We start from the raw sequence: 56849 nt of genomic DNA, 5'->3' as shown, positions 1-56849 counted from the left end.
CGGTATCGATTTCCCGGGCCACCCGCACCTGACGCGCATCATGATGCCGCCGACCTGGGAAGGTCACCCTCTGCGCAAGGACTACCCTGCCCGCGCCACCGAGTTCGACCCGTTCAGCCTGACCCTCGCCAAGCAGCAGCTTGAAGAAGAGGCCGCGCGCTTCCGTCCGGAAGACTGGGGCATGAAGCGTTCCGGCACCAACGAGGACTACATGTTCCTCAACCTGGGCCCGAACCACCCTTCGGCCCACGGCGCCTTCCGGATCATCCTGCAACTGGACGGCGAGGAAATCGTCGACTGCGTCCCGGACATCGGCTACCACCACCGTGGCGCCGAAAAGATGGCCGAGCGTCAATCCTGGCACAGCTTCATCCCCTACACCGACCGTATCGACTACCTCGGCGGCGTGATGAACAACCTGCCGTACGTGCTCTCGGTCGAGAAGCTGGCCGGTATCAAAGTGCCGGACCGCGTCGACACCATCCGCATCATGATGGCCGAGTTCTTCCGCATCACCAGCCACCTGCTGTTCCTGGGTACCTACATCCAGGACGTCGGCGCCATGACCCCGGTGTTCTTTACCTTCACCGACCGCCAGCGCGCCTACAAGGTCATCGAAGCCGTCACCGGTTTCCGCCTGCACCCGGCCTGGTACCGCATCGGCGGTGTGGCCCACGACCTGCCGAACGGCTGGGAGCGCCTGGTCAAGGAATTCATCGACTGGATGCCCAAGCGTCTGGACGAGTACCAGAAGGCCGCCCTGGATAACAGCATCCTCAAGGGCCGTACCATCGGCGTCGCGCAATACAACACCAAAGAGGCCCTGGAATGGGGCGTCACCGGTGCCGGCCTGCGTTCCACCGGTTGCGACTTCGACCTGCGCAAGGCGCGCCCGTACTCCGGCTACCAGAACTTCGAGTTCGAAGTGCCGCTGGCGGCCAATGGCGATGCCTACGACCGTTGCATCGTGCGCGTCGAAGAAATGCGCCAGAGCCTGAAGATCATCGAGCAATGCATGCGCAACATGCCGGCAGGCCCGTACAAGGCGGATCACCCGCTGACCACGCCGCCGCCCAAAGAGCGCACGCTGCAGCACATCGAAACCCTGATCACGCACTTCCTGCAAGTCTCGTGGGGCCCGGTGATGCCGGCCAACGAGTCCTTCCAGATGATTGAAGCGACCAAGGGCATCAACAGTTATTACCTGACGAGCGATGGCGGCACCATGAGCTACCGCACCCGGATTCGTACCCCAAGCTTCCCGCACTTGCAGCAGATCCCTTCGGTGATCAAAGGCGAGATGGTCGCGGACTTGATTGCGTACCTGGGTAGTATCGATTTCGTTATGGCCGACGTGGACCGCTAAGCATGAACAGCACGCTTATCCAGACAGACCGTTTCACCCTGAGTGAAACCGAGCGCTCGGCCATCGAGCACGAGCTGCATCACTACGAAGACCCGCGCGCGGCGTCGATCGAAGCCTTGAAGATCGTCCAGAAGGAACGTGGCTGGGTGCCGGACGGCGCACTCTACGCCATCGGCGAGATCCTCGGCATTCCCGCCAGCGACGTTGAAGGCGTGGCCACGTTCTACAGCCAGATCTTCCGCCAGCCGGTGGGCCGCCACATCATTCGCGTGTGCGACAGCATGGTTTGCTACATCGGTGGCCACGAGTCCGTGGTCAGCGAGATCCAGGCCAAACTGGGCATCGGCCTCGGCCAGACCACCGCCGACGGCCGCTTCACGCTGCTGCCGGTGTGCTGCCTGGGCAACTGCGACAAGGCGCCGGCGTTGATGATCGACGACGACACATTCGGTGACGTACAGCCTGCTGGCGTGACCCAATTGCTCGAGGGCTACCCATGACCCTGACTTCCTTCGGCCCGGCCAACCTGATCAAGCGTTCGGCCGAGACCCACCCGCTGACCTGGCGCCTGCGTGATGACGGTGAGCCGGTATGGCTTGACGAATACCAGGCCAAGAACGGCTACGCCGCCGCGCGCAAGGCCTTCGCCGACATGGCCCAGGACGATATCGTCCAGACAGTGAAAGACGCCGGCCTTAAAGGCCGCGGCGGTGCAGGCTTCCCCACGGGTGTTAAGTGGGGCCTGATGCCCAAGGACGAATCCATCAACATCCGCTACCTGTTGTGCAACGCGGATGAAATGGAGCCCAACACCTGGAAAGACCGCATGCTGATGGAGCAACTGCCCCATCTGCTGATCGAAGGCATGCTGATCAGCGCCCGCGCGCTGAAAACCTATCGGGGTTATATCTTCCTGCGCGGCGAGTACACCACCGCCGCCAAGCACCTCAACCGTGCCGTGGCCGAAGCCAAGGCGGCGGGCCTGCTGGGCAAGAACATCCTGGGCTCGGGTTTCGACTTTGAGCTGTTCGTGCACACCGGCGCCGGGCGTTATATCTGCGGTGAAGAAACCGCACTGATCAACTCCCTCGAAGGCCGCCGCGCCAACCCGCGTTCCAAGCCGCCCTTCCCTGCCGCCGTGGGCGTGTGGGGCAAGCCGACCTGCGTGAACAACGTCGAGACCCTGTGCAACGTGCCGGCGATCATCGCCGACGGCGTGGACTGGTACAAATCGTTGGCCCGTGAAGGCAGTGAAGACATGGGCACCAAGCTCATGGGCTTCTCCGGCAAGGTCAAGAACCCGGGCCTGTGGGAACTGCCATTCGGCGTGACCGCGCGCGAGCTGTTCGAGGACTACGCCGGCGGCATGCGCGACGGCTACACCTTGAAAGCCTGGCAGCCAGGCGGCGCCGGCACCGGTTTCCTGCTGCCCGAGCACCTCGACGCACAGATGTATGCCGGCGGCATCGGCAAGGTGGGCACCCGGATGGGCACCGGCCTGGCGATGGCGGTGGACAACACGGTGAACATGGTCTCGCTGCTGCGCAACATGGAGCAGTTCTTTGCCCGTGAATCCTGCGGCTTCTGCACCCCTTGCCGCGACGGTCTGCCGTGGAGCGTCAAGCTGCTGATGGCCCTGGAAAACGGCGAAGGCCGCGAGGGTGATATCGAAACCCTGCTCGGGCTGGTCGGTTTCCTCGGCCCAGGCAAGACCTTCTGTGCTCACGCACCGGGCGCAGTGGAGCCATTGGGCAGCGCAATCAAATACTTCCGCCCTGAATTCGAGGCCGGCATCGCGCCAACCCGCGCGGGTGAACTCACTCAGGTGGTATCACCGACCATGGTCGGTGCGTAGAGCTTAAAGAAGCGAAGGGTCCGTTCCCTTCGCTTTTCTCATGTGCGGACGCCTTGATGGCTGTGTTGATGCACATGAATAACAAGATTCCATTAGCCACGCCCGCTGACAACGGGCCAACGAAGAACTTTGAACCATGGCCACTATCCACGTAGACGGCAAAGCGCTCGAAGTCGATGGGGCGGACAACCTGTTACAGGCATGTCTGTCACTCGGCCTCGACATCCCGTATTTCTGCTGGCACCCCGCGCTTGGTAGCGTCGGTGCCTGTCGCCAGTGTGCGGTCAAGCAATACACCGACGAGAACGACACCCGTGGTCGTATCGTCATGTCCTGCATGACCCCAGCCACCGACAACACCTGGATCTCCATCGACGATGAAGAATCCAAGGCGTTCCGCGCCAGCGTGGTCGAATGGCTGATGACCAACCACCCCCACGACTGCCCGGTCTGTGAGGAAGGCGGTCATTGCCACCTGCAAGACATGACGGTGATGACCGGCCACAACGAGCGCCGTTATCGCTTCACCAAGCGCACCCACCAGAACCAGGACCTCGGCCCGTTCATTTCCCACGAAATGAACCGCTGCATCGCCTGCTATCGCTGCGTGCGCTTCTATAAAGACTACGCCGGCGGCACTGACCTCGGCGTATTCGGCGCCCACGACAACGTGTACTTCGGTCGCGTTGAAGACGGCGTGCTTGAAAGCGAGTTCTCCGGCAACCTCACCGAGGTCTGCCCGACCGGTGTGTTCACCGACAAGACTCACTCCGAGCGCTACAACCGCAAGTGGGACATGCAGTTCGCCCCGAGCATCTGCCATGGCTGCTCCAGCGGTTGCAACATCTCCCCGGGCGAGCGCTACGGCGAACTGCGTCGTATCGAAAACCGCTTCAACGGTTCGGTCAACCAGTACTTTCTGTGCGACCGTGGCCGTTTCGGCTATGGCTACGTCAACCGCGAAGATCGCCCACGCCAGCCGCTGCTGGCCGATGGCGCCAAGCTGAGCCTGGACGCGGCGCTGGATAAAGCCGCCGACCTGTTGCGCGGGCGTAATATTGTCGGTATCGGTTCGCCCCGCGCCAGCCTCGAAAGCAACTTCGCGTTGCGCGAGCTGGTCGGCGCCGAGCACTTCTACAGCGGTATCGAAGCCGGTGAACTGGAGCGCATCCGCCTGGTCCTGCAAGTGCTGAACGACAGCCCGCTCCCCGTTCCGAACATGCGCGACATCGAAGACCACGACGCCATTTTCGTGCTCGGTGAAGACCTGACCCAGACCGCTGCGCGTATCGCGTTGTCGCTGCGCCAGTCGGTCAAAGGCAAGGCCGAGGAAATGGCCGACGCCATGCGCGTACAGCCGTGGCTTGACGCGGCGGTGAAAAACATCGGCCAGCACGCACTCAATCCTCTGTTTATCGCATCCCTGGCTGAAACCAAGCTCGACGATATCGCCGAAGAATGCGTCCACGCAGCACCGGACGACCTGGCCCGCCTCGGTTTCGCCGTGGCCCATGCCCTCGACGCCAGCGCGCCGGCCGTTGAAGGCCTGGACGCTGAAGCTGTCGAGTTGGCTCAGCGTATTGCCGACGCCCTGCTGGCAGCCAAGCGCCCCTTGATCATTGCCGGTACCTCGTTGGGTTCCAAGGCGCTGATCGAAGCCGCCGCCAACATCGCCAAGGCCCTGAAACTGCGCGACAAGAACGGCTCCATCAGCCTGGTCGTGCCGGAAGCCAACAGCCTCGGCCTGGCCATGCTCGGCGGCGAGTCCGTGGATGCCGCGCTGCAAGCGGTGATCGACGGCAATGCCGACGCCATCGTCGTGCTGGAAAACGACCTGTATACCCGCACCGCTGCGGCCAAGGTTGACGCTGCACTCAACGCCGCCCAGGTGCTGATCGTTGCCGACCACCAGAAGACCGCCACCAGCGAGCGTGCCCACCTGGTATTGCCGGCGGCGACCTTCGCCGAAGGCGACGGCACCCTGGTCAGCCAGGAAGGCCGCGCCCAGCGTTTCTTCCAGGTGTTCGATCCGAAGTACATGGACGCCAGCATCCTGGTTCATGAAGGTTGGCGCTGGCTGCATGCCCTGCGCGCGACCCTGCTGAACCAGCCGATCGACTGGACCCAGCTCGACCACGTCACCGCCGCGACCGCTGCAAGCACACCGCAACTTGCGCGGATTGTCGATGCCGCACCGTCCGCTTCGTTCCGCATCAAGGGCCTGAAACTGGCGCGTGAACCGCTGCGCTACTCCGGGCGCACCGCCATGCGTGCTGACATCAGCGTGCATGAACCCCGTACGCCGCAAGACATCGACACCGCGTTCGCCTTCTCCATGGAAGGTTACTCGGGCTCGGCCGAACCGCGTCAGCAGGTGCCATTTGCCTGGTCGCCGGGCTGGAACTCGCCGCAGGCCTGGAACAAGTTCCAGGACGAAGTCGGTGGTCACATCCGCGCGGGCGACCCGGGCACCCGCCTGATCGAAAGCAGCGGCGATTCGCTGAACTGGTTCGCGGCGGTACCGCGTCCGTTCAACCCGGCGCCGGGCACTTGGCAGGTCGTGCCGTTCTTCCACCTGTTCGGCAGCGAAGAGACCTCTTCCAAGGCCGCGCCGGTTCAAGAACGCATCCCCGCAGCCTACGTGTCGCTGGCCAAGTCCGAAGCCGACCGCCTGGGCGTCAACGACGGTGCCCTGCTCAGCCTGAGCGTGGCCGGCCAGACCCTGCGTCTGCCGCTGCGCATCAACGACGAGCTGGGCGCCGGCCTGGTTGCACTGCCAAAAGGCCTCGCCGGGATTCCTCCAGCGATCTTTGGCCACACCGTTGACGGTCTGCAGGAGGCAGCGCAATGACTTGGTTCACTCCTGAAGTGATCGACGTGATCATCTCGGTGGTCAAGGCCATCGTGATCCTGTTGGCCGTGGTCGTCGCGGGCGCCCTGCTCAGCTTCGTCGAACGTCGCCTGCTGGGCTGGTGGCAGGACCGTTACGGTCCGAACCGCGTCGGCCCGTTCGGCATGTTCCAGATCGCCGCCGACATGCTGAAAATGTTCTTCAAGGAAGACTGGACTCCGCCGTTCGCCGACAAGGTGATCTTCACCCTGGCGCCGGTCGTGGCCATGAGCGCCTTGCTGATCGCCTTCGCGATCATCCCGATCACCCCGACCTGGGGCGTGGCGGACCTGAACATTGGCCTGCTGTTCTTCTTCGCGATGGCCGGTTTGTCGGTGTATGCGGTGCTGTTCGCCGGCTGGGCAAGTAACAACAAGTTCGCCCTGCTCGGCAGCCTGCGTGCCTCGGCGCAAACCGTCTCCTATGAAGTGTTCATGGGGTTGGCACTGATGGGCATCGTGGTGCAGGTTGGCTCGTTCAACATGCGCGACATCGTCGAGTACCAGGCGCAGAACCTGTGGTTCATCATTCCGCAGTTCTTTGGCTTCTGTACCTTCTTCATCGCGGGCGTGGCCGTGACTCACCGTCACCCCTTCGACCAGCCGGAAGCGGAACAGGAACTGGCCGACGGTTACCACATTGAATATGCCGGCATGAAATGGGGCATGTTCTTCGTCGGTGAGTACATCGGCATCATCTTGATCTCGGCCCTGCTGGTCACGCTGTTCTTCGGCGGCTGGCACGGCCCGTTCGGCATCCTGCCGCAGTTGGCCTTCTTCTGGTTCTTCCTGAAGACCGCGTTCTTCATCATGCTGTTCATCCTGCTGCGCGCCTCGATTCCGCGCCCGCGCTATGACCAGGTGATGGATTTCAGCTGGAGATTCTGCCTGCCGCTGACCCTGATCAATTTGCTGGTGACGGCTGCCGTCGTGTTGTTGAACACGCCGGCTGCCGCGGTTCAGTGAGGATTTGACCCATGTTCAAATATATTGGCGACATCGTTAAGGGTACCGGTACCCAGTTGCGAAGCCTGGTGATGGTGTTCGGTCACGGCTTTCGCAAACGCGACACCCTGCAATACCCGGAAGAGGCGGTGTACCTGCCGCCGCGCTATCGCGGCCGCATCGTACTGACCCGCGACCCCGATGGCGAAGAGCGTTGCGTAGCCTGCAACCTGTGCGCCGTGGCCTGCCCGGTAGGTTGCATCTCCCTGCAGAAAGCTGAAACCGAAGACGGTCGCTGGTACCCGGACTTCTTCCGCATCAACTTCTCGCGCTGCATTTTCTGCGGCCTGTGCGAGGAAGCTTGCCCGACCACCGCGATCCAGCTCACACCGGATTTCGAGATGGCCGAGTTCAAACGTCAGGACCTGGTGTACGAGAAAGAAGATCTGCTGATCTCTGGTCCCGGTAAAAACCCTGATTACAACTTCTATCGTGTTGCAGGTATGGCCGTTGCCGGTAAGCCAAAAGGCGCCGCACAAAACGAAGCCGAGCCGATCAACGTGAAGAGCTTGCTGCCTTAAGGAAGAAAGATGGAATTCGCTTTCTATTTCGCATCGGGTATTGCAGTGGTGTCCACGCTTCGCGTGATCACCAACACCAACCCCGTGCACGCCCTGCTCTACCTGATCATTTCGCTGATCGCCGTGGCCATGACCTTCTTTGCCCTCGGCGCACCGTTCGCCGGTGTACTGGAAGTGATCGCCTATGCCGGCGCCATCATGGTGCTGTTCGTGTTTGTGGTGATGATGCTCAACCTGGGGCCGGCTTCGGTCGCCCAGGAACGCGTCTGGCTCAAGCCCGGCATCTGGCTCGGCCCGGTTGTCCTCGCAGCCCTGCTGCTGGGTGAACTGCTGTATGTGCTGTTCGCTCACCAGAGCGGCCAGGCCATCGGCCACACCACCGTGGACGCGAAAGCCGTGGGCGTCAGCCTGTTCGGCCCGTACCTGCTGGTGGTCGAACTGGCTTCGATGCTGCTGCTTGCCGCAGCCATCACGGCCTTCCACTTGGGCCGCAACGAAGCCAAGGAGCAATGACGATGCCTGCTATCCCTTTGGAGCATGGTCTGGCGGTCGCCGGCATCCTGTTCTGCCTTGGCCTGGTCGGCCTGATGGTTCGCCGTAACATTTTGTTCGTGTTGATGAGCCTGGAAATCATGATGAACGCTGCGGCACTGGCGTTCATCGTGGCAGGCGCACGTTGGGGCCAGCCGGATGGACAAGTCATGTTCATCCTGGTGATCAGCCTGGCAGCCGCAGAGGCCAGTATCGGCCTGGCGATCCTGCTGCAACTGTATCGTCGCTTCCACACGCTTGATATCGACGCTGCCAGTGAGATGCGCGGATGAACATGATCTTTCTGACTTTCGTATTTCCCCTGATCGGTTTCCTGCTGCTGTCGTTCTCTCGCGGACGCTGGTCGGAGAACCTCTCGGCCCTGATCGGCGTGGGCTCGATTGGCTTGTCGGCCATCGTTGCCGCCTACGTCATCTGGCAATTCAACGTAGCGCCGCCGGAAGGCGGTCACTACACCCTGGTGCTGTGGCAGTGGATGTCGGTGGAGGGCTTCAAGCCCAACTTCGCGCTCTATGTCGACGGCCTGTCGATCACCATGCTCGGCGTGGTGGTGGGCGTGGGTTTCCTGATCCACCTGTTCGCGTCCTGGTACATGCGCGGTGAAGCGGGCTACTCGCGCTTCTTCTCGTACACCAACCTGTTTATCGCCAGCATGCTGTTCCTCGTGCTGGGCGATAACCTGTTGTTCCTGTACTTCGGCTGGGAAGGCGTGGGCCTGTGCTCGTACCTGTTGATCGGTTTCTACTACAGCAACCGCAACAACGGTAACGCCGCACTCAAGGCGTTTATCGTCACGCGGATCGGCGACGTGTTCATGGCCATCGGCCTGTTCATCCTGTTCCAACAGGTGGGCACGCTGAACATCCAGGAACTGCTGGTGCTGGCACCGCAGAAATTCCAGGTCGGCGATTTCTGGATCACCCTGGCGACCCTGATGCTGCTGGGCGGTGCCGTGGGTAAATCCGCGCAACTGCCACTGCAGACCTGGCTGGCGGATGCGATGGCCGGTCCTACCCCGGTGTCGGCACTGATCCACGCCGCGACCATGGTCACCGCCGGTGTCTACCTGATTGCCCGTACCCATGGCCTGTTCACCCTGGCGCCGGACATCCTGCACCTGGTCGGCATCGTCGGCGGCGTGACCCTGGTACTGGCCGGCTTCGCCGCACTGGTCCAAACCGACATCAAGCGTATCCTCGCCTACTCGACCATGAGCCAGATCGGCTATATGTTCCTGGCCCTGGGCGTCGGCGCCTGGGACGCGGCGATCTTCCACCTGATGACCCACGCCTTCTTCAAGGCCCTGCTGTTCCTTGCTTCCGGTGCGGTGATCGTTGCCTGCCACCACGAGCAGAACATCTTCAAGATGGGTGGCCTGTGGAAGAAACTGCCACTGGCCTACGCCAGCTTCATCGTCGGTGGTGCCGCCCTGGCCGCCCTGCCGCTGGTGACCGCAGGCTTCTACTCCAAGGACGAAATCCTCTGGGAAGCGTTTGCCAGCGGTAACCATAACCTGCTGTACGCAGGCCTGGTGGGTGCGTTCATGACCTCGCTGTACACCTTCCGCCTGATCTTCATCACCTTCCACGGTGAAGCCAAGACCGAAGCCCATGCAGGCCACGGCATCTCGCACTGGTTGCCGCTGTCGGTGCTGATCATCCTGTCGACGTTCATCGGCGCGCTGATCACCCCGCCATTGGCCGGTGTACTGCCGCCAAGCGTCGGCCATGCCGGCGGCGCCGACAAGCACAGCCTGGAGATCGCCTCGGGCGCCATCGCCATCGCCGGTATCCTGCTCGCGGCCCTGCTGTTCCTCGGCAAGCGTCGCCTGGTAACCGCCGTGGCCAACAGTGGCATTGGCCGTTTCCTCTCGGCCTGGTGGTTCGCCGCCTGGGGCTTCGACTGGATCTACGACAAACTGTTCGTCAAGCCTTACCTTGCGATCAGCCACGTGCTGCGCAAAGACCCGCTCGACCAGACCATCGGTCTGATCCCGCGCGCCGCCAAGGCCGGTCACACCGCCCTGAGCCGCAGCGAGACCGGCCAATTGCGTTGGTACGCAGCGTCCATGGCGGCCGGTGCCGTGCTGGTGATCGGCGCCATCGTGGTGGTGGCGGTATGACTATGAACTTTGCGAACTTTGCAAACTTGCGAAAGGAAACGAGCCTGTCATGATTCTGCCCTGGCTAATCCTGATCCCCTTTATCGGCGGCCTGCTCTGCTGGATGGGTGAACGCTTCGGCGCCACCCTCCCCCGCTGGATCGCGTTGCTGACCATGTCCCTGGAACTCGCGCTCGGCCTTTGGCTGTGGGCCCACGGCGACTATTCATTCGCTCCGGCACCGGGTGTCGATCCCACCTTCGCGCTTGAATTCAAGCACGTGTGGATCCAGCGCTTCGGCATCAACGTGCACCTGGCGCTGGACGGCCTGTCGCTGTTGATGATCCTGCTGACCGGCCTGCTGGGTATCCTCTCGGTACTCTGCTCGTGGAAAGAGATCCAGCGTCACGTGGGCTTCTTCCACCTGAACCTGATGTGGATCCTGGGCGGCGTTGTCGGCGTGTTCCTGGCGCTGGACCTGTTCATGTTCTTCTTCTTCTGGGAAATGATGCTGGTGCCGATGTACTTCCTCATCGCGCTCTGGGGTCACAGTTCTTCGGACGGCAAGAAAACCCGGATCTACGCGGCGACCAAGTTCTTCATCTTCACCCAGGCCTCCGGCCTGATCATGTTGGTGGCGATCCTGGGCCTGGTCCTGGTCAACTTCAACAGCACCGGCGTGATCACGTTCAACTACGCCGACCTGTTGAAGACCAAGATGTCGCTGACCACCGAGTACGTGCTGATGCTGGGCTTCTTCATCGCGTTCGCGGTGAAGCTGCCGGTGGTGCCGTTCCACTCCTGGTTGCCTGACGCCCACGCCCAGGCGCCGACCGCCGGTTCCGTGGACCTGGCCGGTATCCTGTTGAAGACCGCCGCCTACGGCCTGCTGCGCTTCGCCCTGCCGCTGTTCCCGAATGCCTCGGCCGAATTTGCGCCGATTGCCATGACCCTGGGTCTGATCGGGATCTTCTACGGCGCGTTCCTGGCCTTCGCGCAAACCGACATCAAGCGTCTGATCGCGTTCTCGTCCGTTTCCCACATGGGTTTCGTACTGATCGGCATCTACTCCGGTAGCCAGCTGGCGTTGCAAGGCGCGGTAATCCAGATGTTGGCCCACGGTGTGTCGGCCGCTGCACTCTTTATCCTGAGTGGTCAGCTGTACGAGCGTCTGCACACCCGTGACATGCGTGAGATGGGTGGCGTGTGGTCGCGCATCGCTTACCTGCCGGCCATCAGCCTGTTCTTCGCCGCTGCGTCCCTGGGCCTGCCGGGTACCGGTAACTTCATCGGCGAGTTCCTGATCCTGATGGGGGCCTTCGTGCAGACGCCGTGGATCAGTGCCATTGCCACCTCCGGCCTGGTGTTCGGTTCGGTCTACTCGCTGATCATGATCCACCGCGCCTACTTCGGCCCGGCCAAGTCCGACACCGTCCTGCAAGGAATGGATGCGCGCGAACTGATCATGGTGCTCGGCCTTGCGGTGCTGCTGATCTACATCGGCGTATACCCGCAGCCGTTCCTGGACACGTCCGCCGCCACGATGCATGGCGTGCAGCAGTGGTTCGGCACCGCCTTCTCTCAACTCGCTTCGGCCCGGTAAGAGCGCTATGGAATTCACGATCCAACACTTTATCGCGCTTGCGCCGCTGCTGATCACCAGCCTCACCATTGTGGTGGTGATGCTGGCGATCGCCTGGCGCCGCAATCATTCGCAAACGTTCCTGCTGTCCTGTGCCGGTTTGAACCTGGCCCTGCTGTCGATCATCCCGGCCCTCAAGGTCGCGCCACTGGCGGTCACGCCATTGATGATGGTCGATGACTTCGCCCTGCTGTACATCGCCCTGATCCTGGTGGCGACCCTGGCCTGTGTCACGCTCGCCCATGCCTACCTCGGCGAAGGCGCCGCCGGCTACCCGGGCAACAAGGAAGAGCTGTACCTGCTGATCCTGCTGGCCGCGGCCGGTGGCATCGTGCTGGTCAGCGCACAGCACCTGGCCGGCCTGTTCATCGGCCTGGAACTGCTGTCGATCCCGACCTACGGCCTGGTGGCGTATGCCTTCTTCAGCAAGCGCTCCCTGGAAGCCGGCATCAAATACATGGTGCTGTCGGCCGCCGGTTCCGCGTTCCTGTTGTTCGGTATGGCCCTGCTCTACGCCGAAGCCGGCAGCCTGAGCTTCACCGGTATCGGCCACGCCCTGGCCGCCACCAACAGCCCGGCACCGATTGCCCAACTGGGCCTGGCGATGATGCTGATCGGCCTGGCGTTCAAGCTGTCGCTGGTGCCCTTCCACCTGTGGACCCCGGACGTGTACGAAGGCGCCCCGGCGCCGGTGGCCGCGTTCCTGGCCACGGCGTCCAAGGTTGCCGTGTTTGCAGTGATGGTGCGTCTGTTCCAGATCTCGCCTGCGGCCAACACTGGCGTGCTGAGCAACGTGCTGACCGTGATCGCCATTGCGTCGATCCTGTTCGGCAACCTGCTGGCGCTGACCCAGAACAACCTCAAGCGTCTGCTGGGTTATTCGTCCATCGCCCACTTCGGCTACCTGCTGATCGCCCTGGTGGCGAGCAAAGGCCTGGCCGTGGAAGCCATCGGCGTGTATCTGGTCACCTACGTGATCACCAGCCTCGGCGCATTCGGTGTAATCACGCTGATGTCCTCGCCGTACAAAGGCCGTGACGCCGACGCCCTGTACGAATACCGCGGCCTGTTCTGGCGCCGTCCGTACCTGACCGCCGTGCTGACCGTGATGATGCTGTCGCTGGCGGGTATCCCGCTGACGGCCGGCTTTATCGGCAAGTTCTACATCGTCGCCACCGGCGTCGAGGCCCACGAGTGGTGGCTGGTTGCGTCCCTGGTACTGGGCTCCGCCATCGGCGTGTTCTACTACCTGCGCGTGATGGTCACCCTCTACCTGATCGAGCCGAACCTGCGCCGTGTGGACGCCGAGCTGCATTGGGAACAGAAGGCAGGTGGCGTGATGCTGCTGGCCATCGCCCTGCTCGCGTTCTTCCTGGGCGTGTACCCGCAACCGTTGCTCACCTTGGTGCAGCATGCGGTGCTGGGGGTTTGACTGCTTAGGTTGATGCAGTAAAAAGAACGGCGCCCTTGGGCGCCGTTCTTGCGTCTCAGAGGGAAACAATAGAGATGCAGTGCAACCACTATCGTCTTCGCGGGCAAGCCCACTCCCACAGGGGTATGCATTCCAAATGTGGGAGCGGGCTTGCCCGCGAAGGCGCCTGAACGGGCACTACGGAAGCGCCTTACCTAATACACAACTCCGTCTGACATACGGTCCCAACTTCCTTTCTTAGAGTGACCCGCTCATACGCAATCTACGTAGGAGTGACTATGACTCGCGATACCGCTTCAGAGCTAATCGAAGGCTTCGACGCCCTGGCCGATGAACGCCAGGGCAAAATCACCCTGCGCACCCACAAAGTCCACCTCAACAAGCTGGCGCCGCTCACCGCTGATGAGGTAATCGCCGTACGCCAGCAACTCAACCTCTCGCGGTCGGTATTCGCCATGTACCTGCGTACCAACACCCGCACCCTGGAGAACTGGGAACAAGGCCGGGCCAAGCCCAATGCACAGGCTGTCACGTTGATACGACTGGTGGCGCGTTTTCCCGAAACCGTGGCGCAACTGGCGGCACTGGGCTGACCTGCAAACAGGCTCACATGATCGTTCCCACGCTCTGCGTGGGAATGCCACCCGGGACGCTCCGCGTCCTGCTTTAAGCGCAAGATCCGGCACTTGCGCAAGGGGGGCGCGGAGCGTCACGGGATGCTTTCCCACGCGGAGCGGGGGAACGATCAACTGGGCTGACCTGAAACAGCTGCAAAAAAAACGCCCCGAATGTTCGGGGCGTTTTTTACAGTGCAACAGCGTCAGAACGCGATACCGACCTTCAAACCATACTCATCACGCTTGAGCTTGGTATTGTCGGCTACATAGGAATCATCATCGAGCTTGTATTCGGTGCGGGTGTAGTACAGGCCCGCCATCACCGGCAGGTTACCCTTCTGGTTCATCAGCAGGCTGACTTCGGCGTAAGGGTTGGTGCGGTCCTTGAGGTCCACGCTGTCGCTGCCGACGCCGTCCACCTTGAGTTTGGCGCGGCCATCAATGGTATGACGGGCGCCGGCTTCAACGCGCAGGGTCATGTCATCGAACTGGTGGTTGTAACCCAGGGCAGCCTTGGCGAACGGCGACTTGTTGGTGAGCTTCAGGTCGTAGCCATTGGTGTCCGGCTCGTAACGCGTCCAGGTGTAGCCACCGCCGACAATCACGTCGACGAAATTGCGCGCATCCAGCGCGGCGCGCCAGCCGAGGTCGAGGTCGGCCTGGCCTTCCTTGAGTTTGTTGTCGCTCTTTTCGCCGTACTTGGCTTCGATACCGGCCTGGTAGATGAAGCCGGATTCGGCAGTGAGCTTATTGCCGAAGTTGTAGAACAGGCCCGCCTCGGGCATGTGGTCCTTGTCGCTTTCGCTACCGCCTTCGAGCTTGAAGTCGTTATAGCTGCCGAGGATCCCGAAGGTGGAAATCGGGTCGGTCGACGGTGCCGCGAACACCACGCCTGGTGCCGCCACCAGGGCCAGCCACGAGGTGTTCTTGAGGAAGTTTCCGAATAGTTTGGACATCGTTTACATCTCCATTTTTTGAGTGGGCAAAGTATTCAGGAATCAGTTCGAACCTTCGCATTTGCAAAAAGTTCGAACGAATGTGCACCAACATGGAGAAAAAACGGTTCAGCGAAGGCTCTAGCTCAAGACTCTTGGCCATTGATGCGGACTGGATGCGTCACTACGCCGCGCGCCCGTGCGAATTGTCATTTTGAATGAACCTTTACGCGCGGCGGCCTATCCATCTATAACAAGACAGGGAGGCAACATGAGTACCGCAAAAATCTACACCATCAACTACCAGCTGCACGGTAAACCCAAGTCTTTTGTAGTGCGCGCCGAGGTGATGAACAGCACCGAAGCCTGGCACTGGGCGGCCGTCGACGCCGACATTGCGCACGTCAGCCGCATCGGCCGCGTGGGGCATGAGCAGGTGAAAAAAACCACTCGGCCCTGGGCGGAAAAATACGGCATCACCGATGTGAGCTGGAACCCTCCAAAATAAACAAAGCCCCGCACATTGCGGGGCCTGGTTTACTTCTTCAAGTCGCCCAACGGATCGTAGGGCGGCTTTTTTTCCGCTTGTTTTGGCTGATCCAGCGGCGCGATGGCCGGGCCAATGGGATCGACCTGCGGGTCAGCCACATCCGGCGAGTCGGGATCGAATCCCAGCTCATCCTTGCCGGTGGCGTGTTCGTCAGAGCGCGGGCCGTTCGGGGGATTGCTCATACAGACCTCCTTGCTTACAGCGGGCGGGCTTTGTCGTGGAGGTTTTCCAGGTCGTGCTCGACCTGCTCCACGTCTTCGTTGTCCTGGCGCTCGGCCGGGTCGTTGGGGCGCAGCGCATCGTTATCGCGCTCCTCTTCACCGGGGGTGCGCTCAGGATTGGGCGTGCCAGGCGGCGGTTGCTTGTATTCGGACATGATGGCTTACCTCATGGTGACTTCAGAATTTAGAGGAAACACCGTTGGCCATCGTTCAACTTGATTGCGTCAAGCATGAGAAGATGCCCTCCCGTGCTGGAGACCTGACCCGAATGTTCGAACTCAAACCCTGTGACCCTGCCCTCTATCGACAACAAACCCGCCGCAGCACGCTGATCGTCGCCGTGGTATTCCTGGCCGTGGCCATGTTGTTGTCGGGCCTGGCGGTGATGCTGTTCGGTGAACCGGGGGGTGATAACGTGCGCTTCAACGTCGGTGGAGTGTTTGCCGGGGTGTTGATCACCGTCGCTCTGGTGCGCGGCCCCTTCTGGCGCCAGGCCTGGCTGGCACCGGCGGTATACGGCTGGCAGCTCAAGCGCAGCCTGATGAGCGTGACCAATGTGATGCACAAGGTCAGCGAACGGGTGCAGGCCGATGACCCGGACGCTATCAACGTGTTGCGTTTCTACCACTTGGCGCTGACACAGATGCATGCCCTGGATGCCAACTCCAGCGCCCAGGCGCAACTGGTGGATGAGGTCCAGGCGCACAAGGCCAGGATGCAGGCGCTGGGGATCGATACCGAACAAACCCGCCTCGACCCGGCTTGGCTGGAGAGCCTTAAAAACCGCTGAGCATTGCGTGCGCGCCAGCCACAAGCGCTAAGCCGTTCGTTTATAGGGCAATAAACGCAGGCCACTGGCCACAGCACCGATCAGCGCAAACCCGCAACCCAGCCACAGTGCGCAGGCTGGGCCACTGTCCACGAACAGATGGAAACACAGGGCGACCAACGAGGCGCCCAGTGTCTGGCCCAGCAACCGCGAGATCGCCACAATGCCACTCGCTCCGCCGCTGCGGGCCAGGGGTGCGCTGGTCATCAGCGCCTTGAGATTGGGCGACTGGAAAAAGCCGAAGCCGGCGCCACACAAGGCCATGCGCCAGCCGATGTCGAAGGCCGAGGCATCATTGCTCAAGGTTGCCAGCGCGGCCATGCCGACACTGAGCATCAACAAGCCAATACCGCACAGCAAACCCAGTGACACGCGGTCAGCCAGGCGTCCCGCAACCAGGGCCATGACCGCCACCACGGCAGGCCACGGCGTCATCAGAAAGCCGGTCTGCACCTGGCTGTGGCCCAGCGCCGACTGCAACAGGAACGGCAAGGCGACAAACGCCAGGCCCTGGGCACTGAAGGCACAGATCGCGGTCAGCGATGACAACGCAAACAGCGGGCGCTTGAACAGGTCGATTGCCAGCATCGGCGCCGGATGCCCGGTCTCGCGGCGCAGCAGTAAAGCGCCGAACACCAGCGCCAGCGCGATCAGGCCCAGGGTCAGCGCGCCCTGTGCGCCATGCACGGCGGCGCCCAGACCCAGGACCAGCAAGGCGAACAAGCCGGCACATAACAGCGCCGCCAACCGATCAAACGCGTGCCCGGTGATCGGCAGCGTCGGTAACGAGCGCAGGCCCAGGCCCAGGGCCAGCAGCCCGAGTGGCACATTGATCAGGTACAGCCAATGCCAACTGGCCACTGAGAGAATCGCCGACGCGGCGGTGGGCCCGAGAGTGAACGCCAGCCCCACCACCAGCGAGTTATAGCCCAGGCCACGCCCGAGCATTTTCGCGGGGTAGATATGCCTGAGCAACGCGGTGTTGACGCTCATCAGCGCGGCCGCCCCCAGGCCCTGAGCCACCCGCGCGGCGGTGAGGGTCAGCAGCGAATCGGCAAGCCCGCACAATAACGACGAGACAATGAACAGCAGCAACCCGCCGAGGTATACGCGGCGATGCCCCAGCACATCGCTCAACGAAGCAAACGGCAGCACGGTTGCGATAATCGCCAACTGATAGGCGTTGACCACCCAGATCACCGAGGCCGAGTCAGTACCGATGCCCTGGGCCAGTGTCGGCAAGGCGGTATTGACGATGGCAGTGTCCAGCGTCGCCATGCCGATGCCCAGGGAAAGGGCAATCACGGCCGGTAAGCGTTTATCGAGGGGCAGCCCATCGGCAACAGGAGACATGAACAATCCGCACAGGTGGCAAGGGTGCCTAGAGTACGGCCAGTGCGGATTTTTTTCAGCGTTGGTTGGCTTGCCTGTCAATCTTTTCATGTTGCCAAGGGCTGGCCCGGCCCGGCTCAATAAGTGATTTGCAGCGTGGTAATGGGCGGGTTCGGGCGGCAACGACAGGCTAACTGATCAGCCGCCATCTTCGGATTCCAGGGGCCGATCACGCCGTCGCGCTTGCCGTTGTCATCCACTGAATCCAGCGCCTTCATGACGTTGTCACGTTTGAGCAGCTCGCGGGCCAGTTGGGTTTCATTATCTTTCTGCGCGTCGCCGGTCAGCGAACGTCCCGCCACTTCACGGATTTTATCCGTGGTTGCGTTCGGGGTCGTCGGGTGCTTGAACGCCTGGAAGTTATCGCCAAATGCCTTGGCCAGGTCCGAGTCCGACATCGATGAGTAATCCTTCGGATTCGGACGCGCCGGTGAAACGTTCACGGAAATGCGTGAGACCATCATGATTGAGTGCTCCTGGAAGTGTGCCGAGGTCGCTGTTAAGTGGCCAGCGTCCTCAGGTCAGTTCCAGGGTTCGCACACCTTCAGAACGGCGTTGCCGGTGTGATCGCACTGAGGTCCAGACACCCTTCCTGCAAGGGCGGGCACCAATAGTAGCCACCGGTCAAGGGTGTGCTGATGCGATACAAACCATCGACAATCCCGTCTTCCAGCCCACTCATGCGGCGCAGTTGCGCTTCGAATGCGTCGAAGGAATGCCCGAACGCGAGAAACATCAGCCCCGCCTGGCCGTTCTCGGCCCATGGCATCGAACGACGCACCACGAACGCCTGCGGGGTGAAGCTTTCCTGGGCGGTGCGCTTGGTGTGGGCGGAATCGGGGGCGTCGTCGAGTTCTTCATTGTCGCCATGGCGACGGCCGATGATGTGGTCGCGCTCCTGGGCCGGTAGCGCGGCGAAACCGTCGAGGTCGTGCTGCCACTGCTGGAGGGCGGCGAAGCTGGCGCCGCTGTGGGTGAAGGCCGCTTCGACGGCCGCGTCATCGTGAGGGTTCTCGGTGCCGTCTTCGTAGTCGGTCAAGTCGAAACCGGTCTTGTAGCGAAAGCCTTCGGTCATCTGTACCAGACGCAACGCCGGCGCCAGGGCTTTTTCGAACGCGCGGCTGCGCAACAGCAATTCACCCCGGTCCACGCCATGCAACCACACCCACACAGCCTGCTGGGTGGACGGGTTGTGCGCGCCCGGGCCGCTGATGGCCGGGAAGCTGCGCAACCCTTCGATGCCTGCGCCCAGCGCGTCTACCAGGGGTTTACCGAAGCCGACCACCGCCGCTGAATCCGTCAACTGCACCAGCGCGTCCAGCGCAGCCGGCAAGGCATCCCGGGACTCGAGGGCAAAAAACAGATGGCGTGCCTGCAACGGCACCGGTGTGGCAAGAATGCCCGGCTGGTAGTGACTCATGTGAACTCCTTCAAGAAAGCCGCGCAGTTTATCCCGAAGCACCCGCCATGCGCAGGGGAAAGCGCGCAAGCCTTGCCACAGAGCCCTCGTATGGGTGACTCTCTAGTCAAGATTTGCAACTATTCCAGGGGTAGCGACATGACCACCAGCAACCTGCTCACGCAGCTGTTTCCTGCCTCCACCGCAGAGATTCCGGAACAATTTCGCCTGGCGGCGCCGATTGAACAACGTGATTACCTGGTCGATGGCCAGTTGCGGGTGTGGAACGGCCCGCTGGCCCGCGTGCAAAGCCCTGTGCAACTGGGTGACGAACGCGTGCACATCGGCAGCACGCCGCTGCTGGACGCCGAGACCGCCCTCACCGCCCTCGACGCCGCCGTGCGCGCCTATGACCGGGGCCAGGGTGAGTGGCCGACCCTGCGCGTGGCCGACCGCATCCGGCATGTGGAGGCCTTCTTGCGGCGCATGCGCGAACAGCGCGACGCGGTGGTCAAGCTGCTGATGTGGGAGATCGGCAAGAACCTCAAGGACTCACAGAAAGAGTTCGACCGCACCTGCGACTACATCACCGACACCATCAACGCCCTCAAGGAACTCGACCGTCGCAGCAGCCGCTTTGAGCTGGAGCAGGACACCCTCGGGCAAATCCGCCGCGTGCCCCTGGGCGTGGCGCTGTGCATGGGGCCTTACAACTACCCGCTCAACGAAACGTTCACCACGCTGATCCCGGCGCTGATCATGGGCAACACCGTGGTGTTCAAGCCGGCCAAGCTCGGCGTGCTGTTGATCCGCCCGTTGCTGGAGGCGTTCCGCGACAGCTTCCCGGCCGGGGTGATCAACGTGATCTATGGCAGCGGCCGCGAAACCGTGAGCGCGCTGATGGCCAGCGGCAAGATCGATATCTTTGCGTTCATCGGCACCAACAAGGCCGCCAGCGCCCTGAAAAAACTGCACCCGAAACCCCACCGGCTGCGCGCCGCATTGGGCCTGGATGCAAAAAACCCGGGCATCGTGCTGCCCGAGGTCGATCTCGACAATGCGGTCAGCGAAGCGCTCACCGGCTCGCTGTCGTTCAACGGCCAGCGTTGCACGGCCTTGAAGATCCTGTTTGTGCATGAGGATGTGGTCGACCGTTTTATCGAAAAATTCAACGCCAGGCTGGCGACGCTCAAACCCGGCATGCCCTGGGATGACGGCGTGGCGCTGACCCCGCTGCCGGAAGTGGGCAAGGTGGATTACCTCAACGACCTGGTGGCCGATGCCGCGCAGCACGGCGCCCGGGTGGTGAACGCCGACGGCGGTGCGAGCCGTGGGTCATTCTTCTACCCGGCCGTGCTGTACCCGGTGAACCCGCAGATGCGCGTGTACCACGAAGAACAATTCGGCCCCGTGGTGCCGATCGTGCCCTACCGTGATCTGGAGACGGTGATCGACTACGTACTGGACTCGGACTTCGGCCAGCAATTGAGCCTGTTCGGCACCAACGCCGTGGAGATCGGACGGCTGGTGGATACCTTCGCCAACCAGGTTGGCCGGATCAATATCAACGCCCAGTGCCAGCGCGGGCCGGACACCTTCCCCTTCAACGGGCGCAAGAACTCGGCCGAGGGTACGTTGTCGGTACATGACGCGCTGCGCGTGTTCTCGATCCGCACCCTGGTGGCGACCAAGTTCCAGGAGAGCAACAAGGCGCTGCTCGGCGATATCCTGCGCAACCGTGACTCGAGCTTCATCAGCACCGACTACATCTTCTAAGATCACCTCGGTCAAATAGGTGGGAGGGGGCTTGCCCTGATGCCAGTCAGTTAGGACTTTTGTAGGAGCGAGCTTGCTCGCGAAAAACGTCAACGATAACGCGTGCTTTCTGAATGAACGCGGTGCCTGTGAGTTTTTCGCGAGCAAGCTCGCTCCTACAGACGGCTGTGTACGCTTCACTGACATTAGGGCAATCCCCTCTCACATTCGATCGGTTTGCCCTGACTAATGAGGCCCCCTTAATACCGATGAACCTGCCCATTTTTGCCCGGCGCCTGCTGCGCCCCCTGCTCGACCCTTACCGGCGCTATCGCCACGCCAAGCTGATCCACGCCGTGCGCGTGTCCATCGGCTTATTGGCGACGATCCTGCTGACCACCGGCCTCAACCTGCCCCATGGCGAATGGGCGTCGGTGACCATGCTGATCGTGATCGGCGGTTTGCAGCACCATGGCAATATCGGCAAGAAAGCCGTGGAGCGTGCGTACGGTACGCTGATCGGCGCCAGCGTCGGGTTGCTGCTGGTGGTGCAGAAAGCCTACTTCGGTCAGCCCTTCCTGACGTACCTGCTGATGTCGGCGGTGTGTGGGTTCTTTTCCTACCATGCCATCGGCAAGGGCGGCTATATCGCGCTGCTGTCGGCGATCACGGTGTTTATCGTGGCCGGGCACGGCGACAATCCGATTTCGGATGGCCTGTGGCGCACGGTCGACATCCTGATCGGCATCGCACTGGCCCTGGCGTTTTCCTTCGCCCTGCCGCTGTACGCGGTGTACTCGTGGCGCTACAACCTGGCCAGCGCCCTGCGCGATTGTGCGGCGATCTACAGCCGCATCATCAATGGCCAATCCGTCTCCGACGATGAGCACCTCAAGCTGCTCAACCGCTTGAACGCGGCGATGCTGCAACTGCGCTCGCTGATGCCGTCGGTGTCCAAGGAAGTGCGGATCTCAATGACCGAGCTGGACAAACTCCAGCGGCACCTGCGCATGTGCATCAGCACCCTGGAAATTCTTGGCAATACCCGACCGGACCCACGCGATGAACACGCCAGCGCACGCATGCGCATGACGCTCAAGGCCGAGCACCGGCAGATCCGCGTTCAGTTGGTAGGCATGGCACGGGCGTTGAAATCAGGCGTCACGGAGCGTCTGGACCGCCCTCAACACACCAATGTTGTCCAGACACCATTGGATGCTCCCGTGTACAGTGCGCTTGACGGTTATCGATTGTTGACCGTGCAACTGGCGGCCAATGTGGATCAGATGCGGCAGCGACTGGCGAAAAGTGCCCCTCGCTGGAAAATTTAGCGTTCGTTATGGGCGTCAGTTTGTCTGCGTTAACGTATTCATACTTTCTCTTACATATTTTTCACGTTTTATTCACAAGCCAGGACGTAGTGTGAAGCCTCATCCGTTACAAACGTTGCATATCAAGCCCGCCGCCCCAGCGGGCTTTTTTTTGCCCTGGATTTGGCTTAGCGCGCAACCTTGGCGGCGGGTGCATTCGCCTGCTCACGAATCGCCCGCTGGGTCTCCAGCACTTTGGCCAACGCTATCTCGGCCTCGGCGCTTTGCTGCGGCACCCGAATCGCCGCCGACACCAGGGTAATCAGCTTGGCCATCACCTCGGCGTCCGTGGCCGGGCGGCCCAGGCTCATGGAGTTCATCAGCAGGCGCAATTCGGTGCCGGCCATCACCCCGGAAATCGCCTTGAGGGCAAATTGCAGGCGCACACCCAATTCGTTGCGCGGCAGGTCCGGCAGCGCCAGGGCAAACGCTTCGAAGAAACGCTGGAACACCGGCTGGTAATGGACCTTGAGGTATTCCTGGATAAAGGGCGAGGTGTCGCTATAGACCCGGCCCAGGAAGCGAATGAATGAACGCCCTTCCCCGCTGGCGGGATCGCTGCGCTCCATCCCCATGGCGGGGGCGAACAGCACACCGAGCAGCGTGTCGCAGTCGAGCGGGCCGTCAGCTTGGGCTTCACAACGCGCCAGCAACTCCAGGCGCTGCTCATTGAGCGGCTCGAGGCGCTGCATCAGCAGGGTTTTCATCAGGGAATCCTTGTCCCCGAAGTGGTAATTCACCGCAGCCAGGTTGACTTGGGCACGCTCGGTAATCTGCCGTAATAAAACGGCGTCATATCCGTACTTAATAAAGAGCGCCTCTGTCGCATCCAGCAGTCGAGTCTTGGTAATGTTTGGAGCGCTGAGTTTCTTCGCAGCCATAAGGGTTCCACGGGGGGGAAATATTGTTTTAAAAAATATTTTGATTTTTTATACCGGGGCCTTCGTTCGAAAGCAAGTAATGACACGGTGCCATATGCTTGAAAGCCTTCGCATACGGCGATGTCGGGGAAGTCCGACGGCCTTTTGCACACCGCGCAATGGGTTTGAAGCGCTTGTTTGAACGCATCAAACCGCTCTAAATCCACCGCTGGCGAAGCGCAATGAACGCGGTTACTATTCAAACAATCTTTTAAAAACAAGAAAATAATCAGTTCCCGACGGGCACTGGCGGCTTCCCAAGTTGTTACAAAGATTTACGGGAAAGCACCGCACCGTTGAGACGGCAGGCGTAGTCATGATCACAGAGCCCTCCGCGCACCCCCACCTGATTTCCCTGCAGGGCATCGGCAAAAGCTATCAGCTTGCCGGGCAACACTTGTCCATTCTGAATGACGTGTGCCTGTCCATCGCCAGCGGGGACAGCTGCGGCATTCTCGGCGCGTCCGGCTCCGGCAAAAGCACCCTGCTCAATATCCTCGGGCTGCTGGACCTGCCCAACTGCGGCCAGTACCGCTTCGCCGGTCACGATATTTTCAACAGCAGTCCCGATGAACTGGCGGCGATCCGCAACCAGCAGATCGGTTTCGTGTTCCAGAGCTTCAACCTGCTGCCGCGCCTCAGCGCTCTGGACAACGTCGCCCTGCCCCTCAGTTACCGTGGCGTATCCCGCCATGAATCGGTGGAACAGGCTTTGCGCATGCTTGATCAGGTCGGCCTGGCCGAGCGCGCTCACCACCGCCCGGCCGACCTGTCCGGCGGCCAGCGCCAGCGTGTCGCCATCGCGCGGGCGCTGGTCGGCAAGCCCTCGGTAATCCTCGCCGACGAACCCACCGGCAACCTCGACAGCAGCACCGCCCAGGACATCATGGACCTGCTTCTGGCGCTCAATCGCGAGCAACAGGTGACGCTGATCATCGTCACCCATGACGCGCACATCGCCGAGCGGCTGGAGCGCAAGATCCTGGTGCGCAACGGCGTGGTGCACGAGGCCGAGCGCCTATGAGCCTGCGGGTCGAACAGAGTCTGAGCCAACTGCTGCATGAAGCGTTTATCAGCCTGCGTACCCTGGGCAAACGCTCGGTGCTGGCGCTGCTGGGTATCGTGATCGGCAGTTCGTCGGTGGTCGCCTTGATCAATATCGGCCATAACGCTGCGGTGGATGCCGCCATGATTTTCAAGGACATGGGCACCGACACCCTGGTCGTCCAGTTCCCGCCCAAAGGCAGCGCCAATGTGCCGATGCGCACCCGGCTCGACCTGGGCGCGGTGCGCCAGACCGTACCGGGCATTGCGCACATCGGCGCGCTCAGCCTGTTCAGCGGGCCCATTGTGTTCCATGGGCGCACCGCCAATGCCAACTTCGTCGGCAGCACCCCGGATGTGCAGGCCGCCATGCGCCTGGCGGTGCGTGAAGGGCGTTTCCTGTCGGCCTTCGATGCCAACCAGACCTATGCGGTGATCGGTGACCAGGTCGCCCAGGCCCTCGGCGTACCCGGAGAGCCGCTCAAAACGGGCGACCGCGTGCGCATCAACGACTACTTGTTCCTGATCATCGGCATCCTGCAGAACCAGCCACGCGCGATGCTGATGCCGGTGCAAGCCAATGAATCGCTGTTCATTCCCGCCGAGGGCATGCGGCGTATCTTTGCCAACCCGCAGATCAACAACCTGATCATCCGTGCCCGGCCAGGCCAGGATATGGAACGTGTGGCACGGGACGCCGCCGCCGCGTTGCAACCGCAACTGACCGAGCACAACGTCGACATCACGGTGCCCCAGCAAATGATCGATGGCATGACCCGCCAAAGCCGCACCTTCGCGTACCTGCTGCTGGCCCTCGGCGCGATTTCCCTGGTGGGCGGCGGTGTGGGGGTGATGAATGTGATGCTGATGAACGTGTCCGAGCGCCGTCGCGAGATCGGCATTCGCATGGCCCTGGGCGCTCGGCAACGGGATATCCGCAACCTGTTCCTACTCGAAGCCGTCACCTTGACCGCCGTCGGCGCGCTGTGCGGCGCGGTGCTCGGCATGAGCGCCGCCTGGTTCTACGCCTGGCTGTCGGGCTGGGTATTTTCCCTGGCGGTGGCCGCCCTGCCCCTGGGCGTGGGCAGCACATTGCTGGTGGGGTTGTTCTTTGGCATCTACCCGGCGGTCTCGGCCTCACGCCTGCAGCCGGTGGAGGCCTTGCGCGATGAGTAAATGGCTACTGCTGCTGGCGCTGCTCAGCCTGCCCGCCGGGGCCGCCGAGGTGGTGATCAAACCCTCGGCGCCCAGCACCACCCGCAGCGGCTATGATCGCGGCGTGTCGCTGAACGCCCAGGTGACCACCCTGACCCTGGGCGACGCCGTGTACCTGGGCCTGCGCAACAACCCGGCGATCCGCAGCGCCTACCTGCAGCGGGTCGCGCAGAAGTTCGACCTGCGGGTCGCCGAAGACGTGTTCAACCCCAAGCTCACCCTCAACAGTTATTACCGGGGCACACGCGGTTCCCAGGACAGCGCGCGCAACGCCAACCTGGCGCCGTCCACCAGCCTGCTCGGCGAATACGGCACCCGCCTGAGCATGGCCTGGACCCAGCAACTGAACAACGCCGACCGTGCCGGCCGTTACCGCAGCGACGGCCTTGACCTGGCCATCATCCAGCCGCTGATGCGTGGCGCCGGCTGGGACGCCACCACCGCGCCGCTGCGCCTGTCGCGCCTGGCGGAACAGGCCAACCGTCTCAACCTCAAGGCCACCGTGGCACAAACCATCAGCCAGATCATCGCCACCTACCGCGAGTTGCTGCGGGCCCAGGAGCAGCAGGTGATCGTGCAGGACGCGCTCAAGCGCTCCAACACCTTGCTGGAGGTGAACAAGGCGTTGATCAGTGCCGGGCGCATGGCCGAATTCGAGATCGTGCAGACCGAAGCCGACATCGCCACCCAGCAATTGGGCGTGGAGGAAGCGCAGAACCAGCTCGATACCAGTCGCCTGGCCCTGCTGCGCCTGCTGGCCCTGGACCTGTCCACACCGATTCGCGCCACCGAAGCGCTGGAAGCCCGACCCATGGAAATCGACAAGCGCCAGGCGTTCAACCTCGCGCAAACCCAGCAACCGGAATACCTTGCCGCCCTGCTCGGCAGCCAGCGGGCCGACCTCAATCTGGTGATCGCCAAGGATTCGGGACGCTGGCAAGTGGACCTGGTGGCGGGCGCGAACCAGGTGCGCGACGCCAACGACAGCGATAATGGCCGCACCCATAACCGCAACTGGGACAGCTATGCCGGCGTGCAGGTGCAGATTCCCATCGGCGATATCAGCACGCGTCAGGCCGAAGTCAGGGCTCGGGTGGATGTCGAGGACCAGGAAATCCGTATCACCGACGCCCGCCAGGAACTCGAGCGCGCCGTCAACGATGTGGTGCGCGACCTCGGCACCCGCTGGCGCCAGTACGAGATCGCGCAGCGCGCCGTGGACCTGTCGCGGCGCAAGATCGAGATTGAACGGGAAAAACTCAGCGCCGGGCGCTCCACCAACTTCCAGGTGCTGAGTTTCGAAACTGACCTGCGCAACGCCGAAAACGCGCGGCTCAATGCGCTGATCGCTTATTTGAACGCTCAGACCCAGCTTGACTTGACGCTGGGCATGACCCTGGAAAGTTGGGAAATCGCCCTCAATGACTACTAATCGCAAACGCCTGCTGGGCGCGGTATTGATCCTGCTGGTGGCAGGCCTCGGGCTGGCCCTGCGCCCCTCGGCCGAAAGTCCGGCCGCCACCGGTGACCAGTGGCTGGCGGTGAAGCCCGACCCGCTGGTGCATCAGATCGGCCTGGTGGGCAAGATCGAGCCCGACACCACCGTCACCCTCACCGCACCGTTCGACGGCAATGTACTGGTCAATCTGGTGGAGCAAGGCCAGCGCGTCGAGGCCGGCCAGGTGCTGTTGCGCATGGACCCGGCCACCCTCGAAGTGCAACTGCGCGACGCCCTCTCGGCCCAGCTCAAGGCGCGACGTACCGTACAGGAAATGCAGGACTGGGACAGCAGCGCCGCCGTCAGCCGCGCCCGGCGCAGCCTGCGCACCGCAGAAATGAACGCCGGCAACACCCGGCGCAAGCTCACCGAAAGCGAAAACCTGTTCAAGCGCGGCATCATTCCGCGCAACGAACTCGACGACCTCAAGCAACAGACCCAGCAGCAGCAACTGGACCTGGCAGCGGCGCGCAGTGAACTGCAACAGGCGCTGGAACAGGGCAAGGGCGAATACCGGCAGATCGCCGATATGGAGCTGACCAACGCCACGGTCAAATACGACGCCCTGCATAAGCTGCTCGAGGGCAAGGAGGTCAAGGCGCCCTTCTCCGGCATCGTCGTGCCCGCACCCGGCAACAGCACGGCCTCCCCAAGCGGCGCCAGCAACAACGCACCGGTACAAGCCGGCAGCAAGGTCAGCCAAGGCCAGGTGTTGTTTGGCCTGGCCAATATCGAACGCTTGAAAATCGTCGCCAAGGTCTCCGAACTGGACATCAATCAACTGCACCAGGGCCAGGCGGTGGAGGTGATGGGGGATGGTTTTGACGGTGAGCGGCTGACCGGTTCGGTGAGCGTGGTCAGCGGCCTGGCAATCGCCAATGACAGCCAGGGCAGCGCGCAATTTCCGGTAACGTTGTCGATCCCCAGCCTCACGGCGCAGCAATTGCAGCAAGTGCGCCTGGGAATGAGCGCGCGGTTGACCATTGTGACGTACAACAATGCGCAGGCGATTGTGGTGCCAAGCGAGGCGATCCAGGCGGACAACATCGTCGAGTACCGTGCGGCGATGGACCAGCCGGTGGAACGGGTGAAGGTGACAACCGGGCAATCGACGCCCCAGGGCGTTGAAGTGTTTGGCCTCAAGCCCGGACTGGTGAAAATTTCAAAATAAATGCAGATCCAAATGTGGGAGGGGGCAGGCTCTGATGCCAGTCTGTAGGAGCGAGCTTGCTCGCGAAAAACTCACAGGCACCGCGTTCATTCAGGAAGCACGCGTTATCGTTGATGTTTTTCGCGAGCAAGCTCGCTCCTACACTGGCTCACAGAGCCTGCCCCCCTCCCACATTTAAATGTGTGTGAGCCTGGCGGCCAGCGCCTTGGCCTGAATCGCCACATCCGTCACCGCCGTACTCTCCCACCACATCCCGCGCAGCGGCGGGCCCATGGCGAACAGCCGCCCGCTCACCTGGCCCTGGGCATCCAGCACCGCGCCAGAGGTGTCCGCCGCAATCCCCAGCGCCAACGGCCCAGGCTGTACCAACCCGCGCTTGAGCAATTGTTGCGGCAACGGCCGGGCAACGCGGCGCCAGTCGTATTCGATGCCGCTGGAGTTGATCAGCGCCGCGCCGGATACCGGGGTGAGGCTCTGCTCGCCACGATAACGCACGCCAATGGTTACGCCGCTGGCCGAAGGTTCCAGCCCCTTGAACGACGCGGCGTGAATCCGCAACCGCCCCTGCGCGTGCAACCGCTCCACCAACTGCGCACTCAACGGCGGCGAACGGTGGTGATGACTCTCCCACCACGGCCGCACATGCCGCACGAACTGACGCTTCTCGCGTTCGCTCGCCTGGCTCCACAACCGGGCGATATGCACCCGAACCGTGTCCAGGGGCGCCTGCCAATCCACGCCCTGATCGAGCGCCCTGCGGCATTGGCGCCGCACTTCACGCAACAGTTGCCGAGGGCTGCGCAGCGTGTGATCGGCACCGAGAAAATCGTCCCAGCCCGGCGGCTGGCGGCGCACATGGGGCAACAGGCCATGGCGCGAGAACACCTCGATCGGCCCGCGATGCCCTGCTTGTTCCAGGGAGACCACGGCATCCACCATGGTCAGCCCGGAGCCGATGATCAGCACGCTTGATTGCGGGTCGAGCCGGGTCATGGCCTGTACATCCCAGGGGTCCAGCGCCGCCGCGTTCACGCCGCTGGATTCGGTCTGCGGCGTACGCGCCGCCGGGAACATGCCGGTGGCCAATACGGCAAAGGCGCCCCGCAGGCGTTCGCCGTTATCCAGGGTCAACAGGACGCCGGCCGCGTCGATGTGCACGTCGACCGCCTCTGCACGGATATGCTCGACGGTGGATGCGGACAGCGCTCTGGCCTGCGCCAGGCGCTGCTGCGCGTACAGGCCAAAAATGCCCCGTGGCGGGAACAGTTCGCTGATGGGCACCGGCTGTTGCGCCGACTCCGGCCACCCTCCGGCGCCGATGTAGTCGGTGAGCCATTGGGTCAGGTCATCGGCATTGTCCGGGTCGACACTCATGCGCGCCGCATTGCCGTTCAGGGTGTGACCCAGTTCGACCGCACTGTAGGCCTCGCCGCGCCCCAGTTGCGCCCGCGGTTCGATCACCAGCAGGCGCCGCCTGCCCGGCAGGCGCAGCAGTTGCACCGCCAGCATCGTGCCGCTCAGGCCGCCGCCGATGATCAATACATCAGCGTTGCGGATCGATTCACTCATGCACCTTCGCCCTTACTGTTTGCCCAGATAAATGTCATGCAAGTCACCCCGTCCCAGCAGCTCGGCGGCGCTGCCACTCAACACCACTCGCCCAGTATCCAGCACGTAGCCCCGGGACGCATAGGTGAGCGCGACATTGATATTCTGTTCGGCGATCAAAAAGCTGACCTGTTGCTCGCGGTTGAGCTGCGCGATGATCGCGAAAATCTCCTGCACGATCATCGGCGCCAGGCCCATCGACGGCTCGTCGAGCAGCACCAGGGTCGGACGGGTCATCAACGCCCGGCCAATGGCGACCATTTGCTGCTCGCCACCGGAGGTCAGGCCGGCGCGGGTGTGACGCTTGGTCTTGAGCCTGGGGAACCAGGTGTAGATGCGCTCCAGATCCTCGGCCAGTTCCCGGCGGCTCAGGCGCCGTACAAAGCCGCCGCTGCGCAGGTTGTCTTCCACCGTGAGCTGGCCGAACACATGCCGGCCTTCGAGCACATGCACCATGCCCCGGCGTACCCGTTGGCTGGGCTCAACGCCCGCCAGGTTCAGGCCTGCGTAGTCGATCCGGCCACGGCTGACTTCGGCGCGCTCGGCCCGCACCAGCCCGGAAATGGCCTTGAGGGTGGTGCTTTTGCCCGCGCCATTGGCGCCGAGCAACGCAACGATTGCGCCCTTGGGCACACTCAGCGACACCCCGGCCACCGCCAGGATCGCCCCGTCATAGATCACTTCGATATCGTCGACCGTCAGCAGCGCCGGGCGCCCGGGCTCAGTGGCAGGCTGGCTCATGGTTTATTCATCCCCGCTGCAGGTGCGCGGCGTCAGGTGCTTTTCCTTGGCGAACGCGGCGGATTTTTCATCGATCAGCGGCCGCAACAACGCCCGGTCGGCGGCGATCCAGTCGCTGATCAGTGTCCAGTTGGCACCGTCCCACTGCTGCACTCGCGCCGAACCGCCGCCTTCATGGTCGCGGCACGACAGCTTGAGGTTTTGCATCAGGCCCAGGTAGCCCATGTCCTTGAGGCGCGCATCATCAATGTTCAGATGTTCGAGACCCCAGCGCCCCTCTTCGCCATTGAGCGGGCGCTTGCCAAACTTGGCCTGGGCCGTGCGAATCGCCTCCACGGCCACGGCGGCGTTCACCAGGCCCGAGTTGTAGTAGACGCTGCCGAAATTCTTCAGGTCCTTGAGGTCGCTGTGGCCCTTGTCGAGGACCGACTGTTTGAGACGCTTGTGGATCTCGAAGTCGCTGCCTGCCGGGTAGGGTGTGAGCGCCAGGTAGCCTTTGGCGGCAGCACCGGCCGGCAGCACGTCTTCGCTGGAACTGGCCCAGATATCGCCGATGATATGGTCCACCGGGAAGCCGAAACGCGCCGCCGTCTTCACCGCCACCGGGGTGGACACGCCCCAGGTGCGCAGGAATACCCAGTCCGGATTGGCCTGGCGTACCTGGCGCCACTGCGCCGACTGCTCGTTGCCGGGGTCGGCCACCGGAATCTGGATATTCTCGAAGCCGTACTTGTCGGCGAGCAGCTTCAACGGGCCGAGGGTTTCGCGACCGTAGGCCGAGTCGTGATAGACCGTGGCGATCTTCTTGCCCTTGAGTTTGTCGAAGCCGCCTTCGCGCTCGGCAATGTAGTTCACCAGGGTCGAGGCCTCGCTGTAGAAAGTCAGCATCACCGGGAAGTTGTAGGGAAACACCGTGCCGTCGGTGGCTTCGGTGCGACCGTAACCGAGGGTGATCAGCGGAATCTTGTCCACTTCCGCCCGTTCACTCAGTGCATAGGCGGCCGGCGCGCCGTTGGGCTGGTAGACCGCGACCGGCGCGCCATCCAGGCCATTTTTGAAGCGCTCGTAGCATTCGATGCCCTTCTCCGCGGTCCACTCGGTCTCGCACTCCTGCCAGACCAGCTTCACGCCATTGATGCCGCCCTCGACTTCATTGATATAGCGCAGGTAGTCGATCATCCCGGCCCACACCTGCACGCCGCTGGAGGCATAGGCGCCGACCCGGTAGGTCGCCAGGGGAATAAATTGCTGGTCGGGCGAGGCCACGACCTGGGGCACAGCACCGGCCAGGGCGACCAGCGCGAACGCGGTGCCGAGCAGGGAACGTTTCAAGGATGCAGGCATGGAAGTTCTCTTGAGCAAAGGTTAGAAACGCAGCGGCCACTGCCGCAGACGGTCACGCAGGGTGTGCAACAGGCGAATCAATCCCTCGGGTTCCTTGATCAGGAACACGATGATCAACACGCCAAAAATGATTTTCTGCAGGTTCTGCAACTGCCCCGCATCGACCGATCCGCCGAACAGCGCCTGCCCGGCGTGGCTGAGCAGGATCGGCAGCAGGCTGATGAAGGCCGCACCCACGAAGTTGCCGGCAATGCTGCCCATGCCCCCGATAATGATGATGAACAGGATCTGGAATGAGCGGTTGATATCGAAGCTGCTGGCGCTGGCCGTGCCCAGGTAGGCGAACGCCCACAACGCACCGGCAATGCCTAAGTAGAACGAGCTGACCGCGAACGCCAGGCGCTTGTAGCGCGCCACCGGGATGCCGACCACGGCGGCGGCGGTGTCCATGTCGCGGATCGCCATCCAGTTGCGCCCGACCTGGCTGCGCACCAGGTTGACGGCGGTCCAGGTCAACAGCAGCACCGTGACCAGGGTCAGCCAGTAGCGGCCCAACGGCGTATTGAGGTCGTGACCCAACAGCGTCAGCTGCGGTGCGGAGATGGTCCCGGACGAACCATAGTTATAGAACCAGGGGAACTTGACGAACAGCCACTCGAGAAAGAACTGCGCCGCCAACGTCGTGACCATCAGGTAGAAGCCCTTGATCCGCGAACTGGGCAGGCCGAACAACAGGCCCACCAAGGCGCTGATAATCCCGCCGCCCAGCAGCGCCACCGGCAAGCCCAGCTCGGGCAGGCGCAGCAAAAACCCGTAGGTGGCGAACGCGCCCACCGCCATGAAGCCCGCCGCGCCCACCGACGTTTGCCCGGTGTAGCCGGTCAGCAGGTTCAAGCCCAACCCGGCCAGGGACAGCACCAGAAAGGGGATCAGGATCGCATTGAGCCAATAGTCGTTGCTCCACAGCGGCACCACGACAAAGGCCAGGGCCAGCAGACCGAGCAGGCCCCAGGGAACGCGGCGCTGTACCAGCAAGAGCGGCGCGGTTTGAACAATGGGAATCGACATGGTTTCAGACTCGCTCGATGGCACGCTCGCCGAACAGGCCGGCGGGACGGATATACAGGAAGGCCAACGCCAATACATAGGCGAACCACGGCGTGATACCGCCGCCGATCAACGGGCCGATGTACACCTCGGCGAGGTTCTCGGCGGCACCGACGATCAGCCCGCCGACAATCGCCCCGCCTATCGAGGTGAAGCCGCCGATAATCAACACCGGCAAGGCCTTGAGCACCACCAGCGATAACGAGAACTGCACCCCCTGGCGCGCGCCCCACAACAGCCCGGCGACCAACCCGACGATGCCGGCCGCCGCCCAGACGATCTGCCAGATCCGATTGAGGTTGATGCCGATGGACAGCGCCGCCGTGGTGTCATCCGCCACCGCGCGCAGCGACACACCGATGCGGGTCTTGTTGAACAGCAGCGCGAGGATGCTTACCAGCACCACCGCAGCCGCCGCAGCGATCAGGTCGAACTGGCTGAGCATCAGCGGGCCGACAAACAGCGGCACGTCGTCGATGCCCAGGTCCAGCGCACGGACCTGCGAGCCCATCAGGCCCTGGGCCAGGCCTTCGATGATGAACGACAGGCCCAGCGTGGCCATGAACAGGGTGATCTGCGAGCGGTTCACCAGCGGGCGCAGGACCAGCCGCTCGATGAGCAAGGCGCCGACGCTCATCACCACCACCGTCAGCAGCAGCGCCAGGGCAAACGGCACGCCCTGGTCGTGCAGGCTGACGAAGGTCAGCGCGGCAAACAGCAGCATCGCGCCCTGGGCAAAATTGAACACGCCGCTGGCCTTGTAGATCAGCACGAAGCCGATGGCGACCAGCGAGTACAGGGTGCCGGCGAGCAAACCGCCAAGCAGGGTTTCGAAGAAAGAGATCATCAATGCACCGCTCCCAGATAGGCCGCGATCACGTCGGGGTTGGCCTGTACCTGGGCCGGCGTGCCGTCGCCGACTTTGCGCCCGTAGTCGAGCACCACCACATGGTCGGACAGGCCCATGACCACGCCCATGTCGTGTTCGATCAACACCACGGTGGTACCCAGGTCGCGATTCACGTCGGCGACGAAGCGCGCCATGTCCTGTTTCTCTTCGGCGTTCATGCCGGCCATGGGTTCGTCGAGCAGCAACAGGCTGGGCCCGGCGATCAGCGCACGGCCCAACTCCACGCGCTTTTGCAGGCCATAGGACAGGTTGCCCACCAGCACATCGCGATGGGCTTGCAGCTCAAGAAACTCAAGGATGCCCTGCCCGCGCAGGCGAAACGCCTCGGCTTCACGCCGCGCGCGGGGCAGGCCGAGGGCCTGTTCGATCAGGTGGGTGCGCATATGCCGCGACAGGCCGGTGAGGACGTTGTCGAGCACGCTCATTTTCTTGAACAGCGCATTGTTCTGGAACGTACGGCCGATGCCTCTGCGGGCGGCGCCCAGCGGGTCGATCCGCTGCAAGTGTTGCGCCTCGAACACAATCTCACCGGCATCGAAACGGTAGACACCGTTGAGCACATTGAGCAACGAACTCTTGCCCGCGCCGTTGGGGCCGATCAGCGCGCAGATCTCGCCGCGCTGCACCTCGAACGACAGCGCATTGATCGCCTTGACGCCCTTGAACGACAGCGAAATATCGCGCACCTGCAAAATGGCCTGGCTCATGCAATGTCCCGTTTTAATTCGGCCAGCCAGGTGGGCTCGGCGGTGGTTTTAAGCGGCTGCCAGATATAGCCCAGGCGCTGAAACCCGAGCAGCTTGCGCACACGGTTTTTCAGCAACCGGCGCAGACCGCCCTGTGGATGGGCGATGGCCCATTCACACAGGCGTCGGCGCCAGGTGCCGTGGGCGGCGAGGCGGCTTTCGATCTCGTCGGCCAGGTGCTGCAAACGCTCGGGTGACAGCAGCAGGCCGGTGGGGGCGACTTCGCTGCGATCGCGTCGCGCCGAGGCCAGGGTCTCCGGAAACGCCAGGCCGTGGCCGCTGTTGAGCCATTGCTCCAGCACCACGGCGAGACCGCCTTGCCACTGGGTGCCCTCCTCGCTCCACAGCACGGTTTCAGCGCCGGGCTGCCACCAGCGTTGCAGGCGTTGCGCCGGGTCGGACGGGCCGAGCAGTTGAGCGAAGTCCACGCGTTGGGTGAATGCCCAATCGGGTTGCCGACCCTGGACGCAGGCGTGGCTGGGATGGAGGCGCCAGAGCTGTTGCTCCAGGGCTGGCGGCTCCAGATTATCGGCCAGCGTCAGCACCTGCCCGCCCACGGATTGGGCGGCCAGCGCCAGCAACAGCAGGTTCGGCTCAAATGCGCCGCTGAGCGCCAGCCGCGATTGTTCGCTGAAGCCTTGCTGGCGCAAGCCATCAGTCGCGCGTTCGACGTCACGCAACACATCGATCCAGCGCCAGGCATGCCATTGGCCCTGGCGTTTGTGGCGCAGAGCGACCTGCAAGGGTGTGAGCTGCGCCCAGTGGTGCAGGCGTTCCAGGGCGGCTTTGGGTTCGGGCACGCTCATAGGGATGACTCCTATTGGATGTTTGAGCGTGCGGTGGTCCGCTGGCTGAAATGTTCAAAACGACACAGGGCAAATGTGGGAGGGGGCTTGCCCCCGATGGCGGTATGTCAGTTAAACCCCTGTTGACTGACCCACCGCTATCGGGAGCAAGCCCCCTCCCACAGGGGTTTTGTGTGAACCGGACAGGTCGCGGTAGCCGGCGCCAGGGTGATTGGCGCCCAACCTCGGGCCCTCGCCAAACAGCTTCTCGCGCAACGTGCCCTGGGCGTATTCGGTCTTGTACACGCCACGCTTCTGCAGCTCCGGCACCAGCCACTCCACGGCGTCGACAAAGGTCTCGTGGGTCAGCGCATACGCCAGGTTGAAGCCGTCCACATCGGTCTCTTCGACCCACTCCTGCAGCAGGTCCGCCACCGTCTGCGGGCCGCCGACAAACAGCGGGCCGAAGCCGCCGATGCCAACCCAGTTGGCCAGTTCATTCGGCGTCCAGACCTTGTCGGGATCGGCCGTGGAAAAGGCTTCCACCGCCGACTGGATGGCGTTGGTGTGCACATGCTTGAGCGGCTCGTCGGGTTTGAACTGGCTGAAATCGATACCGGTCCAGCCGGAGATCAGCGCCATCGCGCCTTCGTAGCTGACATAGGACTTATAGTCATCGAACTTGGCCTTGGCCTGCGCGTCGGTCTCGCCGACGATCACCGTCTGCAGGTTGAAAATCAGGATTTTGCGCGGATCGCGCCCCGCCTCGGCCGCACGCCGGCGAATATCGGCGACGGTCTTTTTCAGCAGCACCTTGGACGGCGCGGCCACGAACACGCACTCGGCCTGTTCGGCGGCGAATTGCTTGCCACGGCTGGAGGCGCCGGCCTGGTACAGCACCGGCGTGCGCTGCGGCGAGGGTTCGCACAGGTGGATGCCGGGCACCTGGAAGTGTTTGCCCTCATGACGAATCTCGTGGATCTTGCGCGGGTCGCTGAACACCCGGCGCTCGCGGTCGCGCACTACCGCACCCTCTTCCCAGCTGCCTTCCCAGAGTTTGTAGCAAACCTGCAGGTATTCCTCGGCATAGTCATAGCGTGCATCGTGTTCGGTCTGGGCTTTTTGCCCAAGGTTCCTGGCACCGCTTTCCAGATAGGAGGTGACAATGTTCCAACCGACCCGGCCCTTGGTCAGGTGGTCGAGGGTCGAGAGCCTGCGCGCGAACGGGTACGGATGCTCGAACGACAGCGACGCCGTCAGGCCGAACCCCAGGTGCTCGGTGACCAGGGCCATGGGTGCGATCAGCGACAGCGGATCATTGACCGGCACTTGCGTCGCCTGGCGGATCGCCGCGTCGCCATTGCCGTTGTAGACGTCGTAGATGCCCAGCACATCGGCGATGAACAGCCCGTCGAATTTGCCGCGCTCGAGGATCTTCGCCAGGTCCGTCCAGTATTCCAGGTCCTTGTACTGCCAGGAACGGTCCCGGGGGTGCGCCCACAAACCGGGCGACTGGTGGCCGACACAGTTCATGTCGAAGGCATTCAGGCGAATTTCGCGAGACATCAAAGCACTCCGTTGAGGTGGTAGTTGCCGACGATCCGGTATTTCACGCGCAACGGGTCATCGAGCGGCGACGGCAGCGCGGTGCGGTGGCCGGTCAATTCGAACTGCGCATTGCTGGCGGCGATAAGGGCTTCGGCGGCGGCGATCTGTGCCTCGGTGACAGCCACCGGGCTCGGGTCGGTTTCGGCGCGCTCGAACAGGGCCGCAGCCACGTCGACACGAATCTGCAAATCGCCGAAGCGGCTGATCACGTAAGGGTCGTCGCTGCGCTCGACAAAGCGGCGGGTGGTTTCCAGCAGTTGGCGTGCGTGGTTCAGTGTGTGGCTCAGTACGGTCATCGGGTCAGCTTCCTCAGTTCCAGGCATGGCGTGCAGGCTTCACGCCGTTGAGCACGAAGTTGCCGATCAGGTGGTATTTCCAGCGCGCCGGGTCGTGCAAGGTGTGGGTGCGCGCGTTACGCCAGAAGCGGTCGAGGTTGTGCTTGCCGGTGACCGAGCGAGTGCCGGCCAGCTCGAAGAGTTTGCTGCTGGCGAGCAAGGCCGTTTCGGCGGACAGCACCTTGGCCTGGGCGACGATCAGCGAGGCGTTGGCGACGGTGTCTTCAGTCGGTTCGGCGAGGGCCAGGTCGACCGCCCTGCCCGCCTTGGCGAGAATCGCTTCGGTGCCGTGCACACGCCACGCCAGATCACCGATGGCGGCAATGGTGAATGGGTCTTGCCAGCCGTGATCCTGCTGGCTGTCGATCCAGGGCCGTGCCTGGCGGGCGTGAATCTTCGCCTGCTCCAGCGCGCCCAGCGCAATGCCGGTATCGACTGCGGCCTGGATAATCTGTGAGATCGGGCCGTCGGCGGTGGGTTGATCAAACGCCAGGTGTGCGGGGATGACCGCACTCAAGGGCACGCTCACACCGTCGAGGGTCACGCCACCACTGGCGGTGGTGCGTTGGCCGAAGCCGTCCCAGCTGTCAATCACCGTAAGGCCGGGCGCATCGCGTTCGATAAAGGCAATCAGCGCCTGCCCGTGCTCGTTGTTGCCGACGGTCGGCACGATGTGCGCAAACAACGCGCCGGTGCAGTAGAACTTCTCGCCGTCAACGCGGGCGAAGTCGCCGTCGACGCGGATCTGCGTGTCGAACGTGCCGGCGTTTTTGCTCTTGGCTTCGGAAAAGGCATTGCCGAAGCGATAGCCCGCCAGCACCTTGCCGAAGTAGTGGCGCTTCTGCTCCTCGGTGCCGGTTTGCAGGAGGATATCCACCACGCCGAGATGGTTCTGCGGAATCTGCCCCAGTGAAGGGTCGGCGGCGGAGATCAGCTTGATCACCTCGGCCACGGTCACATACGAAACCTCGGCGCCGCCGTAGGCTTTGGGAATGGTGATGCCCCACAGGCCGCTGGCAGAGAACTCGTCGAGTTCCGCCACCGGCAGGCGCCGCTCACGGTCGCGCTCGCTGGCCTCCAGGGCAAACCGCGCCGCCAGCCGCGTGGCGACCTCGATGGCTTCCGCGTCCGAGCGGATGATATGGGCTGAATGTTGAGGGTGGGCTGACATGGGCCGACTCCAGGCTCCGAATGAATAACGGAGCCTTTGCAGGAGTCGTGCCGTTTATAAATCACCCTGAAAATCAACAGGCTGTAGAAACAAGCGCTGTTTTTCGCGATCTCCGGGCAGCAAAATGTTCAATTGCTGTTGCGCTACCAACAGCTGAACCGGGCGGCGTTTTTATGGAAAGCCTGCAACACGCCGCGTCAGATGGTCTGGCTACCAGCGCCAAGTGGCCTGACCTCATACTTGCCCTCGACCACGCTATTGACCGCATGCTCCACCTCAGCCCTCGCCTGTGCTGCGCGCTCAGGGTTATTGGCTTCCCAGCGTTCAATATTTCGCCGCCCGAATTGATCGATAAAGGCGTTCTTCCTGTCGGCCATGATCGTGGTCATTTGTTGTGTGTCGACATTGTGTTCCGGGCTCTTGTCGCGGTACGGGAAGTCCTGACCGCCCGCCACCCAGTTTTCGGTAAAAAATTGCTCGAGTGCGGGCTCGGGCAATACCGATAATCTATAGGCGACTTCAAGAGCAGGCCCGAGCGCCTTTTCGTGGCTCTGGATATTTTTGGCCTCATAGATATCGTTTTCGGTCTTGACCATATCCTTGATGGTGGAAAGAAGCGGCCTGCTGCGCGGGATGGTGCTGATGCCCGTCAGCGAGGGCGGAAAATCGCTGGAGAAGGTGGAATCCTTGCGCTCGAACAAGCTGGTCGATTGCAACGGATTTTCCGGGCGCGCGCCCTGGGTTGCACGTTCAAAGCTCTCCGCCTTGGAAAGCCCACCAAATCCCAACGTCCCGCTCCCGCCAAAATCAACCGTCATGCCCCTGTATTGGTCTTTGGCCGTGTCGGGTTGAAAATAACCAAAATTGCAAAATGAAAAATTCAGGTAATCCCAGTTATTAATCAACCGCGAGGCAAAGTAGTGCTGCTGCTGTTCCTGCTTGAGTTCTGGCGGCAGCAAGTCATTGAGTTTCTCCAGCACCGAAAACTTGATCAGGTTTTCAGCCTTTACTTTATCCAGCACGCCCGGCGCCTGCCGATGCAGGCCGTCAGGAAAAGCTTGATAAATATCTTCGAGACGGCTGTCCGCTTTGTTATAGGACTGAACGAGCGCATGATAAGAATCGATGACTTTCTTGACGGCTGGCGCGCTGACGAGCGACTTTTCACCTTCGGCCTTGAGTAACTCAGGCATCACCTTGGTATCTAACAGGAATGTACCGAGGTCCTTGAAGCTCGGCTCGACCTTGGACGCAACACACGCAAATTTTGACAAGTCCGCATTCGCGGAAAAGTCCCCTCTGGTGGCTTTATTAAAGTCAAAAAAACCTTCACAACCATTGCACAGCATCATCTTGGGCGCGCCCAAGCCGGTCATCGAGAACAGATTACCCATTACCACTTCTTCAGCGGCGACGTAATTGGTGTAGTAAGGGTTTTTTACGCGATATAGCTCATTATCATGTTCGATAAACTGGGCATCACGCGTGAATAAAATCCCATTACTGCTGCGCTCCACGGGCACTCCACCCGAGAGGTTGACGGGCGCCTTCGGCATCGTCCCGCGAGCGCGCTCTGTATCGGTGTTGGTTGTTGATGTACTCGAAAGCGCGGTCGTCGAGGTATAAGGAACCAATGACGGTGACGTGGAAGAAACTAACATAGCCATGACCTCTGCATAAAATAGACACACTCTAACGATCGCTTCACCCACTCAAAGTCGGCGAAGGGGATTCCAATATCAGCACAGCATTCAATTACTGACCCGACGCATGCTGTATTTACTTTTTCAAGGTTGCTTCCATGGATTGGAAACATAGGTAACAGGAATCCCTTCAAACTGCTTTTTATTCGAAGCCGAATTAAACGACACCCAAAGTCCCGAGCGCGTTCTAGGCATCATCTCCAACACCTTGCCCTTGATAGTGCCGCTGCCAAACGCCTTGTCCTCCAGCACGTCAATAATTTTATCCAGTGCGATACTGCCGGCGTCGGCCTCACCTGCCGGAAGCCGCTGATTCACGCGCACATGAATATGCAGGCCGGCGGTTGAGTCTCCGTAGATCGGGCTGTGCAAATATATTTGCACAGTGTCCTTGCCCGGCTGATAACCGTAAACCTGCTCGATGGAACGCATGCTCACTTCCTTAAAGGATTTAAGCAGGCCAAGGTGTTCTTTTTTAACATCGATGGGATTCACCAAAAACGTGCGGTTTGTACGCCTTTCATATTCGCCTACACGTTCGCGCACATTCACACCCTCACCGGGATTCATGGGATTTTTGAAAATCTCTTGAAACGCCTGGCGATGTTCAAACAGATCAGGTGGTATCCAGTACCCCACCAGCGCAAAGCCGCCGGTATCACGAGTGCGGGCGCTCAAGTTCAAGGGCTCTGGAAAAATCTCGGGATATTTTTCTATGTATCGCGTATTGGGCATCAATACGATGCCGCCCTGCGAAGTGAACGGCGTTACTGGAAACTGCTCGGGGTGTTGCCGGAAAGCGAGGAACTTTTTGTCGTCAGCCTGCGTAAAAAAGTTGTAGATGAAATCAGGCAGCACCTGATTGTGCGTATAGCGAGCGATGCGTGTTTCCAAGCCGGCCTCGGAGACAAGCCCTACTTGAGGCATGTTGTATTTATCGGCGGATTTTTTTGCGCACAATGGGGCTCGGGCCAGGGCGGTTCTATCAACGGGAGGGAGATTGACGCCTTTATCCTCGCGGTAGTTGCGATACCGTAAAGGTGTGGCGAACGTGGCCCGTTTCTTTTCTTCTGCGCCGACCACATGCTCAGCCTCCCAGCTACGCCAGTGTGGCGGGCACTCACTGTTGGACTTGACCGGACTGGCGTGCGTATTGATTAATGACGCATCATTATCTAACGGCGAAGGCGGTCTGGTCATACCAAGTGGGCTTACAGCCATGGGCATCTCCCCTTATTCCAGTGTTCTCCATCTGGAGAACTCGGGAAAAAAGTAATGCACCCAACTTGGGACGTCGCGATGACTAATCCGAGAATCGCGACAGAACTTTCGGTGTTGCTTCAAATCACCACATTGCGAACAAACCGAACAGCCCCGACGCCATCATTGCAATAGACGTGGGTTTGATCGCTGGAAAACATAAAGAACTCACCCGCCGCTATGTGTTTGTTCGTGCCATCCAGCGTCAGGGTCAAACAGCCTTCGAACACAAAGACCTGCACGCTCCAGCCTTGCGGATCAGGTTCAGGACGATAGCGATCACCCGGCTCCAGGCGCATCTCCCACAGTTCGACTTCACGCCGCGCCGTGGCCTTGGCCAGCAACACGGCTTTGCTGCCGGGGATATCACCCGCCCAGGCCAGTTCGTTGATGCGACTGTGGTCGCCGGCGTCCGGCGCCTGGATCAAATCGCTGAACGCCACCTCCAGCGCTTCGGCCACACGGTCCAGGGTGGACAGGCTGACGTTCTTTTCGCCGGCCTCGATGGCCACCAGCATGCGCCGACTGACCCCGGATTTTTCCGCAAGCGCGGTCTGGCTCAGGTCGGCGGCATGGCGCAGGCGCCGAACGTTCTGGCTGACGTGTTGCAGGACCGAAGCCCGGTGTGGATTTTCTTTGTGCACTATATTGCTCAATGGGTAGGTGTGCGCAGTATACTGCCCAGCGTGCGGCGCATTGTGCGGTCCGTGCCTTTCCCTTGCAAGACCGAGCCGCCATGACTGCCCCGAACTCCCCTTCGCGTTTCAATCGCTTCAGCAAAGCCGAATGCATCCTGGTGGTCATCACCATGATCTGGGGCGGCACCTTCTTGCTGGTGCAGCATGCCATGAGCGTCAGCGGGCCGATGTTTTTCGTGGGCCTGCGCTTTGCGGCAGCGGCCATTGTGGTCGGCTTCTTCTCCCTGCGTACGCTACGCGACCTGACGCTGTTCGAGTTGAAGGCCGGGGTGTTCATCGGCGTGGCGATCATGTTCGGCTACGGCTTGCAGACCATTGGCCTGCAGACGATCCTGAGCAGCCAGTCGGCGTTCATCACCGCGCTCTATGTGCCCTTTGTGCCGTTGTTGCAGTGGCTGGTGCTGGGTCGTCGCCCGGGGTTGATGCCGAGCATTGGCATCATGCTGGCGTTTGCCGGGTTGATGCTGTTGACCGGCCCGGCCGGTGCGTCGCTGAATTTCAGCCCCGGTGAAATCGCCACGCTGATCGGTGCCGTGGCGATTGCCGCCGAAATCATTCTGATCAGCGCTTTTGCCGGGCAAGTGGACGTGCGGCGGGTGACCGTGGTGCAACTGGCCACGGCGTCGCTGCTGTCATTCCTGATGGTGGTGCCGATGGGCGAGCCGTTGCCGGGCTTTTCCTGGCTGCTGTTGTTCAGCGCGGTGGGCCTGGGCTTGACCAGTGCGGTGATCCAGGTGGCGATGAACTGGGCGCAGCAGAGTGTATCGCCGACCCGCGCCACCTTGATCTATGCCGGCGAGCCGGTGTGGGCCGGCGTGGTCGGGCGGATTGCCGGCGAGCGCTTCCCGCCGATTGCGATGGCAGGCGCGGCGTTGATTGTGGTGGCGGTGATTGTGAGTGAGTTGAAGACACGCGGACAAAAAGCCGTCGAGTTGCGCGATGAAAGGGAACAGGAACAGCAAGGGTAGGGTCCGAATGTAGCGGTGGCTTGATCGTTCCCACGCTCTGCGTGGGAATGCAGCCCCGGACGCTCCGCGTCCAAGCTCGCAACTTGAGCCCTGCGCCATGGTGACGCAGAGCGTCACAGGAAGCATTCCCACGCAGAGCGTGGGAACGATCTAATGCCAAATGAGCAATTTCAGCCTACCTTGTAGGATCCTGCCACATCTTGCTGTTTGGTGATCGCGAAAGCGGCACGTATGATGCATCCCAAACTCCCGCAGATTAGAAGCCTATGTCCCTGATAGTTCTACTGCTTCTGCCATTCATTGGCAGCTGTCTGGCGGCCTTGCTGCCGCACAACGCACGTAATAGCGAATCCCTGCTGGCCGGCCTGGTGGCTCTGGTCGGCACCGTTCAAGTCGCCCTGCTCTACCCCCAGATCGCCCACGGTGGCGTCATCCGTGAAGAGTTCATGTGGCTGCCCAGCCTCGGCCTGAACTTCGTGCTGCGCCTGGATGGCTTCGCCTGGCTGTTCTCGATGCTGGTGCTGGGTATCGGTACGCTGGTGGCGTTGTATGCGCGTTACTACATGTCGCCGGACGATCCGGTGCCGCGTTTCTTCGCGTTCTTCCTGGCCTTCATGGGGGCCATGCTCGGGCTGGTGATTTCCGGCAACCTGATCCAGATCGTGTTTTTCTGGGAACTGACCAGCCTGTTTTCCTTCCTGTTGATCGGTTACTGGCACCACCGCGCCGATGCGCGACGGGGTGCGTACATGGCGCTGATGGTCACCGGCGCAGGGGGTTTGTGCCTGCTGGCCGGGGTGATGCTGCTGGGGCACATCGTCGGCAGCTACGACCTGGACCAGGTGCTGGTGGCGGGCGATCAGATTCGCGCGCATTCGCTGTACCCGGTCATGCTGGCCCTGGTGCTGATCGGCGCCCTGAGCAAAAGCGCACAGTTCCCCTTCCACTTCTGGCTGCCCCACGCCATGGCCGCGCCGACACCGGTTTCGGCCTACCTGCACTCGGCAACGATGGTGAAGGCCGGCGTGTTCCTGCTGGCCCGCCTGTGGCCGTCGCTGTCCGGCAGCGAAGAGTGGTTCTGGATCGTCGGCGGCGCCGGCGCGCTCACCCTCCTCCTCGGCGCCTACTGCGCCATGTTCCAGAACGATCTCAAGGGCCTGCTGGCCTATTCCACCATCAGTCACCTCGGGCTGATCACCCTGTTGCTGGGCCTCAACAGCCCGCTGGCCGCCGTCGCGGCAGTGTTCCATATCCTCAACCACGCCACCTTCAAGGCCTCGCTGTTCATGGCGGCGGGCATTATCGACCACGAAAGCGGCACGCGGGACATCCGCAAGCTCAGTGGGCTGGTGCGCCTGATCCCGTTCACCGCGACCCTGGCGATGGTGGCCAGTGCCTCGATGGCCGGCGTGCCGTTGCTCAATGGCTTCCTGTCCAAAGAGATGTTCTTCGCCGAAACCGTATTCATCTCGTCGACAAAATGGGTGGAAATCATGCTGCCCGTGATCGCGACCATCGCCGGCACCTTCAGCGTGGCCTATGCGTTGCGGTTCACCGTGGACGTGTTCTTCGGCCCTCCGGCCACCGACCTGCCGCACACCCCCCACGAACCGCCACGCTGGATGCGCGCACCGGTTGAACTGCTGGTGTTCGCCTGCCTGCTGGTGGGTATCTTCCCGGCGCAGATGGTCGGCTCGATCCTGGCCGCCGCCGCCTTGCCGGTGGTGGGCGGCGCGCTGCCTGAATACAGCCTGGCGATCTGGCACGGCTGGAACGCGCCGATGATCATGAGCCTGGTGGCGATGTCCGGCGGTGTGGTGCTGTACCTGATGCTGCGCAAGCAACTCAAGCGTGGCCGTTTCACCTACCCGCCGCTGATTGGCTACTTCAACGGCAAGCGCGGCTTCGAGCGTTGCCTGGTGGTGATGATGCGCGGGGTGCGCAAGATCGAAAAACGCATCAGCACCAAGCGCCTGCAAACCCAATTGTTCCTGCTGGTGACCGTGGCGGTGATCGGCGCCCTGATCCCGATGCTCAACAGTGGCCTGACCTGGGGTGACCGGCCGAAGATTCCCGGCTCCATCGTGTTCGTCACCCTGTGGGTGCTGGCGATTGCCTGCGCGCTGGGCGCCGCCTGGCAGGCCAAGTATCACCGGCTGGCAGCCCTGACCATGGTCAGCGTGTGCGGCCTGATGACGTGCATTACCTTCGTGTGGTTCTCGGCGCCGGACCTGGCCCTGACGCAACTGGTGGTGGAAGTGGTCACCACCGTGTTGATCCTGCTCGGCCTGCGCTGGCTGCCACGGCGGATCGAAGAGGTGTCGCCACTGCCCAACACGCTGCGCAAGGCGCGGATTCGCCGGGTGCGCGACTTCCTGCTGTCCACCGTGGTGGGTGGCGGCATGGCGCTGTTGTCCTACGCGATGCTGACGCGCCAGACCCCCAACGATATCTCCTCGTTCTACCTCAGTCGCGCCCTGCCCGAGGGCGGCGGCAGCAATGTGGTGAACGTGATGCTGGTGGACTTCCGCGGCTTCGATACCCTTGGCGAAATCACCGTGCTCGGCGCCGTGGCGCTGACCGTGTATGCCCTGCTGCGGCGCTTCCGCCCGTCGAAAGAAAGCATGGAACTGCCGCCGCAACAGCGCCAGCTGGCGCCGGACGTGGCCACCGACCTGGTCAACCCGCGCCAGGCCAGCGACACCGCCCTGGGCTTCATGATGGTGCCGGCGGTGCTGGTGCGCCTGCTGTTGCCGATCGCGATGGTGGTGTCGTTCTACCTGTTCATGCGCGGCCATAACCAGCCGGGCGGCGGTTTTGTCGCCGGGTTGGTGATGTCGGTGGCGTTTATCCTGCAATACATGGTGGCCGGCACGCAGTGGGTCGAGGCGCAGATGAGCCTGCGGCCGATGCGCTGGATGGGCTTCGGCCTGTTGGCGGCGACGCTCACCGGGCTCGGCGCGTTGTTTGCCGGCTACCCGTTCCTCACCACCCATACCTGGCATTTGAGCTTGCCTGTGCTGGGCGACATCCATGTCGCCAGCGCGCTGTTCTTCGATGTCGGCGTGTACGCCATGGTCGTCGGCTCGACCCTGCTGATGCTCACCGCCCTCGGCCACCAGTCGGTGCGCGCGCATAAACCGAGCAACCAGCCCAAAGCCGTCGTCAACCCACAAGGAGCTGCCGCCTGATGGAAGAAGTCATTGCAATTGCCATTGGGGTCCTGGCGGCCTCCGGCGTCTGGTTGATCCTGCGCCCACGGACGTTCCAGGTGGTGATGGGCCTGTGCCTGTTGTCATACGGGGTCAACCTGTTCATTTTCAGCATGGGCAGCCTGTTTATCGGCAAGGAGCCGATCATCAAGGACGGCGTGCCGCAAGACCTGCTCAACTACACCGATCCCCTGCCCCAGGCGCTGGTGCTCACGGCCATCGTGATCAGCTTCGCCATGACCGCGCTGTTCCTGGTGGTGCTGCTGGCCTCCCGCGGCCTGACCGGTACTGACCATGTGGACGGCCGGGAGCCCAAGGAATGAATTGGGTCAACCAACTGATCGTTGCGCCGATCCTGCTGCCGTTACTGACCGCAGCGCTGATGCTGATGCTCGGCGAGAAACGCCGCCCGCTCAAAGCCAGGATCAATCTGTTCTCCAGCATCATCGGCCTGGGCATCGCCGTATTGCTGCTGTACTGGACACAACAAGGCGGCCCCGGCTCGATCGGCGTGTACCTGCCGGGCAACTGGCAAGTGCCGTTCGGTATCGTGCTGGTGGTGGATCAACTGTCGGCGCTGATGCTGGTGCTGACCGGGATCATCGGCGTCAGCGCGCTGTTGTTCGCGATGGCCCGCTGGGACCGTGCCGGCACCAGTTTCCATGCGCTGTTCCAGGTGCAGATGATGGGCCTGTACGGTGCCTTCCTCACCGCCGACCTGTTCAATCTGTTCGTGTTCTTCGAGGTGTTGCTGGCGGCCTCCTACGGCCTGATGCTGCACGGTTCCGGGCGCGCCCGAGTGTCGTCGGGGCTGCATTACATCGCGATCAACCTGCTGGCGTCGTCGCTGTTTTTGATTGGCGCGGCGATGATCTATGGGGTGACCGGCACGCTGAACTTCGCTGACCTGGCACTGAAAATCCCGCTGGTGCCGGAGGCCGATCGCGGCCTGCTGCACGCCGGCGCGGCGATCCTGGCCACCGCGTTCCTGGCCAAGGCCGGCATGTGGCCGCTGAACTTCTGGCTGGCGCCCGCCTACTCATCGGCCAGCGCGCCGGTGGCGGCGATGTTCGCGATCATGACCAAAGTCGGCGTATACACCGTGCTGCGCCTGTGGACCCTGCTGTTTTCCGGCCAGGCCGGCGCTTCGGCGTTGTTTGGCGGTGACTGGCTGGTGTACGGCGGCATGGCGACCATCCTCTGCGCGGCGCTGGCGATGCTCGCGGCGCAGCGCCTGGAACGCATGGCGAGCCTGAGCATCCTCGTCTCGGCCGGCATCCTGCTGTCGGCCGTGGGGTTTGCCCAGCCCAGCCTGACGGCCGGGGCGCTGTTCTACCTGGTCAGCTCCACCCTGGCGTTGAGCGCGCTGTTTTTACTGGCGGAATTGATCGAACGCTCGCGCTCGGCCAATGACCTGCCGCTGGACGAGGAAATCGACGCCCTGCCCAAGGCCATGGAATCCCTGCATCCACGGCCCGGCGTCAACCTCGACGATGAACAGAAAGCCGTGATCGGCCAGGTGATCCCCTGGACCATGGCGTTCCTGGGCCTGAGCTTTATTGCCTGCGCGCTGCTGATCATCGGCATGCCGCCCCTGTCCGGGTTTATCGGCAAGCTCAGCCTGCTGCATGCGCTGGTCAATCCGCTGGGGCTGGGCAACGCGGTGGATGAACCCATCCGCCCGGCGGCCTGGGGCTTGGTGGCGCTGTTGATCCTGTCGGGGCTGGCCTCGCTGATCGCCTTCGCCCGGCTTGGCATCCAGCGTTTCTGGACCCCGGAAGAACGGCCCTCGCCCCTGCTGCGCCGCTATGAATGTGTGCCGATCTTCCTGCTGCTGGGCCTGAGCATCGCGCTGACCTTCAAGGCCGAGCCACTGATGCGCTACACGCTGGCCACCGCCAAGAGCCTGAACAACCCGGAAAGCTACGTGATGGCGGTGATGGCGACGCGTCCGGTGCCGAGCCCGGAAGCCCAGGCAGCCGCCCTGGAGGTGCAACCATGAAGCGCCTGTTTCCTGCCCCGTGGTTGTCGCTGGCCCTGCTGGGTTTGTGGCTGGTGCTGAACCTGTCCATGAGCCCCGGCAACCTGTTGCTCGGTGCATTGCTGGGCGTGCTGGCGCCGCTGATGATGGCGCCACTGCGCCCGCAACCGATCAGCCTGCGCCGTCCTGGCGTGATCCTGAGCCTGTTCCTGCGGGTGGGCCGCGACGTGATTGTTTCCAACCTGCAAGTGGCCTGGGGCGTCTTGACCTGCGGCTCACGCCCGCCGCGCGCGCGCTTCATCAAAATCCCCATCGACCTGCGCAGCCCCAACGGCCTCGCGGCGCTGTCGATGATCACGACGGTCGTTCCCGGCACGATCTGGTCGGAACTGGCGCTGGACCGCAGCGTCCTGCTGCTGCATGTGTTCGACCTGGACGATGAGGCGCAGTTTATCGAGCATTTCAAATCCGCCTACGAACGGCCCCTGATGGAGATCTTCGAATGAGCGCCCTGCTCTCCAATGCGATCCTGTTGAGCCTGTTCCTGTTCTCCCTGGCGATGGTGCTGACGTTGATCCGCCTGTTCAAGGGCCCGTCGGCCCAGGATCGGGTACTGGCGCTGGATTATCTGTACATCCTGGCGATGCTTATGATGCTGGTGCTGGGCATCCGTTACGCCAGTGACACCTACTTTGAAGCGGCGCTGCTGATTGCGCTGTTCGGCTTTGTCGGCTCGTTCGCCCTGGCCAAATTCCTGTTGCGTGGGGAGGTGATTGAATGATGCCGTTATGGATGGAAGCCGTCGTCGGAGTGCTGCTGGTCCTGAGCAGCGTGTTTGCGCTGATAGGGGCGCTCGGGTTGTTGCGCATGAAGGATTTTTTCCAGCGCATGCACCCGCCGGCGCTGGCCTCGACACTGGGCGCATGGTGCGTGGCGTTGGCATCGATTATCTACTTTTCGGTACTCAAGTCCGGGCCGGTGCTGCACGGGTGGTTGATTCCGATTCTGCTGTCGATCACCGTGCCGGTGACCACCCTGCTGCTGGCGCGCACGGCGTTGTTCCGCAAGCGCATGGCCGGTGACGATGTCCCGGCCGAAGTCAGCAGCCGCCGCTGAGCGCTGAAGAGAACACACTCCAAATGTGGGAGGGGGCTTGCCCCCGATGGCGGTGGGTCAGTTACCGATGAACTGACTGATCCACTGCTATCGGGAGCAAGCCCCCTCCCACATCAGCTCAGCTGCTCACACAGGAATGCACTGCTGGCGATCCTGGACGTCGGATGGAAGGCCAGCACCCGCGTCGCCACCAGCAGATAGGCGACCTCTTCAGATGACATGAAAGCCATCCCTCCCATGAGTTCGAAAGCGCGCGTGCCAATACGGTTGAGCGCCTCCTGCACCGAGAAGCGTGTGGCCTGAGCACGCGCCAGGTCAGCGCGCAGGAAACGGTTTTCATCTATCGACGTTGCCACCCCCTGCAATGCCATCGTCGCCCCCTGCAGATCGATCAGCAACAGCGCCCGATCCTCCTGCGAACCTTTACCCGCCGTCAGTGCGCGCGATGCCAATGCGCACGCCATGCCCAGGTACGACGCTGAAGCCAGCAACTGGAACCAGATCGCAAACAAATGGTTACCCGTACCCTGTTGATCCTCACCGAGCTGCTCATCCACGGTTTTGCTGAAATGCATCATGGACTCGGGCACCACCAGGTTGTTGAACCGGACCTCGTGACTGTCAGCCGCCTGCAAATGGGGAACGGACCAGAACTTCTCGCGCTCGATACAGGGATCGCCCGCCAGCGCTGCACCAATGCCAAGATGCACGTCACCTTGCGGATCAACATAGTTGACGCCAAAGGTCATCACGTCGAAATGATGGGTCATCGTGCAGGGTTTCTTGCTGCCATTGACGATATAGCCGTCGGCGGTTTTCTCCACGGCCATGGTCGACGCGAGGATATCCGAATGCGCGCGGCCTTCGGCAAACCCGGACGCCACCAACAAGTCGTTACCTGCAACGATGCTCAGCAGCCCTTGAAGGTCAGGAAAAAAATGACTGGCCGCCATCATGCCCGCGACGGTATGGTGGTGCATGGTCATCATCACAGCCAGTGAAGGGCAATGTGCGCCGACCCACGTATGCAACTGCGCCAACTTGCGCGCACTGACGCCCCTGCCACCCAGTGCCTCGGCAATGGCAAGCCCAGGCTGGCCCACTGTGCGAAACACATCAGCCAAGCGTTGAGACTCTCCTCGCTCAAGTTCCAACAGCGATGCGGATTCAAGAAAAGAGGCCAATTGCGGAACCAGCTCAAACGCGGTATTTCGTTCTTGTGTTAAAAACATACTCTTCACACCCTTTATTAGTTCGTACGATACCTATTCACTTGATGCAGTACCGCGCGGTCACTTTAAATAGTGGCGCGCATAACGCTGGTCAAAATTCGATAACGACAACAAGATAAAGAAATCAGCCGTCTGAAAGTCAGCGTCCCAGGCGGGTTCGCCACACACCCAGGCACCGCTGCGTAAATAGCCTTTTAGCAACGGCGGCATGGGGGCAGGTTTTTCAGCGTTAACATTATGAAGAACAAACGGTGTATGTGCGGTGACACGATACTCAACTGGCGCAAGTTGTTCGGGTGTCAACGCATGATAGATGGCCGATGCATGATGACCGCCGTCCGCCAGACTGACGCTGGCGCCCCCCATCAAGTAATCACATCCTTCACGTTGCATATACGTTATCAAGCCCGACCACAGCATCATGATCACGCTGCCGCTGCGGTAGTCGGGATGCACGCAGGCATGCCCCACTTCGATAATACGTGCACGTAAATGATCCAACCGGCTCAGGTCGAATTCCTTTTCCGAATAGTAGTGACCCATGTGCCGGGCGGCGGTTGGACTCATGACACGGTACGTGCCGACCACACAGGCGGTGGTGACATCTTGCACGACTAGATGGTCGCAATAGTCGTCAAACTCGTCGATATTCAAACCCTGGATATTGCTAAGTGCCGGTGCCCGGAATGTTTCATTGAACACTTTATAACGAAGGGCTTGCACCTCTCGCAGTTGTTCTGGCGTACTGACGAGGCTAACAACCAACTTACCGGCACGCAGCGACAAGCCTGAACCCACATCCTTGGTCTGTGTGAGCATTTGCATATAGGTACCCTTATTATTACACCAAGTAACAAACAAACATTACCTGCCCTTCGTGAAGGGGGACTGTAAGGGAACTCTGAAACCTCGCGCGAATTCGACAAGACTAAAAACGGCGGGAATATGCAGGAGATTGAAAAGTGGGGGACGTTGTGGGTGGAGAAACAATAAGTCTCCATGACACGCCAGCTCAGAAATAGATCTGAATCCGAAGACTGAGCCAAGTAGAGGTGGTCAACGTTGATCGTTCCCACGCTCCGCGTGGTAATGCCGCCTGGGACGCTCCGCGTCCCCCAAGAACCAGCTCAGATGCGTATGTGTGACGCAGAGCGTCACGGGATGCATTCCCACGCAGAGCGTGGGAACGATCAGACCGAGTCAAGTGAACACGGTTAAAAATGTGGGAGGGGGCAAGCCCCCTCCCACATTTGGAGCGAGTTACCGATCAGGCCTGATCAGCCAACCGCCACGTCGTCCCACCCTTCCCGTCTTCCAGGACCACACCCATCGCGGTCAGTTGGTCACGGATACGGTCGGATTCCGCCCAGTCTTTACCAGCCCGAGCCGCCAGACGCGCCTGGATCAAGGCATCCACTTGCGCCGCATCCACACGCCCTTCAGCGCCGGCTTGCAGGAAGTCATCAGCCTCCATCTGCAACACGCCCAGCACGCTGGCCAGCTCTTTCAGGCGTGCCGCCAAACCTGCCGCTGCGTCGATATCCGTCTCGCGCAGACGGTTGATCTCACGCACCATCTCGAACAACACGGCACAGGCTTCGGGGGTGCCGAAGTCGTCGTTCATGACTTCGGTGAAGCGTGCCACGAAGGCTTCGCCGCCGGCCGGGGCCACTGCGGGCAAGCCTTTCAACGCATGGTAGAACCGCTCCAGGGCGCCCTTGGCGTCCTTGAGGTTGTCTTCCGAGTAGTTGATGGCGCTGCGGTAATGGCTGGACACCAGCAGGTAACGCACCACTTCCGGATGGTACTTTTCCAGCACGTCGCGAATGGTGAAGAAGTTGTTCAAGGACTTGGACATCTTCTCGCCATTGATGCGGATCATGCCGCAGTGCATCCAGGCGTTGGCGTAAGTCTTGCCGGTGGCGGCTTCGCTCTGGGCGATTTCGTTTTCGTGGTGCGGAAACTCCAGGTCGCTGCCGCCGCCATGAATGTCGAAGGTCTCGCCCAGGCAGCAGGTGGACATCACCGAGCATTCGATGTGCCAGCCCGGACGCCCGGCGCCCCACGGCGACTCCCAGCTCGGCTCGCCGGGCTTGGTGGCTTTCCACAGCACGAAGTCGAGCGGGTCCTGCTTGGCTTCGTCGACTTCGATGCGTGCGCCGATGCGCAGGTCTTCGATCCGCTTGCGCGACAGCTTGCCGTAGCCCATGAACTTGGCGACGCGGTAGTACACGTCGCCATTGCCCGGGGCGTAGGCGTAGCCCTTGTCGATCAGGGTCTGGATCATCGCGTGCATGCCAGGGATGTGGTCCGTGGCACGCGGTTCCATGTCCGGCTTGAGGATGTTGAGGCGTGCCTCGTCCTCGTGCATCGCAGCGATCATGCGCTCGGTCAGCGCGTCGAACGACTCGCCGTTTTCATTGGCGCGGTTGATGATCTTGTCGTCGATGTCGGTGATGTTGCGCACATAGGTCAAGTCATAGCCGCTGAACCGCAACCAGCGGGTCACCAGGTCGAAGGCAACCATGCTGCGGCCGTGGCCGATGTGGCAGTAGTCGTACACGGTCATGCCGCACACGTACATGCGCACCTTGTTGCCATCCAGCGGCTTGAAGACTTCTTTGGTCTTGCTGAGTGTGTTGTAGATCGTTAGCACGACAGTTCCTTAAACAGAATCACTGGCCCCACGAATCACGCAAGGTCACGGTACGGTTGAATACCGGCCGACCAGGTTTGGAGTCCTTGATATCCGCGCAGAAGTAACCTTCGCGCTCGAACTGGAACCGGTCTTCCGGCTGTGCGTCGCCCAAAGAGGGTTCGGCACGACAACCGGTGAGCACTTGCAGGGAGTCAGGGTTGATGTTGTCGAGGAAACTGGCGCTGTCTTCGGCCTTTTCAGGATTCGGCGAACGGAACAGACGATCGTACAAACGCACTTCGCACTCGATGCTGGCAGCGGCCGGCACCCAGTGGACCACGCCCTTGACCTTGCGGCCTTCAGGGTTCTTGCCCAGGGTGTCGGGGTCGTACGAGCAGCGCAGTTCGACGATGTTGCCGTCGGCGTCCTTGATCGCTTCGTCGGCACGGATCACGTAGCTGCCGCGCAGGCGCACTTCGCCGTTCGGCTCCAGGCGCTTGTAGCCTTTTGGCGGCTCTTCCATGAAGTCATCGCGGTCGATGTAGATTTCACGTGCGAACGGCAGCTTGCGCACGCCGAGTTCTTCTTTCTGCGGATGACGCGGCAGTTCGAGGTTTTCGACCTGATCTTCCGGGTAATTGGTGATCACGACTTTCAACGGGCGCAGCACGCACATGGCGCGCGGGGCATTGGCGTCGAGGTCCTGGCGGATGCTGAACTCGAGCATGCCGAAGTCGACCACGCCGTCGGAGCGGTTGGTGCCGACCATGTCGCAGAAATTGCGAATCGACGCCGGGGTATAGCCGCGACGGCGGAAGCCCGACAGGGTCGACATGCGCGGGTCGTCCCAGCCATGCACGTGCTTTTCATCCACCAGCTGCTTGAGCTTGCGCTTGCTGGTGATGGTGTAGTTCAGGTTCAGGCGGCTGAATTCGTACTGGCGCGGCTGGGCCGGCACCGGCAGGTTGCTCAGGAACCACTCGTACAGCGGACGATGGCTCTCGAACTCCAGGGTGCAGATGGAGTGGGTGATGCCTTCGATGGCGTCCGACTGACCGTGGGTGAAGTCGTAGTTGGGGTAGATGCACCACTTGTCACCGGTCTGGTGGTGGTGGGCATGGCGGATGCGGTACATGATCGGATCGCGCAGGTTCATGTTCGGCGAGGCCATGTCGATCTTGGCGCGCAGTACGCGGGCGCCGTCCGGGAATTCGCCGGCGCGCATACGGTTGAACCAGTCCAGGTTCTCTTCCACCGAACGGTCGCGGAACGGGCTGTTCTTGCCCGGTTCGGTCAGGGTGCCACGGTATTCCTTGGCCTGTTCCGGGCTCAGGTCGTCGACGTAGGCCTTGCCGGCTTTGATCAGCTCGACGGCCCAGTCGAACAACTGGTCAAAATACTTGGAGGCATAGCGCACTTCACCGGACCACTCGAAGCCCAGCCACTTGATGTCGCTTTCGATGGCGTCGATGTATTCCTGGTCTTCCTTGGCCGGGTTGGTGTCGTCGAAACGCAGGTGCGTGACGCCACCGAACTCCTGGGCCAGACCGAAGTTCACACAGATCGACTTGGCGTGACCGATGTGCAGGTAGCCGTTGGGCTCTGGCGGGAAACGGGTGACGATCTGCGTGTGCTTGCCCGAATCCAGGTCCGCCTGGATGATCGGGCGCAGGAAGTTGACCGGGACAGCAGGTCCGGCCTTGGCATTCGGGGTAGGGTCGACAGTGGGCTTGCTCATAGGATCCTTGAACAGACAGGTTCGTGGCCGGATGGGGCCAGATAAAACAAAGGGCTCATAATAGCCGATGCAGTCAAGACACTGACAGGCCGGGACCGAAAACTGCTGTTTAATTACTGCTTTTCTGGCCGGGGCGGTAAAAAACCACCTCGAAATTCCTGCGGGGCACGCTAAACTGCGCGCCTTGGCCGTCGTTTAAGCCAGACAGGTAAGGTGCCCCGGGCACTCAAACCCACGAATTCCCTGAAAAGAGTAGTGAACATGACTCAAGTCAAACTGACCACCAACCACGGTGACATCGTCATCGAGTTGAACGCCGAGAAAGCGCCGATCACCGTCGCCAACTTCATCGAGTACGTCAACGCCGGCCACTACGAAAACACCGTTTTCCACCGTGTCATCGGCAACTTCATGATCCAGGGCGGCGGTTTCGAGCCAGGCATGAAAGAGAAGAAAGACAAGCGCCCAAGCATCCAGAACGAAGCGGACAACGGCCTTTCCAACGACAAGTACACCGTCGCCATGGCCCGTACCATGGAGCCGCATTCGGCCTCCGCGCAGTTCTTCATCAACGTGGCTGACAACGCTTTCCTCAACCACAGCGGCAAGAACGTGCAGGGCTGGGGTTACGCCGTATTCGGTAAAGTCACCGAAGGCCAGGACGTCGTCGACAAGATCAAAGGCGTGTCCACCACGTCCAAAGCCGGTCACCAGGACGTTCCAGCCGAAGACGTCATCGTCGAGAAAGCCGAGATCGTTGGGTGATATTGCTGATTTCAGACTTGCATCTGGAAGAGGAGCGCCCGGACATTACCCGGGCGTTTCTGGATCTGCTCCATGGCCGCGCCCGTGGTGCCCAGGCGTTGTACATTCTGGGGGACTTCTTCGAAGCCTGGATTGGCGACGATGGGATGACCGCGTTCCAGCGCTCCATCTGTGACGCGCTGCGCGAACTGAGCGACAGCGGCACCGCGATTTTCATCATGCACGGCAACCGCGACTTCCTGATCGGCAAGGCGTTCTGCAAAGCCGCAGGCGCCAGCTTGCTCAAGGACCCGAGTGTCGTGCAATTGTACGGCGAACCCGTGCTGCTGATGCACGGCGACAGCCTCTGCACCCGCGACCTCGGCTATATGAAGCTGCGGCGCATCCTGCGTAACCCGATTGTGCTGTTTATCCTGCGCCACCTGCCCCTGGGCACGCGCCACAAGCTGGCGCGAAAGCTGCGCAGCGAAAGCCGTGCACAGACGCGCATGAAGGCCAACGACATTGTCGATGTCACCGCCGAAGAAGTACCGCGAGTGATGCAGCAATTCGGCGTGCGCACCCTGGTCCACGGCCATACCCACCGCCCCGCCATTCATAAGTTGCAGATTGGCGACCAGGCGGCCAAGCGGATTGTGCTGGGGGATTGGGACAAGCAAGGCTGGGCGTTGCAGGTGGATGAGCAAGGCTTTCAACTGGCGGCGTTTGACTTCGTCAATCCGCAGCTGGCCCTGCCTGGCGCTTGATCCGCAACACCACTGATCCCATGTGAACAGAGATCAAACTGTGGGAGGGGGCTTGCCCCCGATGGCGGCCTCGGGGCCGACCAGGATGTTGGATCAGACCGAGTACATATCCATTATTTAGGTAACGGCCACTTAGGGTTCCGCCCTGACGGCGGGTC

General features: G+C 61.8%; 53 protein-coding genes (1 of these 53 running past the window's edge). 29 read left to right on the top strand and 24 right to left on the bottom strand.

Annotated elements, in window-relative coordinates; translation table 11 throughout:
- The 12 genes from nuoC to BFP90_RS17175 form a co-directional block, all read left to right on the top strand.
- A protein-coding gene (nuoC, locus tag BFP90_RS17230) for an NADH-quinone oxidoreductase subunit C/D (RefSeq protein ID WP_065897550.1) crosses the window boundary here: on the top strand, positions 1–1366 show its 3' portion. 419 nt of this gene lie to the left of the window's left edge; 1366 of the gene's 1785 nt are visible here — the last part of the coding sequence; its start codon lies off the left edge, out of view; the stop codon is at positions 1364–1366.
- 2 nt (positions 1367–1368) lie between these two features.
- Entirely contained in the window at positions 1369–1866 is a 498-nt protein-coding gene (gene nuoE, locus BFP90_RS17225) for an NADH-quinone oxidoreductase subunit NuoE (protein ID WP_003232080.1), read from the top strand.
- Complete coding sequence (gene nuoF, locus BFP90_RS17220; protein WP_057024316.1) at positions 1863–3221, top strand: NADH-quinone oxidoreductase subunit NuoF; 1359 nt, start codon at positions 1863–1865, stop codon at positions 3219–3221. The genes nuoE and nuoF overlap by 4 nt, the downstream gene beginning before the upstream one ends.
- A 136-nt stretch (positions 3222–3357) precedes the next feature.
- Positions 3358–6072, top strand: coding sequence for an NADH-quinone oxidoreductase subunit NuoG (gene nuoG / locus BFP90_RS17215; RefSeq protein WP_065897548.1), 2715 nt, complete (start codon positions 3358–3360; stop codon positions 6070–6072).
- The gene (gene nuoH / locus BFP90_RS17210) at positions 6069–7076 is read left to right on the top strand and encodes an NADH-quinone oxidoreductase subunit NuoH (RefSeq protein ID WP_003192116.1); all 1008 of its coding nucleotides are present in this window, start codon (positions 6069–6071) and stop codon (positions 7074–7076) included. Before nuoG ends, nuoH begins: the two co-directional genes overlap by 4 nt.
- 11 nt (positions 7077–7087) lie before the next feature.
- Positions 7088–7636 (top strand): NADH-quinone oxidoreductase subunit NuoI, encoded by a 549-nt coding sequence (nuoI, locus tag BFP90_RS17205; RefSeq protein ID WP_003174725.1) that lies wholly within the window; start codon positions 7088–7090, stop codon positions 7634–7636.
- Positions 7637–7645: 9 nt separating this feature from the next.
- Complete coding sequence (gene nuoJ / locus BFP90_RS17200) at positions 7646–8149, top strand: NADH-quinone oxidoreductase subunit J (RefSeq protein ID WP_065884950.1); 504 nt, start codon at positions 7646–7648, stop codon at positions 8147–8149.
- 2 nt (positions 8150–8151) lie between these two features.
- Positions 8152–8460 (top strand): NADH-quinone oxidoreductase subunit NuoK, encoded by a 309-nt coding sequence (nuoK, locus tag BFP90_RS17195; RefSeq protein WP_003174727.1) that lies wholly within the window; start codon positions 8152–8154, stop codon positions 8458–8460.
- Positions 8457–10310, top strand: a complete 1854-nt coding sequence (gene nuoL / locus BFP90_RS17190) for an NADH-quinone oxidoreductase subunit L (protein ID WP_065897546.1) — start codon at positions 8457–8459, stop codon at positions 10308–10310. Before nuoK ends, nuoL begins: the two co-directional genes overlap by 4 nt.
- 49 nt (positions 10311–10359) lie before the next feature.
- Positions 10360–11892, top strand: a complete 1533-nt coding sequence (nuoM, locus tag BFP90_RS17185; protein ID WP_065884948.1) for an NADH-quinone oxidoreductase subunit M — start codon at positions 10360–10362, stop codon at positions 11890–11892.
- Between the two features lie 7 nt (positions 11893–11899).
- Positions 11900–13363, top strand: a complete 1464-nt coding sequence (gene nuoN, locus BFP90_RS17180) for an NADH-quinone oxidoreductase subunit NuoN (RefSeq protein WP_065884947.1) — start codon at positions 11900–11902, stop codon at positions 13361–13363.
- Between the two features lie 278 nt (positions 13364–13641).
- The gene (locus BFP90_RS17175) at positions 13642–13956 is read left to right on the top strand and encodes a helix-turn-helix domain-containing protein (RefSeq protein WP_065897544.1); all 315 of its coding nucleotides are present in this window, start codon (positions 13642–13644) and stop codon (positions 13954–13956) included.
- A 227-nt stretch (positions 13957–14183) separates the two neighbouring features.
- Here BFP90_RS17175 and BFP90_RS17170 read toward each other — a convergent pair whose 3' ends face one another.
- Complete coding sequence (locus BFP90_RS17170; RefSeq protein WP_065894933.1) at positions 14184–14936, bottom strand: outer membrane beta-barrel protein; 753 nt, start codon at positions 14934–14936, stop codon at positions 14184–14186.
- A gap of 250 nt (positions 14937–15186) precedes the next feature.
- On the opposite strand from BFP90_RS17170, the gene BFP90_RS17165 reads away from it, so the two are divergent.
- Complete coding sequence (locus BFP90_RS17165) at positions 15187–15423, top strand: DUF6555 family protein (protein WP_065884944.1); 237 nt, start codon at positions 15187–15189, stop codon at positions 15421–15423.
- Positions 15424–15452: 29 nt separating this feature from the next.
- Here the strand turns inward: BFP90_RS17165 and BFP90_RS17160 are convergent, their stop codons facing one another.
- Together BFP90_RS17160 and BFP90_RS17155 are read right to left on the bottom strand one after the other, a co-directional pair.
- Positions 15453–15647 (bottom strand): DUF6021 family protein, encoded by a 195-nt coding sequence (locus tag BFP90_RS17160; RefSeq protein WP_065894932.1) that lies wholly within the window; start codon positions 15645–15647, stop codon positions 15453–15455.
- 14 nt (positions 15648–15661) lie between these two features.
- Positions 15662–15841 (bottom strand): hypothetical protein, encoded by a 180-nt coding sequence (locus tag BFP90_RS17155; RefSeq protein WP_065894931.1) that lies wholly within the window; start codon positions 15839–15841, stop codon positions 15662–15664.
- 113 nt (positions 15842–15954) lie between these two features.
- Between BFP90_RS17155 and BFP90_RS17150 the strand changes: the two genes are divergently transcribed.
- Positions 15955–16476 carry a DUF3087 family protein gene (locus BFP90_RS17150; protein WP_065894930.1) on the top strand — a complete coding sequence of 174 codons (522 nt, stop codon included), beginning with the start codon at positions 15955–15957 and terminating at the stop codon, positions 16474–16476.
- Between the two features lie 27 nt (positions 16477–16503).
- Here the strand turns inward: BFP90_RS17150 and BFP90_RS17145 are convergent, their stop codons facing one another.
- From BFP90_RS17145 to BFP90_RS17135, 3 genes are all read right to left on the bottom strand, one after another.
- On the bottom strand, positions 16504–17868 hold the full coding sequence (locus BFP90_RS17145; RefSeq protein WP_065894929.1) for an MFS transporter: 1365 nt from the start codon (positions 17866–17868) through the stop codon (positions 16504–16506).
- A 116-nt stretch (positions 17869–17984) separates the two neighbouring features.
- The gene (locus BFP90_RS17140; RefSeq protein WP_130138241.1) at positions 17985–18371 is read right to left on the bottom strand and encodes a hypothetical protein; all 387 of its coding nucleotides are present in this window, start codon (positions 18369–18371) and stop codon (positions 17985–17987) included.
- Between the two features lie 80 nt (positions 18372–18451).
- Positions 18452–19327, bottom strand: a complete 876-nt coding sequence (locus BFP90_RS17135; protein WP_065897542.1) for a Dyp-type peroxidase — start codon at positions 19325–19327, stop codon at positions 18452–18454.
- A 138-nt stretch (positions 19328–19465) separates the two neighbouring features.
- On the opposite strand from BFP90_RS17135, the gene BFP90_RS17130 reads away from it, so the two are divergent.
- Together BFP90_RS17130 and BFP90_RS17125 are read left to right on the top strand one after the other, a co-directional pair.
- Positions 19466–21082, top strand: a complete 1617-nt coding sequence (locus BFP90_RS17130) for an NADP-dependent glyceraldehyde-3-phosphate dehydrogenase (RefSeq protein WP_065894926.1) — start codon at positions 19466–19468, stop codon at positions 21080–21082.
- Between the two features lie 248 nt (positions 21083–21330).
- Positions 21331–22392 carry an FUSC family protein gene (locus BFP90_RS17125; RefSeq protein WP_065897540.1) on the top strand — a complete coding sequence of 354 codons (1062 nt, stop codon included), beginning with the start codon at positions 21331–21333 and terminating at the stop codon, positions 22390–22392.
- Between the two features lie 167 nt (positions 22393–22559).
- Here BFP90_RS17125 and BFP90_RS17120 read toward each other — a convergent pair whose 3' ends face one another.
- Entirely contained in the window at positions 22560–23312 is a 753-nt protein-coding gene (locus tag BFP90_RS17120) for a TetR/AcrR family transcriptional regulator (RefSeq protein ID WP_065894924.1), read from the bottom strand.
- A 355-nt stretch (positions 23313–23667) separates the two neighbouring features.
- Here BFP90_RS17120 and BFP90_RS17115 point away from each other — a divergent pair, with 355 nt between their 5' ends.
- From BFP90_RS17115 to BFP90_RS17100, 4 genes are read left to right on the top strand one after another with little or no spacing between them, the layout of a single operon-like run.
- Positions 23668–24375, top strand: coding sequence for an ABC transporter ATP-binding protein (locus tag BFP90_RS17115; RefSeq protein ID WP_065884933.1), 708 nt, complete (start codon positions 23668–23670; stop codon positions 24373–24375).
- The gene (locus tag BFP90_RS17110; RefSeq protein ID WP_065897538.1) at positions 24372–25571 is read left to right on the top strand and encodes an ABC transporter permease; all 1200 of its coding nucleotides are present in this window, start codon (positions 24372–24374) and stop codon (positions 25569–25571) included. Before BFP90_RS17115 ends, BFP90_RS17110 begins: the two co-directional genes overlap by 4 nt.
- Entirely contained in the window at positions 25564–27042 is a 1479-nt protein-coding gene (locus tag BFP90_RS17105) for a TolC family protein (RefSeq protein ID WP_065897537.1), read from the top strand. The genes BFP90_RS17110 and BFP90_RS17105 overlap by 8 nt, the downstream gene beginning before the upstream one ends.
- Entirely contained in the window at positions 27032–28279 is a 1248-nt protein-coding gene (locus BFP90_RS17100; RefSeq protein WP_065894922.1) for an efflux RND transporter periplasmic adaptor subunit, read from the top strand. The genes BFP90_RS17105 and BFP90_RS17100 overlap by 11 nt, the downstream gene beginning before the upstream one ends.
- A gap of 174 nt (positions 28280–28453) precedes the next feature.
- On the opposite strand, the gene BFP90_RS17095 is transcribed toward BFP90_RS17100, so the two are convergent.
- The 13 genes from BFP90_RS17095 to BFP90_RS17030 all read right to left on the bottom strand — a co-directional run bounded on the left by BFP90_RS17095 (position 28454) and on the right by BFP90_RS17030 (position 42241).
- On the bottom strand, positions 28454–29848 hold the full coding sequence (locus BFP90_RS17095; RefSeq protein WP_065897535.1) for an FAD/NAD(P)-binding protein: 1395 nt from the start codon (positions 29846–29848) through the stop codon (positions 28454–28456).
- Between the two features lie 12 nt (positions 29849–29860).
- Positions 29861–30628, bottom strand: coding sequence for an ABC transporter ATP-binding protein (locus tag BFP90_RS17090; RefSeq protein WP_065897533.1), 768 nt, complete (start codon positions 30626–30628; stop codon positions 29861–29863).
- Between the two features lie 3 nt (positions 30629–30631).
- Entirely contained in the window at positions 30632–31972 is a 1341-nt protein-coding gene (locus tag BFP90_RS17085; RefSeq protein WP_065897531.1) for an ABC transporter substrate-binding protein, read from the bottom strand.
- A gap of 21 nt (positions 31973–31993) precedes the next feature.
- Positions 31994–33040, bottom strand: coding sequence for a branched-chain amino acid ABC transporter permease (locus BFP90_RS17080; RefSeq protein WP_065894919.1), 1047 nt, complete (start codon positions 33038–33040; stop codon positions 31994–31996).
- Positions 33041–33044: 4 nt separating this feature from the next.
- Entirely contained in the window at positions 33045–33926 is an 882-nt protein-coding gene (locus tag BFP90_RS17075) for a branched-chain amino acid ABC transporter permease (RefSeq protein ID WP_065884925.1), read from the bottom strand.
- Positions 33926–34696, bottom strand: a complete 771-nt coding sequence (locus tag BFP90_RS17070; protein WP_065897528.1) for an ABC transporter ATP-binding protein — start codon at positions 34694–34696, stop codon at positions 33926–33928. Before BFP90_RS17070 ends, BFP90_RS17075 begins: the two co-directional genes overlap by 1 nt.
- Positions 34693–35541, bottom strand: coding sequence for an acyl-CoA synthetase (locus BFP90_RS17065; RefSeq protein ID WP_065894916.1), 849 nt, complete (start codon positions 35539–35541; stop codon positions 34693–34695). The genes BFP90_RS17070 and BFP90_RS17065 overlap by 4 nt, the downstream gene beginning before the upstream one ends.
- 111 nt (positions 35542–35652) lie before the next feature.
- Positions 35653–37086, bottom strand: a complete 1434-nt coding sequence (locus tag BFP90_RS17060; protein ID WP_065894915.1) for an LLM class flavin-dependent oxidoreductase — start codon at positions 37084–37086, stop codon at positions 35653–35655.
- Complete coding sequence (locus BFP90_RS17055; RefSeq protein ID WP_065894914.1) at positions 37086–37424, bottom strand: acyl-CoA dehydrogenase; 339 nt, start codon at positions 37422–37424, stop codon at positions 37086–37088. The genes BFP90_RS17060 and BFP90_RS17055 overlap by 1 nt, the downstream gene beginning before the upstream one ends.
- Positions 37425–37437: 13 nt before the next feature.
- Positions 37438–38634 carry an SfnB family sulfur acquisition oxidoreductase gene (locus tag BFP90_RS17050; protein ID WP_065894913.1) on the bottom strand — a complete coding sequence of 399 codons (1197 nt, stop codon included), beginning with the start codon at positions 38632–38634 and terminating at the stop codon, positions 37438–37440.
- Between the two features lie 197 nt (positions 38635–38831).
- Positions 38832–40295, bottom strand: a complete 1464-nt coding sequence (locus BFP90_RS17045; protein WP_141688977.1) for a hypothetical protein — start codon at positions 40293–40295, stop codon at positions 38832–38834.
- 126 nt (positions 40296–40421) lie between these two features.
- Positions 40422–41558, bottom strand: coding sequence for a hypothetical protein (locus BFP90_RS28390; RefSeq protein WP_141688976.1), 1137 nt, complete (start codon positions 41556–41558; stop codon positions 40422–40424).
- Between the two features lie 119 nt (positions 41559–41677).
- Positions 41678–42241 (bottom strand): helix-turn-helix domain-containing protein, encoded by a 564-nt coding sequence (locus BFP90_RS17030; RefSeq protein WP_065894909.1) that lies wholly within the window; start codon positions 42239–42241, stop codon positions 41678–41680.
- A gap of 92 nt (positions 42242–42333) precedes the next feature.
- On the opposite strand from BFP90_RS17030, the gene BFP90_RS17025 reads away from it, so the two are divergent.
- The 7 genes from BFP90_RS17025 (at position 42334) to BFP90_RS16995 (ending at position 49572) form a co-directional block, all read left to right on the top strand.
- Positions 42334–43263, top strand: a complete 930-nt coding sequence (locus BFP90_RS17025) for a DMT family transporter (RefSeq protein ID WP_065897521.1) — start codon at positions 42334–42336, stop codon at positions 43261–43263.
- 266 nt (positions 43264–43529) lie between these two features.
- Positions 43530–46454 (top strand): monovalent cation/H+ antiporter subunit A, encoded by a 2925-nt coding sequence (locus BFP90_RS17020; RefSeq protein ID WP_065897519.1) that lies wholly within the window; start codon positions 43530–43532, stop codon positions 46452–46454.
- Positions 46454–46798 (top strand): Na+/H+ antiporter subunit C, encoded by a 345-nt coding sequence (locus BFP90_RS17015; RefSeq protein WP_003192163.1) that lies wholly within the window; start codon positions 46454–46456, stop codon positions 46796–46798. Before BFP90_RS17020 ends, BFP90_RS17015 begins: the two co-directional genes overlap by 1 nt.
- Positions 46795–48477, top strand: coding sequence for a monovalent cation/H+ antiporter subunit D (locus tag BFP90_RS17010; RefSeq protein WP_065884914.1), 1683 nt, complete (start codon positions 46795–46797; stop codon positions 48475–48477). The genes BFP90_RS17015 and BFP90_RS17010 overlap by 4 nt, the downstream gene beginning before the upstream one ends.
- On the top strand, positions 48474–48962 hold the full coding sequence (locus BFP90_RS17005) for a Na+/H+ antiporter subunit E (RefSeq protein ID WP_065894906.1): 489 nt from the start codon (positions 48474–48476) through the stop codon (positions 48960–48962). The genes BFP90_RS17010 and BFP90_RS17005 overlap by 4 nt, the downstream gene beginning before the upstream one ends.
- Complete coding sequence (locus tag BFP90_RS17000) at positions 48959–49237, top strand: K+/H+ antiporter subunit F (RefSeq protein WP_010209507.1); 279 nt, start codon at positions 48959–48961, stop codon at positions 49235–49237. Before BFP90_RS17005 ends, BFP90_RS17000 begins: the two co-directional genes overlap by 4 nt.
- Positions 49234–49572 carry a Na+/H+ antiporter subunit G gene (locus tag BFP90_RS16995; RefSeq protein ID WP_065894905.1) on the top strand — a complete coding sequence of 113 codons (339 nt, stop codon included), beginning with the start codon at positions 49234–49236 and terminating at the stop codon, positions 49570–49572. The genes BFP90_RS17000 and BFP90_RS16995 overlap by 4 nt, the downstream gene beginning before the upstream one ends.
- Positions 49573–49685: 113 nt before the next feature.
- Here BFP90_RS16995 and BFP90_RS16990 read toward each other — a convergent pair whose 3' ends face one another.
- The 4 genes from BFP90_RS16990 to BFP90_RS16975 all read right to left on the bottom strand — a co-directional run bounded on the left by BFP90_RS16990 (position 49686) and on the right by BFP90_RS16975 (position 55180).
- Positions 49686–50804, bottom strand: a complete 1119-nt coding sequence (locus BFP90_RS16990; RefSeq protein ID WP_141688975.1) for an acyl-CoA dehydrogenase family protein — start codon at positions 50802–50804, stop codon at positions 49686–49688.
- Positions 50805–50864: 60 nt separating this feature from the next.
- Positions 50865–51629, bottom strand: coding sequence for a GNAT family N-acetyltransferase (locus BFP90_RS16985; protein WP_065897515.1), 765 nt, complete (start codon positions 51627–51629; stop codon positions 50865–50867).
- Between the two features lie 442 nt (positions 51630–52071).
- Positions 52072–53460 (bottom strand): cysteine--tRNA ligase, encoded by a 1389-nt coding sequence (gene cysS, locus BFP90_RS16980; RefSeq protein WP_065894902.1) that lies wholly within the window; start codon positions 53458–53460, stop codon positions 52072–52074.
- A gap of 19 nt (positions 53461–53479) precedes the next feature.
- Positions 53480–55180: a glutamine--tRNA ligase/YqeY domain fusion protein gene (locus tag BFP90_RS16975; protein WP_065897513.1), complete on the bottom strand. Its 1701-nt coding sequence runs from the start codon at positions 55178–55180 to the stop codon at positions 53480–53482.
- 261 nt (positions 55181–55441) lie between these two features.
- On the opposite strand from BFP90_RS16975, the gene BFP90_RS16970 reads away from it, so the two are divergent.
- Entirely contained in the window at positions 55442–55945 is a 504-nt protein-coding gene (locus BFP90_RS16970) for a peptidylprolyl isomerase (RefSeq protein ID WP_057721741.1), read from the top strand.
- A complete protein-coding gene (lpxH, locus tag BFP90_RS16965; protein WP_065897511.1) occupies positions 55942–56691 on the top strand; it encodes a UDP-2,3-diacylglucosamine diphosphatase in 750 nt (249 codons plus the stop codon). Before BFP90_RS16970 ends, lpxH begins: the two co-directional genes overlap by 4 nt.
- Positions 56692–56849 lie beyond the last annotated feature (158 nt).

The sequence above is a fragment of the Pseudomonas sp. 24 E 13 genome (genome assembly GCF_900004715.1).
Lineage (GTDB): Bacteria > Pseudomonadota > Gammaproteobacteria > Pseudomonadales > Pseudomonadaceae > Aquipseudomonas > Aquipseudomonas orientalis_A.
Note: the sequence above shows the minus strand (reverse complement) of the source record. Positions and strands in the feature narration are given on the sequence as shown.

What these genes read in the sequence shown, in the direction of transcription:
- BFP90_RS17140 (WP_130138241.1), bottom strand. Translation starts at nt 18,371, where the DNA reads ATGATGGTCTCACGCATTTCCGTGAACGTTTCACCGGCGCGTCCGAAT.
- BFP90_RS17165 (WP_065884944.1), top strand. Translation starts at nt 15,187, where the DNA reads ATGAGTACCGCAAAAATCTACACCATCAACTACCAGCTGCACGGTAAA.
- BFP90_RS17010 (WP_065884914.1), top strand. Translation starts at nt 46,795, where the DNA reads ATGAATTGGGTCAACCAACTGATCGTTGCGCCGATCCTGCTGCCGTTA.
- BFP90_RS17050 (WP_065894913.1), bottom strand. Translation starts at nt 38,634, where the DNA reads ATGTCAGCCCACCCTCAACATTCAGCCCATATCATCCGCTCGGACGCG.
- BFP90_RS17130 (WP_065894926.1), top strand. Translation starts at nt 19,466, where the DNA reads ATGACCACCAGCAACCTGCTCACGCAGCTGTTTCCTGCCTCCACCGCA.
- BFP90_RS17125 (WP_065897540.1), top strand. Translation starts at nt 21,331, where the DNA reads ATGAACCTGCCCATTTTTGCCCGGCGCCTGCTGCGCCCCCTGCTCGAC.
- BFP90_RS17175 (WP_065897544.1), top strand. Translation starts at nt 13,642, where the DNA reads ATGACTCGCGATACCGCTTCAGAGCTAATCGAAGGCTTCGACGCCCTG.
- nuoN (WP_065884947.1), top strand. Translation starts at nt 11,900, where the DNA reads ATGGAATTCACGATCCAACACTTTATCGCGCTTGCGCCGCTGCTGATC.
- nuoE (WP_003232080.1), top strand. Translation starts at nt 1,369, where the DNA reads ATGAACAGCACGCTTATCCAGACAGACCGTTTCACCCTGAGTGAAACC.
- BFP90_RS17065 (WP_065894916.1), bottom strand. Translation starts at nt 35,541, where the DNA reads ATGAGCGTGCCCGAACCCAAAGCCGCCCTGGAACGCCTGCACCACTGG.
- BFP90_RS28390 (WP_141688976.1), bottom strand. Translation starts at nt 41,558, where the DNA reads ATGGCTGTAAGCCCACTTGGTATGACCAGACCGCCTTCGCCGTTAGAT.
- BFP90_RS16975 (WP_065897513.1), bottom strand. Translation starts at nt 55,180, where the DNA reads ATGAGCAAGCCCACTGTCGACCCTACCCCGAATGCCAAGGCCGGACCT.
- BFP90_RS17055 (WP_065894914.1), bottom strand. Translation starts at nt 37,424, where the DNA reads ATGACCGTACTGAGCCACACACTGAACCACGCACGCCAACTGCTGGAA.
- BFP90_RS16990 (WP_141688975.1), bottom strand. Translation starts at nt 50,804, where the DNA reads ATGTTTTTAACACAAGAACGAAATACCGCGTTTGAGCTGGTTCCGCAA.
- nuoL (WP_065897546.1), top strand. Translation starts at nt 8,457, where the DNA reads ATGAACATGATCTTTCTGACTTTCGTATTTCCCCTGATCGGTTTCCTG.
- nuoG (WP_065897548.1), top strand. Translation starts at nt 3,358, where the DNA reads ATGGCCACTATCCACGTAGACGGCAAAGCGCTCGAAGTCGATGGGGCG.
- BFP90_RS17135 (WP_065897542.1), bottom strand. Translation starts at nt 19,327, where the DNA reads ATGAGTCACTACCAGCCGGGCATTCTTGCCACACCGGTGCCGTTGCAG.
- BFP90_RS17105 (WP_065897537.1), top strand. Translation starts at nt 25,564, where the DNA reads ATGAGTAAATGGCTACTGCTGCTGGCGCTGCTCAGCCTGCCCGCCGGG.
- BFP90_RS17070 (WP_065897528.1), bottom strand. Translation starts at nt 34,696, where the DNA reads ATGAGCCAGGCCATTTTGCAGGTGCGCGATATTTCGCTGTCGTTCAAG.
- BFP90_RS17170 (WP_065894933.1), bottom strand. Translation starts at nt 14,936, where the DNA reads ATGTCCAAACTATTCGGAAACTTCCTCAAGAACACCTCGTGGCTGGCC.
- nuoH (WP_003192116.1), top strand. Translation starts at nt 6,069, where the DNA reads ATGACTTGGTTCACTCCTGAAGTGATCGACGTGATCATCTCGGTGGTC.
- BFP90_RS17160 (WP_065894932.1), bottom strand. Translation starts at nt 15,647, where the DNA reads ATGAGCAATCCCCCGAACGGCCCGCGCTCTGACGAACACGCCACCGGC.
- nuoM (WP_065884948.1), top strand. Translation starts at nt 10,360, where the DNA reads ATGATTCTGCCCTGGCTAATCCTGATCCCCTTTATCGGCGGCCTGCTC.
- BFP90_RS17000 (WP_010209507.1), top strand. Translation starts at nt 48,959, where the DNA reads ATGAGCGCCCTGCTCTCCAATGCGATCCTGTTGAGCCTGTTCCTGTTC.
- nuoI (WP_003174725.1), top strand. Translation starts at nt 7,088, where the DNA reads ATGTTCAAATATATTGGCGACATCGTTAAGGGTACCGGTACCCAGTTG.
- BFP90_RS17145 (WP_065894929.1), bottom strand. Translation starts at nt 17,868, where the DNA reads ATGTCTCCTGTTGCCGATGGGCTGCCCCTCGATAAACGCTTACCGGCC.
- BFP90_RS16995 (WP_065894905.1), top strand. Translation starts at nt 49,234, where the DNA reads ATGATGCCGTTATGGATGGAAGCCGTCGTCGGAGTGCTGCTGGTCCTG.
- BFP90_RS17045 (WP_141688977.1), bottom strand. Translation starts at nt 40,295, where the DNA reads ATGTTAGTTTCTTCCACGTCACCGTCATTGGTTCCTTATACCTCGACG.
- BFP90_RS17085 (WP_065897531.1), bottom strand. Translation starts at nt 31,972, where the DNA reads ATGCCTGCATCCTTGAAACGTTCCCTGCTCGGCACCGCGTTCGCGCTG.
- BFP90_RS17060 (WP_065894915.1), bottom strand. Translation starts at nt 37,086, where the DNA reads ATGTCTCGCGAAATTCGCCTGAATGCCTTCGACATGAACTGTGTCGGC.
- nuoJ (WP_065884950.1), top strand. Translation starts at nt 7,646, where the DNA reads ATGGAATTCGCTTTCTATTTCGCATCGGGTATTGCAGTGGTGTCCACG.
- BFP90_RS17005 (WP_065894906.1), top strand. Translation starts at nt 48,474, where the DNA reads ATGAAGCGCCTGTTTCCTGCCCCGTGGTTGTCGCTGGCCCTGCTGGGT.
- BFP90_RS17155 (WP_065894931.1), bottom strand. Translation starts at nt 15,841, where the DNA reads ATGTCCGAATACAAGCAACCGCCGCCTGGCACGCCCAATCCTGAGCGC.
- BFP90_RS17115 (WP_065884933.1), top strand. Translation starts at nt 23,668, where the DNA reads ATGATCACAGAGCCCTCCGCGCACCCCCACCTGATTTCCCTGCAGGGC.
- BFP90_RS17110 (WP_065897538.1), top strand. Translation starts at nt 24,372, where the DNA reads ATGAGCCTGCGGGTCGAACAGAGTCTGAGCCAACTGCTGCATGAAGCG.
- BFP90_RS16985 (WP_065897515.1), bottom strand. Translation starts at nt 51,629, where the DNA reads ATGCAAATGCTCACACAGACCAAGGATGTGGGTTCAGGCTTGTCGCTG.
- BFP90_RS17015 (WP_003192163.1), top strand. Translation starts at nt 46,454, where the DNA reads ATGGAAGAAGTCATTGCAATTGCCATTGGGGTCCTGGCGGCCTCCGGC.
- BFP90_RS17075 (WP_065884925.1), bottom strand. Translation starts at nt 33,926, where the DNA reads ATGATCTCTTTCTTCGAAACCCTGCTTGGCGGTTTGCTCGCCGGCACC.
- BFP90_RS17100 (WP_065894922.1), top strand. Translation starts at nt 27,032, where the DNA reads ATGACTACTAATCGCAAACGCCTGCTGGGCGCGGTATTGATCCTGCTG.
- BFP90_RS17120 (WP_065894924.1), bottom strand. Translation starts at nt 23,312, where the DNA reads ATGGCTGCGAAGAAACTCAGCGCTCCAAACATTACCAAGACTCGACTG.
- nuoK (WP_003174727.1), top strand. Translation starts at nt 8,152, where the DNA reads ATGCCTGCTATCCCTTTGGAGCATGGTCTGGCGGTCGCCGGCATCCTG.
- BFP90_RS17095 (WP_065897535.1), bottom strand. Translation starts at nt 29,848, where the DNA reads ATGAGTGAATCGATCCGCAACGCTGATGTATTGATCATCGGCGGCGGC.
- BFP90_RS17150 (WP_065894930.1), top strand. Translation starts at nt 15,955, where the DNA reads ATGTTCGAACTCAAACCCTGTGACCCTGCCCTCTATCGACAACAAACC.
- BFP90_RS17020 (WP_065897519.1), top strand. Translation starts at nt 43,530, where the DNA reads ATGTCCCTGATAGTTCTACTGCTTCTGCCATTCATTGGCAGCTGTCTG.
- nuoF (WP_057024316.1), top strand. Translation starts at nt 1,863, where the DNA reads ATGACCCTGACTTCCTTCGGCCCGGCCAACCTGATCAAGCGTTCGGCC.
- BFP90_RS17080 (WP_065894919.1), bottom strand. Translation starts at nt 33,040, where the DNA reads ATGTCGATTCCCATTGTTCAAACCGCGCCGCTCTTGCTGGTACAGCGC.
- BFP90_RS17090 (WP_065897533.1), bottom strand. Translation starts at nt 30,628, where the DNA reads ATGAGCCAGCCTGCCACTGAGCCCGGGCGCCCGGCGCTGCTGACGGTC.
- BFP90_RS16970 (WP_057721741.1), top strand. Translation starts at nt 55,442, where the DNA reads ATGACTCAAGTCAAACTGACCACCAACCACGGTGACATCGTCATCGAG.
- BFP90_RS17025 (WP_065897521.1), top strand. Translation starts at nt 42,334, where the DNA reads ATGACTGCCCCGAACTCCCCTTCGCGTTTCAATCGCTTCAGCAAAGCC.